We start from the raw sequence: 57,671 nt of genomic DNA on the forward strand, positions 1-57,671 counted from the left end.
GGGGGGGTTTCCCCCGCCCCCCGGGGGGGGGGGGGGGGGGGGGGGGGGCCGGGGGCCCCCCCCCCCACTTCCGGGCGCCGACCTGGGTCCCGGTGCTCGGCATCGTCACTTGCGCCTACCTGGTCACCCCGCTGTCCGGCCGGGCCACGGCCGACTACTGGCTGGCGTTGATCCTGCTCGGCGTCGGGGTGGTGCTGTGGGCGGTGAACCGGATGGTCGTGGGCAAGGTCCGGTTCGACGCGGGCAAGCTGGACGAGTGAGCGGACACGACTGACCGCGTCACCCGGGGCCGCTCACATGGAGGCGGCGATGCCCCGGGACCGGGTGTCCTCCTCGCCCGGGGCGACCCGAGCTCGAGCCAACCGGTCCCGGGTGCGCGTCCCCGACCTCGAGATCAATGTCATGGTCACGGATGTCGGCACCGGCCCGGACAGGTTCCGGGACCGGGTCGATGCGGCCTACCGAGCGAAGGACCACCGGTACGGGCGCTCCGCGGACGCGATGACCCGCGACGGGACGGCCGCATCCACGCTGCGGCTGACATCGGGACCGGCGGCCGAGCGGCCCGGGGACTAGGCGACCGTGAGGACCCGCGGGCCGGCGTCGGTCACCGCGACGGTGTGCTCGACGTGGCAGGCCATCGACCCGTCGGCGGTGGCCACGCCCCAGCCGTCGGGCAGGTGGCGGTAGTCGTCCTTGCCGCCCAGGTGCAGCATGGGCTCCAGGGCGAGCACCAGGCCGCTGCGCAGCTCGAGGCCCCGGTGCCGGCGCCCCTCGTTGGCCACGTGCGGGGCCGCGTGCATCTCCCGGCCGATGCCGTGCCCGCCGTGCCCCTTGAGCAGGCCGTACCCGCCGGCCCGGGCCACCTGGCCGATGGCTGCGGAGACGTCGCCGAGCTGGTTGCCGCGGCGCATGGCGTCGATGCCGGCGTCCAGCGCCCGGGAGGCGGTGTCGATCATGGCCAGCAGCCGCGGGTCCGGGTCGGCGCCGAGCACGAAGGAGATGGCCGCGTCCGCCGCCCACCCGTCGACCGTGACCGCGATGTCCACCGAGACCAGATCGCCCGGCTCCAGCCGGCGGCCGTCCGGGATGGCGTGCACCACCACGTCGTTGACGCTGATGCAGGTGACCGCCGGGTACGGCGACGGCGCCCAGCCCGGGTGGTAGCCGATGTAGCAGGACTCGGCGCCGCGGTCGGCGATGACCTGCGCCGCCGCGGCGTCCAGCGCGAGCGCGGTGACGCCGGCGTCCAGCGAGGTCTCGGCCGTCTCGCGGCACGCCTGCAGGCAGGCGGCCACCACCGATCCGGCCGCGGCCATCGCGTCGATCTCGCCGGGCGTGCGCAGTTCCACCAGTTCGGGCATCGCGGATCCTCGTCAGTGCTGGTCGGTCGTGAGGTCAGTCGTCGTCGACGGCGGCCAGGTCACGCAGCTCCGTCCGGGCGATCTTCCCGTCGAGATCGTCGGCCAGCTGGTCCTGACCGGCCAGGTGCCGCAGGAAGAAGGCGGTCGCCAGCATCCGCACGACCGACTGGGTCTTGCCCTCGTGTCCGCTGCCGGACACCGTGGACGTCCAGTGCGGGCCTTCGGCCAGCCCGAACAGACTGGCGCGCTTGACCACTCGCAGCTGCGAGGGGCCGGTCCAGGACCGGGCGATCTGGGAGCCGGCCGACTCGACCATGTCGCCGCCGTCGGTCCCGATCAGGTGCAGTCCGGGCACCTCGACCAGGCCGGCGGCCTGGATCGCGGACGGCGAGGTCTCCACCGCGGTCACGGTGACGACCGCGTCGATCGAGTCGTCCTGGGACGCGGCCAGCACCGCGGAGCCGGCGCCGGTGGTGTGGCCCATGACGCCCATCCGGGACGGGTCGGCGCGCACCCGCCCGCCGCCCAGCCGGGCGTGCGCGGCGACCCGCAACGCCTTCGACAGGTCGACGGCCAGCCCGCTGTGCGAGGCCAGCGGACCGCGTTCCGTGCTCGGCGCGACGGCGATGATCCCCCAGCTGGCCAGGTACCGCAGGGTGTCCAGGTACCGGGACACCGGCTGCAACCAGCCGTGCGCGAAGGCGACGACCGGCAGGTCGCGCCCCGACTGCGGGGTGAAGACGACACCCGGCAGGCCGGCGATGTCGAGATCCCCGGTGGCCACCCGGTGCGGTCCGCGGTGGGCCAGGTAGTCCAGGGTGGGATGCTCGATCCGGGGAGCCCCGCGCCGTGTCATCCGACCTCCTGCTCGCCCGTGAATCGCGCACTGCTGGTTCCGTACAGTAGTGCCGCCCGGGCCGGCCGCGGCGCAGGGCCGTCGGGGTGGAGCCCCGGCCGCCGTGCCGGTGCAGTCGCCACGGGAGCCGCGATGGCAGAGGTGTGGGGGACCTGATGAGCGCACCCGACCGTCCGTCCGTGACCCACGCCCCGGCCGGCGGGCTGCCACCGGCCGAGCCGCTGGACGCCTTCGCCGCCGAACTGCGCCGGTTGGTCCGGGCCCGCTTCCCGCTGCTGGCCGTGCAGACCGCGGAGGAGTCGCGGGTGCTGGCCGAGATCGCCCGCGTGCTGGGCGACCGGACGCTGGTCTTCCCGCCGCGCCAGGTGCACACCTGGTCGACCTCCCAGGGGTTCGCGGCGCTGGGCAGGCCCGGGCATCCGGACACCCGGCCGCCGCACGCCGCGCTGGCCGCGGCCGGCACGCTCTCGGCGCCCAGTGCGGTGGTCATGCTCGACCTGCACCCATGGCTGGGGTCGCCGAACACCCCGCCGGACACCCAGCTGGTGCGGCTGCTCAAGGACACGGTGCGGACCTATCGGGAGGGCTCCGTGCCCCGCACGCTGATCCTGGTCTCGCCGGTCGGGTACCTGCCGCCGGAACTGGAGTCGCTGGTCACCACGGTCGAGTTCCCGCTGCCGACCGCCTCGCAGATCCGCGGGCTGCTGGACCGGATGATCGAGCACAACGTCGGCACCGGTGCGCTCACCGTCGATCTCGGCCCGCAGGGGGCCGAGCGGCTGGCCGAGGCGGCCCGCGGGCTGACCGCGGCGGAGGCCGAGAACGCCTTCGCCCGGGCCATGGTCGACGACGGACGGCTCACCGACGACGACGTCGGCCAGGTGTGGCAGGAGAAGCGCCAGATCGTGGCCAGGTCGGGGGTGCTGGACGTCGTCCGGTCCACCGTCAGGCTGTCCGACGTGGGTGGACTGGGCACCCTCAAGACCTGGCTGACCAAGCGCAACGGGGCCTGGCTGGACGACGCCCGGGCGTACGGGCTGCCGGCTCCCAAGGGCGTGCTGGTCACCGGGGTGCCGGGGTGCGGGAAGTCGCTGACCGCCAAGGCCATGGCGTCGGCCTGGTCGCTCCCGCTGCTGCGGCTGGACATCGGCCGGGTGTTCGGCGGGCTGGTCGGCGCCAGCGAGGCCAACATGCGCACCGCGCTGCGCACCGCCGAGGCGGTGGCGCCGTGCGTGCTGTGGATCGACGAGATCGAGAAGGGCTTCGCTGCGGGCGCGTCCGGCAGCGGCGACTCCGGCACCTCGGCCCGGGTGTTCGGCACCTTCCTGACCTGGATGCAGGAGAAGACGGCGCCGGTGTTCGTGATGGCCACCGCGAACCAGATCGGGCTGCTACCGCCGGAGATGCTGCGCAAGGGCCGGTTCGACGAGATCTTCTTCATCGACCTGCCCACCGACGCGGAGCGCACCGTCATCTTCCGGCTGCACCTGACCGCCCGACTGGCCGCCGGTCCGGCGCTCGGGGCGCTGACCGTCACCGACGACCTGCTGGCCCGGCTGGTGGCCGCCACCGAGGGATTCTCCGGCGCCGAGATCGAGCAGGTCGTCATCGCCGCGTGTTTCGACGCGTTCGCCGGGCGGCGGGAACTGACCGAGGTCGACCTGCTCACCGAGATCGAGCGGACCGTGCCGCTGTCGGTGACCCAGGCCGAGCAGATCGCCGCACTGCGGGCCTGGGCCGATGTGCGGGCCGTGGCCGCCACCGCCGCCGAGGACCGGGCCGGTTACGTCACCGGGGAGCCGGGCGGCGCCCCGCAGGCCGACCTGGTGCAGGCGCGGGGTGGGCGGGCGATGCCGGGCTGAGGCGCCCGGCTCACCCCTGCCGGGCTCGCCGCGGGCGGAGCAGCGCCAGCACGGCCACCCCGGCCAGCAGACCCCAGAACGCGGAGCCGATGCCGACGAACGCGGTCCCGGCCGCGGTCACCACGAACGTCACCGCGGCCGACTCCAGCCGGCCCTCGGTCCGCGGGGCCGGGGCACCGGCCGCCGCCGGCGCCGGCGGGCCGAACGCGGCCATCAGGGCGGAGGCCAGGGCGCCGAGCAGGGCCAGGCCGGCCACCGCCTCGATGAGCACCGGCGGGGCGACCGCCAGCAACGCCCCGGCCAGTCCGGCGAGCAGACCGAGCAGCCCGAGCCCGACACCGGCGGTGACCGATGCGATCCACCGTCGGCCGCGGTCGGGGCCTGCGTCGGGCCCGGCGGCCAGCGCGGCACTGATCGCGGCCAGGTTGACCGCGTGCCCGCCGAACGGGGCGCCGGCGACGGTGGCCACGCCGGTGGCGAGCAGGATCGGCCGCAGCGCCGGGCGGTAGCCGTACTGGGCCAGCACGGCCATGCCCGGGACGTTCTGCGACGCCATGGTGACCACGAACAGCGGTAGCGCGATCCCGACGACAGCGCCGACCGTGAACTCCGGGGTGACCCAGGTCAGGGTGGGCAGCAGCGGGACCCCGACGAGTTCGGGCCCGCTGATCAGGATGCCGGCGACGGCCACGACCAGCGCGGCGGGCACCGCCCAGGGCCGGGCGAACCGGGTCAGCAGCAACCAGGTCACGATGACCGGCGCGGCCAGGGCGGGCACCTCGCCGAGCGCGCGCACCGGAGCCAGGCAGAGTTGCAGCAGCACCCCGGCGAGCATCGCGCTGGCCAGGTGGGCGGGGATGGCGGCGATGAGCCGGCCCAGCGGTGCCAGTGTCCCGGCCAGCACGATGAGCACGCCGCAGATCAGGAAGGCGCCCACCGCGGCGGGGAACCCGCCCTCCGGGGTGCCGGTCGAGATGAGGAGTGCCGCACCGGGGGTCGACCACGCGATGCTGATCGGAAGCTTCGTGCGGAGCCCGAGCAGCACCGCCACCACCGCGCACGCCACGCTCACCGCCAGCAGCCCGGACGCGGCCTGGGCGTCGTCCGCGCCGGCCGCCCGCAACCCGGTCAGCACCACCGTGAAGGAACTGGCGAACCCGACGAGGGCGGTGACCACGCCGGCCAGCAGGGGTTGCGCGCGGCCGGCGGCTCGGGGCATGCGGTCTCCAGTCGGGCTCCTCGACGGGCCGGGACGCCCGTGCGGCGGCACACCGTACCCCCGCGTTCCCGTGCCGCCCGGGCATTGATGGTCCGGGCTCCGCGTCGAACGGTGCATCCCGAGCTCCGGATGGGCTCACCTCCAGGAAGGACGCGGCGTTCGTCGGGGCTCGTCCGTCGGACCCCTGGGTCCCGGGGGAGACCGACCGACGGAGGACCTGTGCCAGCGACGTTCAACCACACCATCATCGCCACCGGCGACCGCGAGGCCTCGGCGGTGTCCTACCGCTCCATCCTGGAGGCGGCCGACGCGCAGAGCTGGGGCATCTTCACCAACGTGCAGCTCGACGGGGGGGTGTTCCTGCAGTTCGCCGACCTGCCGGTGGAGGTGTTCCCGGAGATCCAGATCCAGCACTCCGCGTTCCTGGTCGACGACGCGTTCCTGGTCGACGACGCCTGTTCGACCGCGCCCTGCACCGGCTGCGCTCCGGCGGCATCGAGCACTGGACCGACCCGGCGGCAGCGACCGGGGGAGATCAACCACGAGCACGGCGGCCGCGGCGTCTCCCTCGACCCGGCCGGGCACGGTCTGGGGATCTCGACCCGGCCGTACTGCTGGGCGAGGGAGTCGGGCGGTCCGGGAGACGGTCGGGTGCGAAGTGGGTCGGACGGTGTGCGGATGGCGGCAGGATGTGCGAGTCCGGCCGTACGGTGGTGCAACCCAGCGACCGGGCAAGACACGCGCTCTTCGGAACGAAGCAATTACGCACCGTGCAGGCCCACCCGGGTCACCATCACCCACTGTGGCGCATCCGACCGTCGACACCGCGAATCGGACGGGCCGCCGGGCTACCCTCTCGACCATGTGCGGCATCATCGGCTACATCGGTCCCCGGCAGGCGTTGCCACTCGTCCTGGAGGGGCTGGGCCGGATGGAGTACCGCGGGTACGACTCCGCGGGCGTGGCCATCCTGGACGAGACCGGGGAGCTGCACACCGCCAAGAAGGCGGGCGCGCTGGTCAACCTGGAGCGGCTCATCGACTCCGGTGAGGTGGCACTGGCCGGCTCCGTCGGCATCGGGCACACCCGGTGGGCGACGCACGGCGGCCCGACCGACCGGAACGCCCACCCGCACACCGACCGGCCGGGACGGGTCGCCGTCATCCACAACGGGATCATCGAGAACTTCCCGGTGCTGCGTCGTGAGCTCGAGGCGGCCGGCGTGGAGATGACCAGCGACACCGACACCGAGGTGGTCGCGCATCTGCTCGGCGAGGCGTTCGACCGCGGCCCCACCGCGGGCGACCTGCCGGCCAGCATGGCCGCGGTCTGCCGGCGGCTCGAGGGTGCGTTCACGCTGGTCGCCACGCACGCCGACGTCCCCGACCTGCTGGTCGCCGCCCGACGCAACTCGCCGCTGGTCATCGGGCAGGGCGACGGCGAGATGTTCGTGGCCAGCGACGTCGCCGCGTTCATCTCACACACCGATCAGGCCGTCGAGCTGGGCCAGGACCAGCTGGTCGTCATCACCCCGGACGGGTACGAGGTCACCTCGTTCACCGGGGGCGACCCGGACTTCCGCCCGTTCACGGTGGACTGGGACCTGGCCGCCGCCGAGAAGGGCGGCTTCCCGACCTTCATGGACAAGGAGATCGCCGAGCAGCCGGCCGCCCTGGCCGACACCCTGCGTGGTCACTTCGACGGCACCCACATCGTGCTCGACGAGCAGCGCCTGGGTGAGGACGAGCTGCGCACCGTCGACAAGGTGTTCGTCGTCGCCTGCGGCAGCGCCTACCACTCCGGGCTGGTGGCCAAGTACGCCATCGAGCACTGGACCCGGCTCCCCGTGGAGGTCGAGCTGGCCAGCGAGTTCCGGTACCGGGACCCGGTGCTGGACCGGGACACCTTGGTGGTGGCCGTCTCCCAGTCCGGCGAGACGGCCGACACCCTGGAGGCCGTCCGGCACGCCCGCCGGCAGCGGGCCCGGGTGCTGGCCGTCTGCAACACCAACGGCTCGCAGATCCCGCGGGAGTCGGACGCTGTCCTCTACACGCACGCAGGTCCGGAGATCGGGGTCGCCTCGACCAAGGCGTTCCTGGCCCAGGTCGCCGCGAACTACCTGGTCGGTCTGGCCCTGGCCCAGGCCCGCGGCACCAAGTACCCCGACGAGGTCGGTCGCGAGTTCGCCGCCCTGTCCGAGATGCCCGACGCGGTGGCGCAGACGCTGACCCTGCTGGACCCGGTCCGGCAGTGGGCCCGCGAACTGGCCGGCTCGCGCGCCGTGCTGTTCCTGGGCCGGCACGTCGGCTATCCGGTGGCCCTGGAGGGCGCGCTCAAGCTGAAGGAGCTGGCGTACATGCACGCCGAGGGCTTCGCGGCGGGCGAGCTCAAGCACGGCCCCATCGCGCTGATCGAGGAGGGCCTCCCGGTGGTGGTGGTCACCCCGTCGCCCAAGGCGCAGCCGATGTTGCACAGCAAGATCCTTTCCAACATCCGTGAGGTGCAGGCCCGTGGCGCCCGCACCCTGGTCATCGCCGAGGAGGGTGACGACACCGTCGCCCCGTTCGCCGACATGCTCGTCGAGCTGCCCCGGGTGCCGTCGCTGCTGCAGCCCCTGGTCGCCACGCTGCCGCTGCAGGTGCTGGCCGCCGAGATCGCCCGCAGCCGCGGCTACGACATCGACAAGCCGCGCAACCTGGCCAAGTCGGTCACCGTCGAGTAGCGGTGCGGTTCCCCCGTCGCTCGACGCCGGCCGGCCGGCCGGGATCGTCCGGCCGTCCCGGTCTGGCCGTCATCGGCGTCGGCATCGACGTCGTCGCCGTGGACCGGTTCGCCGCGTCGCTGGCCCGCACCCCGAGCCTGGTCGACCGACTGTTCGCCTCCGACGAGCGGGTGACCCGCAGCGGGCACCCGCGGTCGGCGACCTCACTGGCCGCGCGGTTCGCGGCCAAGGAGGCGGTGGCCAAGGCGCTCGGGGTCCCGGCCGGGATGCAGTGGCACCACTGCCGGGTGGTCAGCGCCGACAGCGGACGGCCTTCGCTGGTGATGACCGGCACCGTGCTCGCGGCGGCCGACGCCCAGGGCATCCAGGACTGGCAACTGTCGCTCTCCCACGACGCCGGCATCGCCGCGGCCATGGTCGTCGCGCTGGGCTGACGGCCGGTCCGGCGGCCACGGGTCGTGCAGGGGTCGCGCGGGGCCGGTTCAGCGGAACGCGATCGGGAACTGCACGGTCGGCTCCACCACCACCTCGGCGTTCAGCGTGTTGGCGATGAAGCACTCGTCGTGCCCCTGGTGCACCATCGCCACCACCCGCTCGGTGTCGGTGCCCTCGGCCACCTCGATGTGCGGGCGCAGCACGATCCGGGTGATGCGCATGGCCTCCCGGGTCACCGGCATCTCGGCCTCCGCCTCGTCCGAGTAGGACAGCACGTCCACGCCGGCGACCGCCGCCAGGGCCAGGAACGACAGCAGCTGGCAGGACGCGGCCGCCGCCAGCAGCAGCTGCTCCGGATTGGGCAGGGCCGCGTCCCCGCGGAACGCGGCGTCGGCGGTGACGGTCAGGCGCGTGTCGGTCGGCGGCAGCGTGACGTGGTGCGCCCGCGAGTAGTCGCGGTAGCCGCCGGCGGTGCTCCCGGACCACCTCAGCGCGGACGTGAACCGGTGCACCCTCGGGGCGCGGGCCGGCCGGACATCGGGCTCATCGGTGGTCATCTCGGGTCCTCCCCGTCCAGACGGTCGTTGCCGGGCGGATCAGCCCCGCAGGAACTCCCACAGCGCGTGGGCGCCGGCCCGGCCGGCCCGCTCGGCGCGCTCCCCGGCCCGGCCGTGCAGGTGCGCCCCGAGCGCGGCGGCGCGGTCGGCGGGCAGCCCGCTGGCCAGCAGCGACCCGATCACCCCGCTCAGCACGTCACCCGATCCGGCGCTGGCCAGCCACGGCGTCCCGGTCAGATTGACCCAGGTGGTGCCGTCCGGCGCGGCGACCAGGGTGCGGTGCCCCTTGAGCAGCACCACCGCGCCGCTCGTCGCGGCCGCCCGACGGACCGCGTCCAGCCGGTCGGTGAGGTCGAGATCGCCGAACACCCGGGTGAACTCGCGGTCGTGCGGGGTCAGGACGGTGACCTGTCCGGCCGCCCGGCGGCGGTCCAGCCAGTCCCGGTGCCCGGCCAGCAGGGTGAGCCCGTCCGCGTCCACCAGCACGGGCACGTCCTGCTCCAGCACGGTCCGCAGCGTGGCCGCGGCCGTCTCGTCGGTGCCCATACCGGGCCCGACCACCCAGGCCTGCACCCGCCCGGCCCGCTCGACCGACTCCGCCGCCACCACCTCCGGCCAGCGGGCGACCACGGCCTTCGCCTGCGCGCCGGCGTACCGGACCATGCCCGGCCGCAGGCAGACCGCGCCGCCCACACTCAGCACCGGGGCGCCCGGGTAGTCGGTCGAGCCGGCGGCCACGCCGACCAGGCCGCCGGTGTACTTGTCGTCCGCGCGGCCCGGGTCGGGCAGCAGCGCGGCCGCGGCCCCGTCGGTGAGGGCGAGCAGGTCCGCACGCACGGACGTCCCCGGGGCTGTGCCCACTCCCATGCCCAGGTCGTCGCTCACCACCGTGCCGCACCACTCGTCGGCCAGCAGCAGCCCGGGCTTGAGCGCCCCGAACGTCACGGTCACGTCCGCGCGGAACACCGGGCCGGACACCACGCCGGTGTCCGGGTGCAGCCCGCTGGGCAGGTCGACCGCCACGGTCAGGGCGGGGGAGTCGACCGCGAGCCGGACCAGCGACGCGGCCGGTTCGCGCAGCGGCGGCCGGGCGGCCAGACCGACCAGCCCGTCGATCACCACGTCGGCACCGGCCAGCAGGCCCGCGACCCGCGGGTCGTCGGCGGTGACCACCCGGCCCCAGGCCCGCCGCAGCCGGGCCAGGCCGTCGGCGTGCGCGCGAGCGGGATCGGTGAGCACGGCGGTCACGGCCAGGCCGCGGCCCCGCAGCAGGGCCCCGGCGATGAGCGCATCGCCGCCGTTGTCGCCGGTGCCGACCAGCAGCACCACCGACCGACCCGGCAACCTGGATCCGGGCCGCGACCCGAGCCGCGCAGTCAGCCGTGCCACGACCACCTGGGCCAGGGCGGTCGCCGCCCGTCGCATCAGCACGCCGTCCCCGGTCCGGGCCTGGGCCGCAGCCTCGGCCTGCCGGATCCGCTCCACCGAGTACGCCTGGATCAGCACCCGTCCACCATGCCGCACGGGATGGGACCGGTGGAGCCCGGTCCTCCGCTCGTTCCTCGCTCGGCCGACTCCGCCGGGATGGACTGGCGGAGCCCGGTCCCTCCGCTCGTTCCTCGCTCGGCCGACTCCGCCGTGCTTCCATCGGCAGGTGACCACCGACCACCACGTCCGGCCCACCGGCCCGTCCGGGGCCCCCGCGGCCGCCGCCGACCTGCGCGGCGAGGCGGTGGTGGACACCGGCGCGATCACCGGCAACGTCCGCCGGCTGCTGGCCCACGCCCGCACGGTCAACCCGGCGGGTGAGCTGATGGCCGTGGTCAAGGCGAACGGCTACGGCCACGGTGACGTCCCCGCCGCCCGCGCCGCGCTGGCCGGTGGGGCCGGGATGCTCGGCGTGGCCACCCCGGCCGAGGCCGTGCGGCTCCGGGTCGCGGGCGTCACCGAGGTGCCGCTGCTGGCCTGGCTGTGGCTGCCGGGCACCGACCTGGCGCCCGCGCTGGACGCCGGAGTCACCCTGGCGGTCAGCCATCCCGACCACCTGGCCGCGGTGCTGGCCGCGGTGGACGGTGGCGCCGGTCGCGGTGGACCGGTGGACGTGCACGTCAAGGTGGACACCGGGCTCGGCCGCAACGGCGTGCCCGCGCTCGCCCCCGGCGGTCCGGTCCGGGAGCCGGGCCCGGTGGGCACGCTGCTGGCCGGGCTGGCCGCGGCCGAGCGGTCCGGGCGGGTCCGGCTCACCGGGGTGATGAGTCACCTGGCCAGTGCGGACGTGCCCGGCGATCCGTCGGTCGGCGAGCAGACGGCGCTGTTCACCCAGGTGCTCGCCGCGGTCGACGCGGCCGGGCTGCGGCCGCGGTGGCGCCACCTGGCCAACACGGCGGCCACGCTGGACCACCCGGGCACCGTGTTCGACCTGGTCCGCTGCGGCATCGGCGTCTACGGCCTGGACCCCACCGCGACCGACCCGACCGGACCCGGGACCGCCGTGGGCCGGTCGTTGCGGCCGGCCATGACGCTGCGCGCTGCCGTCGCCCTGACCAAGCGGGTGCCGGCCGGGGCCGGGGTGTCGTACGGGCTGACCTACCGGACTCCCCGGGAGTCCACCCTGGCCCTGGTCCCGCTCGGCTACGCCGACGGCATCCCCCGCGCGGCCAGCTCGGTGGCCGAGGTGTCGCTGGGCGGGCGCCGGCGCCGGGTCGCCGGTCGGGTGGCCATGGACCAGTTCGTCCTCGACGTCGGGGACGAGCCGGTGCGCATCGGTGACGAGGTACTGCTGTTCGGACCGGGCGACGCCGGGGAACCGACCGCCACCGAGTGGGCCGACCGCACCGGCACCATCGACTACGAGATCGTCACCCGGATCGGAGCCCGGGTGCCGCGCCGATGGATCGGACCGGGCACCGACGGTGGCCCGGCCGAGCGGGACACTGGACTCCGGCAGCGCGGACAGGGACAGGGACAGGAGTGAGCGTGGCGGCACGACCGAGCACCGTCGGCCGGCTGGTCGGTGCGGCGGGCATCGTCACCGGGGTCGTCGGTGCGGCCGCGCTGGGTGGCATGACCGCGCAGCGCCGCGCCGTCCGGCACTACCGCGATGTGACCGCGCAGGCCGTCGGCGAGCTCGCCGGCGTGCCCGACGACGTGGCGTACGACTCCCTGGTTCCCGACCGGAGCTACTCGGTGGTCAGCGACGACGGGGTGGTGCTCGCCGTGGAGGAGGTCGGGCCGGCTGACGCCCCGCTCACCGTCGTCTTCGCCCACGGCTGGACGCTGCGCGCCGGCGCGTGGCACTACCAGCGGTTGGCCCTGTCCGGCGGCTGGCCGCGCCCGGACGGGGCCGGCGGCGCGCAGGAGCGGACCGCGCCGCCGGACGACGCGGGCATGCCCGTGATGCGGCTGGTGTTCTACGACCAGCGTTCGCACGGCCGGTCGTCGAGGGCGCCGCTCGGGTCGAGCACGATGGCGCACCTGGCCGACGACCTGGCCGCGGTGGTGGCCACCGCCGCACCGACCGGTCCGCTGGTCGTGGTGGGCCACAGCATGGGTGCGATGGCGCTGCTCACCCTGGCCGGCCGGGACGAACGCTTCGTGCAGCGGCTCGTCGGCGTGGGTCTGATCTCCACCACCGCCACCGCGCTGCGCCAGCCCGAACTCACCCGGATGCTGGTCAGCGGCAGCAACCCGCTGCTGAAGGTGCTGACCGCCACGGCCGCCCGGTACCCGGCGCTGTTCGAACGGGGCCGCCGGTCCAGCCGCGACGCGGTCTGGCTGCTCACCCGGACCCTCGGGTTCGCCCGGCGTGACGTGCCCGGAGCGATGGTCGACTACCTCGACGAGATGATCTCCTCCACCCCGGCCGATGTGATCGCCGACTTCCTGCCGGTGCTGCTGAGCATGGACCAGCGGCCGGCCCTGGCCCGGCTGACCGGTCGGCCGACGCTCATCCTGTGTGGCGACGCGGACCGGATGACGCCGATCAGCCGGTCCCGGGCCATGGCCGCGGCGCTGCCCGGGGCTGAGATGGTCACCGTGGCCGGGGCCGGGCACATGGCCATCCTGGAGGCGCCGGCCGAGGTCAACCAGGCCGTGCGGCGCCTGCTCGTCCGGGCCGCCGACCGCGCCGGGCTGCTGGCTGACGGGCAGGCGTCCCGGCTGCTGGCCGCGCTCCAGGACGCCCCGGCCCCGGCCGCGCCGGCCGACGGGGAGCCGGCCGCCGGCCGGGACGGAGCCGCGGAGACCGGACGGGCGGTCTCGCGATGAGCGCGCACGACGGGGCCGGTGCGGCGGTGACCACCACGATCGAGCTGCCCACCGCGGCGGACACCGACGCCTTCGGCCGTGCACTCGGCGCGGTGCTGCGGGCCGGTGACCTGGTGCTGCTGGCCGGTGGGCTCGGCGCCGGCAAGACGACGCTGACCAAGGGCGTCGCCGTCGGCATGGGCATCGACGCCACCGTCACCTCGCCCACGTTCGTGCTGGCCCGGATGTACCGGCCGGCGACCGGCGGTCCCCGGCTGGTCCACGTGGACGCCTACCGGCTCGGCGGCCGCCTGGAGCTCGACGACCTGGACCTGGACACCGACCTGACCACCGCTGCGGTGGTGGTCGAGTGGGGCGAGGGCGTGGCCGACCAGCTCGCCGAGGACCACCTGTTGGTGCGGCTGGACCGGCATCCGGACGACACCCGGACGGCCGAGCTGGTGGCCGTCGGTGGCGACTGGCCCCGGCGGGTCGCCCGGGCCGCGACGGCGGTCCGCGCGTCCAGCGCCTGACGGCATCCGCCCCCGGGCGCCGATCCACGTCACACCCCCGGTTCCGATCCGGTCTCGATCAGCGTCGCCCGGGCCGATCCGTCCCGCGCGGTCCTTCGTGTCACGCATCATCGATGGTCGTCGCACCGGTGTGGCGCGGCCGTTCGGCCGCGATCCGGTGCACGTCGGCCGGGGGACGCGGAACGGAGCTGGTGGGTGCAGGCAGGAACACGACGCACGTCCCCGGATGCGGCGGTCGCGGCCCGCGGTCCGTCCGCGGCGTTCCGGCCGGAGATCGAGGGACTGCGCGCGCTGGCCTGCGTCCTGGTGGTCGGCTACCACGTGTGGGGCGACCGGGTCTCCGGCGGCGTCGACGTCTTCTTCGTGCTCACCGGGTTCCTGCTCACCGGGCAGTTGCTCCGCGGCGTCGCTCGCGGCGGGTTCGGCCCGGTCGAGGTGGCCCGGCGCTGGTCGCGGACGGTGCAGCGGCTGGTACCCGCCACCGGCGTGGTGCTGCTGGTCACCGCGGCCGGCGCACTGCTGGTGCTGCCGAGCTCACGGTGGGGGCAGACCAGCCGGGAACTCGTCTCGTCGGTGCTGTTCGTGCAGAACTGGCAGCTGGCGTCCGACGCGGTCGACTACGCCGCCCAGCACCGCTCGGCCAGCCCGATGCAGCACCTGTGGTCGCTGTCCGTCCAGTTGCAGGTGGTGCTCGTCGCCCCGGTCCTGGTGCTGGCCGCCGTCCGTTGGGCCCGGTGGCGCGGCGTCGACCCGGTCCGCTCGATGGCCGGCCTGCTGACGGTGGCGTTCGCGGGCTCACTCGCCTGCTCGATCGTGCTCACTGCGGTCGACCAGCCGCTGGCCTACTTCCACACCGCGACCCGGGTCTGGGAGTTCGCCCTGGGCGGCCTGCTCGCCCTCGTCGTGGACCACCTGCGGCTGCCCGGCCGGGTGCGGCTCGCCGCCGGCTGGGTCGGGGTCGGCGGCCTGATCGCCTGTGGCGCCGTGCTCTCCGGTGACCGGCTGTTCCCCGGGGTCGCCGCGCTGTGGCCGACCGGCTGTGCCGTGCTGGTGGTGCTGGCCGGGCGGACCGGTGACCGCTGGTCGGCCGACCGCTGGCTGACCACCGGGCCCGCGCAGCGGCTCGGCGGGTGGTCGTTCGGCTGGTACCTCTGGCACTGGCCGTTGTTGATCATGACGCTGGCCGCGACCGGCGCGGACCGGCTGGGCCTGATCGACGGACTGGTCGTGGTGCTGGCCGCTCTCGGGCTGGCCGTGCTCACCGACCAGGGGCTGGACCGGGCGCTCACCCGGCGGCTGCGGCGCCCGCGCGGCGGCCTGCGGCCGGCTGGGCTGGTCGCGCTCGCCGCGATCTCGGCGGTGACCGTGGTGTCGCTGGTCTGGCAGGCGGCCATCCGCCCGCCGGCGCTGGCGATCGACGACCCCCGCTACCCGGGTGCGGCCGTGCTGGCCGGCGCGGAGGCCGACCCGCTGCCCGCGATCCCGACCGCGGTCACCGCCACGGACGACTGGGTGCCGACCGAGCAGTGGGACTGCACGCCGCTGACCCGGTACCCCGACCAGCTGGTCTGCGTGCAGCCGGTGGTCGAGCAGCCGACCCGTCGGGTCGCGGTGGTCGGGGACTCGCACGCGCAGCAGATCTCCGGGTCGTTGCTCACCGTGGGACAGCAGCTGGGGTGGCAGTTCATCGCCCTGATCCGCGGCGGATGCCCGTTCTCGACCGCGGCCGAGAGCAACCCGGGCGACCAGACGTGTGTCGACTCCAACGCGGCGGTCCTCGACGAGATGGCCGACCTGCAGCCGGACCTGGTCGTCACGATGGCCACCCGCAACGCCCGGCCCGGCCTCACCGAGCAGACCCCGACCGGGTTCGTCGACAAGTGGCGGGCGCTGGACGAACTCGGCATCCCGGTGCTGGCGTTCCGCGACAATCCCCGCTTCGAGGAGTCCCAGCTGGAGTGCTGGGAGCAGGCCGGCCGGCCGGTCGGCGCGCCCGACACGGCCATCGGCCGGGACGTGGGCTGCGGTGGTCTCCGATCGGACATCTACGCGACCGATCCGCCGTGGCTGGCCGTCCCGGACCTACCGGGCAACGTGACCTTCGTCGACATCGCCGACGCGGTGTGCGACGCCGAGTACTGCCCGGTGGCGGTGGGCAACGTCCTCGTCTACATGGACGACAACCACCTGACCGCCACCTACAGCGCGTCGATGGCCCCGCTGGTGGCCCCGACGGCCGTGCAGCTGCTCGGCGACTTCTGATCCGGCGCCGGGGGACCGCCCGTCCGGGCCGCCCGGCGGGGTCGGCGCCGCGCCTAGACTCGGATCTCGTGCTCGTCCTGGCCATCGACACCTCGACGCCCGTGGTCACCGCGGGCGTGGCCCGCGTGCTGCGCGCCCACGAACTCATCGCCCTCGCCGGCGGCGGCGGTCTGACGGGGCCGTCCTCGATGCCGACCACGGTGCTGGCCGAGCGGTCGGTCACCGACGCCTTCGCCCACGCCGAGCGGCTGATGCCGCTGGCCACCGAGGCCCTGGCCGAGACCGGGCACCGGGTGGCCGACCTCGAGGCCGTGGTCGTCGGGCTGGGACCCGGTCCGTTCACCGGGCTGCGGGTCGGCATCGCCACCGCCGCCGCGCTGGGGGACGCGCTGGACGTGCCGGTGCACGGGGTGCCCTCGCACGACGGGGTCGCGGGGTCCGTCGTGCGTGCGGTCGCCGGTGCCGTCGGGAGCACCGACGGACCACTGCTGGTGGCCACCGACGCCCGACGCCGCGAGGTGTACGTCTCCGCCTACGCCGCGGACGGGCGGCGGCTGGCCGGGCCGGCGGTGCTGGCGCCCGCCGCGGTCCCGGCCTGGCTGGACGAGCACGACGTGCGACCCGCGGCCCTCGCCGGGGCGGGCGCCGACCTGGTCGCCGGGGTGCTGCCGCTGCCGGTGACCGCCCCGACCCGGCCGCTCACCGCCGGCCTGGTGACCCGGGCCGAGCGCGCGCTGGTCACCGACGCCGTGCCCGGCCCGCTCACCCCGCTGTACCTGCGCCGCCCGGACGCCACCGAGCCGTCGGCGACCAAGTCGGTGCTGGGCCGGTGAGCACCCTGACCGAGCCCCGCGTGCTGGAGCCGCTGCGCTGGTGGGACATCCCGGCGCTGGTCCAGCTCGAGGCCCGGCTGTTCCCGGAGGACTCGCCCTGGACGCCGGCCATGTTCTGGTCCGAGCTGGCCGCCGGGCACCACTACCTCATCCACCGCGGGGCGCACGGGCAGGTCGACGGCTACGCCGGGCTGGCCCGCCAGTTCGACGAGGCCGAGGTGCAGACCATCGGCGTCGATCCGGCCGCCCAGGGCACCGGGCTGGGCCGGGCACTGCTGCACGACCTGCTCGGCGCCGCCGTCGCCGGCGGGGCCGCCCGGGTCTTCCTGGACGTCCGGACGGACAACGTGCCGGCCCGGACCCTGTACGAGACGGAGGGTTTCACCGTGATGGGCGTGCGGCGGCGGTACTACGAACCCAGTGGGGCGGACGCCTACGGCATGGTGCTGGAGCTGGCCGACTGGACGCCGCAGGTCCACCGGCAGCAAGGGCACCGGCAGCAAGGGCACCGGCAGCAGGAAGACCGGCGACCGGAGCAGGCGCGATGAGCCCGCTGCCGCCCGGTTCGATCGTGCTGGGCATCGAGTCCTCCTGCGACGAGACCGGCGCCGGGCTGGTCCGGGTGCCCGAGCCCGGTGGTGCGCCGCAGCTGCTCGGCCACGAACTGGCCTCCAGCTCCGATCAGCACGCCCGGTTCGGTGGCGTGGTGCCGGAGATCGCCTCCCGGGCTCACCTGGAGTCGATGACGCACACGGTGCGCTCGGCCTTCGCCAAGGCCGGGGTGCAGCGCTCCGACGTCAGCGCCGTCGCGGTGACCTGCGGACCCGGCCTGGCCGGCGCCCTGCTGGTCGGGGTGGCCGCGGCCAAGGCCTACGCGGCCGCCTGGGACGTGCCGCTGTACGGGGTCAACCACCTGGCCGGGCACGTCGCCGCGGACACCCTGGAACACGGGCCACTGCCGACCCCGTCCCTGGCCCTGCTGGTCTCCGGAGGGCACACCCAGCTGTTGCGCATCGGCGACCTGGCCGGCGACATCACCGAGATCGGCACCACCATCGACGACGCGGCGGGGGAGGCCTACGACAAGGTCGCCCGCATCCTCGGACTGGGGTACCCGGGCGGCCCGGTCATCGACCGGCTGGCCGGGCAGGGCGACCCGACCGCCATCGCGTTCCCGCGCGGGTTGACCGGTCCCCGCGACGCCCGGTACGACTTCTCCTTCTCCGGGCTGAAGACGGCCGTGGCGCGGTGGGTCGAGGCCCGGCAGCGGGCGGGCGAGCCGGTCCCGGTCGAGGACGTGTGCGCCTCGTTCCAGGAGGCGGTCGTCGACGTGCTCACCGCCAAGACGGTGCGGGCGGCCACGGATCTGGGCATCGGCACCGTGCTCGTCGCGGGCGGCGTGGCCGCCAACGGCCGGCTGCGCGCGCTGGCCCAGCAGCGGTGTGACGCGGCCGGGCTGCTGCTGCGGGTGCCGCGGCCCGGGCTGTGCACCGACAACGGCGCCATGATCGCGGCGGTCGGCGCCCTGGTCGCGGCGTCCGGCGCGGCGCCGTCCTCGCCGCTGCTGTCCGGGGATCCGGGGCTGCCGGTCTCCGTGGTGCACGCACCCTGAACGACCGTGGACACTGCCGCGCCGTCCGCCACCCCCGAGGTTGAGTGCTGGCACTCACCTGGCTAGAGTGCCAGTCGTACGGAGCGAGGCGGCCCGATCCCCGCGACGGCGGGACGCAGCGACCTCCGGACGTCGATATGCGTGCACATGTCCATCAGCAGTTCTGCTGTCGAACCCCAGAAGGGGGAGGTTCCACGTGGCGAGCGTGAACATCCAGCCGCTCGAGGACAAGATCCTCGTCCAGGCCAACGAGGCCGAGACGACGACCGCGTCGGGCATCGTCATCCCCGACACCGCCAAGGAGAAGCCGCAGGAGGGCACTGTCCTCGCGGTCGGCCCCGGCCGCATCGACGACAACGGCAAGCGGGTCCCGCTGGACGTCGCCGAGGGTGACGTCGTCATCTACTCGAAGTACGGCGGCACCGAGGTCAAGTACGCCGGCCAGGAGTACCTCCTGCTGTCGGCGCGCGACGTGCTGGCCAAGGTCACCAAGTGACCGGCGGCGGGTGACGCAGCGCGCCGCCCGCCATCTCCAGGACCGACTCGCGCCCCGGCGGCCACCTCGTGGTCACCGGGGCGCAGCGGTGTCCGCCGGGTCACCCGGCCTCCCTGCACTGGTCAACTCTGCTCTGACGGGAAGAAGAAGACATGGCGAAGCAGATCAGCTTCGACACCGAGGCGCGGGCTGCGCTGCAGCGCGGCGTCGACAAGCTGGCCGACGCGGTCAAGGTCACCCTGGGCCCGCGCGGTCGGTACGTGGTGCTGGACAAGAAGTTCGGCGGCCCGACCGTGACCAACGACGGTGTCACCATCGCTCGCGAGATCGAGCTCGAGGACTCGGGCGAGAACCTCGGCGCGCAGCTGGCCAAGACCGCGGCCACCAAGACCAACGACGTGGCCGGTGACGGCACCACCACGGCGACCGTGCTGGCTCAGGCGCTGGTCACTGAGGGCCTGCGCAACGTCACCGCCGGCGCGAACCCGATGGCGCTGCGCACCGGGATCATGAAGGCGGCCGACGCGGTCGCCACCGCGCTCGACGCCCGCGCGACCCCGGTGGCGGGCAACAAGGACGCCATCGCCCAGGTCGGCACCATCGCCTCCCGGGACGAGACGATCGGCGCCCTGCTCGGCGATGCCATCGACAAGGTCGGCGCCGACGGCGTCGTCACCGTCGAGGAGCACTCCGCGCTCACCACCGAGCTCGAGTACACCGACGGTGTGCAGTTCGACAAGGGCTACATCTCGCCGTACTTCGCCACCGATCCGGAGGCCGGCGAGGCCGTGTACGAGAACGCCCTGGTGCTGCTCGTCCGCGAGAAGATCTCCGCGCTGGCCGATCTGCTGCCGCTGCTGGAGAAGGTGCTCGAGACCGGCAAGCCGCTGTTCATCGTGGCCGAGGACATCGACGGCGAGGCGCTGTCCACCCTGGTGGTCAACTCCATCCGCAAGACCGTCAAGGTCGTCGCGGTGAAGAGTCCCTTCTTCGGGGATCGCCGTCGGGCCTTCATGCAGGATCTGGCCATCGTCACCGGCGCCGAGGTGGTCTCCACCGAGGTCGGGCTGAAGCTGGCCGAGGTCGGGCTGGACGTGCTGGGCTCCGTTCGCCGGGTCACCGTCACCAAGGACGCCACCACGCTGGTCGACGGCGGCGGGTCCGCCGAGGCCGTGGCCGAGCGGGCCGCGCACCTGCGGACCGAGATCGAGTCGACCGACTCGGACTGGGACCGCGAGAAGCTGCAGGAGCGGCTGGCCAAGCTGGCCGGCGGCGTGGCCGTCATCAAGGTGGGTGCGGCGACCGAGACCGAGGTCAAGGAGCGCAAGCACCGCATCGAGGACGCCGTGGCCGCGACCAAGGCCGCGGTCGAGGAGGGCATCATCGCCGGCGGTGGGTCCGCCCTGGTGCACGCGGCCGCCGAGCTGGACGCGCTGGAGGCGGAGCTCACCGGTGACGAGGCGGTCGGAGTCGGCATCGTGCGCCGGGCGCTCACCGCGCCGGCCTACTGGATCGCCGCGAACGGGGGCCAGGAGGGCGCGGTCGTCGTGTCCAAGGTGGCCGAGCTGCCGGTCGGCCAGGGGTACAACGCCGCCACCGGCGAGTACGGCGACCTGGTCGCCCAGGGCGTCATCGACCCGGTCAAGGTGACCAAGGCCGCGGTGGCCAACGCCGCCTCGATCGCCGGCATGGTGCTGACCACCGCGACCACGGTGGCGGACGTACCGGAGCCGGAGCCGGCCGCCGCCGGTGGCGGCCACGGGCACGCCCACTGATCGCGAGCCGCTGATCGCACACCCCGCTGGGGTGACCGACGGCCCCATCCCCTCCCCGGGGGTGGGGCCGTTGTGCTCCTTCCGGGTGCGGCGCACCCCGACCGACGCAACGAACCGTCGGTCCGACTGTGTATGGTCACCCCATGGGAGGAGTGGGCTTCGCCCGTTCTGGCGCGCACGTCTCGCGCCGCCACGGCCGGGTGAGCCGATCGGGCGGTCCGGAGGCCGGAGCGAGCGGTTCAGCCCGCCTTGCTGGAGCCCAACGGAGTGCCCACCGTCGGGGACTGGGCGGCCATGAGGATCTGGTTGCGTTCTCCCTCGGAGAGCCCGCCCCAGATGCCGTACGGCTCGTGCACGCGCAGCGCGTGCTCCCGGCACTGCAGGATGGCCGGGCACTGGCCGCACACCGCCTTGGCCCGCGCCTCGCGCCGGGCCCGGGCCGGGCCGCGCTCGCCCTCGGGGTGGAAGAAGTAGGAACTGGCCATGCCGCGGCAGGCGGCGTCCAATTGCCAGTCCCAGAGGTCGGCGTTCGGTCCCGGAAGTCTTCTGGTGTCGGCCATCTCGATCTCCTCCTGGGGCACCCGGAACAGGGTGGTGCCGGCGCAGGGGGCGCGGCGGGCGGAAGCCGGTCGGAGACACGGCAGGACGGGTGCCCGGGCGGGAGCGCCGCGGTCGACGCGTCCGGACCCATCGTGCTGTCGTCACCTCGCGGGGCCCGGATCCACGCTGATCCTGGCTGCCGTGATCGTCCGACCCTAGAACCGATCGCACCGGCGGGACAAGGGGTCTGCTCGATCTTGCGGCGGCGTTCCGGAGGCCGGATCCGGCCGTGTCGGACGGCACGTCACGAGTCGGTACCGACCACCGTCGGGTTCGTGTCGTTCGCCCGGTTCCGGGGTACTCCGACGCCCCACCGCCGGGCGACGCGCGCCCGAGCGGGTGATGGCGCGATCCATCCGGCCGGTGGCGCTCCGGTCGCCCTGTGGACACGGGACCGACCGGGATTGATCTTCCGGGGGACGGCGCGCCGACGAGTCGGTGAGATCCGCGAAAGCTGGGGGTTTCGGAGAGCAACCGATCGGCTACACTCCGTGAGTAGTCGGGGGCGATGCCTGACCGACCTGACCAAGGCGGTCGAGACAACACGGGTCGGATGGCCGGATCGGGGCCGAGGGATCTCGGCGCCGTCGGCAATGGTCGAGCGCAGCCCGGTCAGGGCTCGCGAGGGAGTGGGTTGACGTGACCACAGTGCTCATCTGCGACGAGCGCCGCAGCGCCCGGGACGGTCTGACCCGGGTCATGACGGCGGTGCCGTCCGTGGACTCGATCGACTGCGTCGGCAGCGGGGACGAACTGCTCGCGCGGTACGGCCGCCAGGCCACCGACGTCGTGCTGATCGGCACCCAGCGCGCGTTGACCAGTGGCATCGAGGCGACCCGACGGTTGCTGGCCATCCATCCGTCGGCCGTCGTCATCGTGTTCGGGTCACCGGACGACACCGCGTCCATCGCCGCGGCCATCGCCTGCGGGGCGCGCGGGTTCCTGCGCTGGGACGCCACCCAGCCGGAGATCGTGGCCGCCCTGGCCGACACCCTCACCATCCCGCGGCTGCCGGCTGTGCGGGACGCGGTGGACGGGGAGGCGCCGCTGACCGAGCGCGAGCTGCAGGTGCTGCGCGGGATGAGTCAGGGGCAGAGCAACGGTGAGATCGGCAAGGAGCTGTTCCTGTCCGAGGACACCGTCAAGACGCACGCACGGCGGCTGTTCCGCAAGCTCGGGGCGCGGGACCGGGCCCAGGCGGTGGCGCTGGGTTTCCGGCGCGGGCTGGTGGCCTGACCGCCGGTCCCGGTCGCCGATCTGACGGATGACCGGACGACCGACCCGACCACGGCGTGCGGTCATGCGGTGCTGGGGCACGGTTCCGTCGGTCGGCCCAACGAGTTCCGGCATCCGTTTCCGTCGACGTTGCACGCAGTGTGACGAAATGTGTGGATCGTCACGTTCTGTCGCATTGGGTCGTCGCAGCGAAGACGGCGATGTGCCGAAGGGGCGGTGTCCACTCCACTGACGTGCCGCTCCCTGCCCACTTCCATGTTCGGACCGTTAGCATCACTCGCCGAACACGGGGTTGGACCGGGTGAACGCTGGGGGAAGGTGGTCACGATGACCTCCGCCGGCGTGCCCAGGCGTGTAATGCGCGGGCTGTCCGCTGCGATGAAGCAGACGGACCCCGAGGCGGAGCACCTCGAGGCCGCAGCGTCCGACCCCACGGGAGCCGACGACCGGTCCGGGAACACCCTGGACCTCGACGCCGATCTGGCCGTCACCGGTGACCGGGCCGCGCTGGAGCGTGTGCTCGCCCAGATCCATCCCGTCATCGTCCGATACTGCCGGACCCGCCTGTCCGACGGCCACCGCTCACTGGTGACCCCGGACGACATCGCCCAGGAGGTGTGCATGGCCGTCATCTCGGCGCTGCCCACCTACCGGCGCGAAGGGCGGCCCTTCCTGGCCTTCGTCTACGGCATCTGCCACCACAAGGTGGCCGATGCCCATCGCGCCGGCGGCCGCTCGCGGTCCCAGCCGTTCGCCGAGGTCCCGGACTCCGTGGCCACCGATCGCACGCCCGAACAGGTCGCCGTGCAGGGCTCGGTCACCGCGTCGATGAACGAACTGCTGACCGTGCTGCCCGAGCAGCAGCGGGAGATCCTGCGACTGCGGATCGGGGTGGGCCTGTCGGCCGACCAGACCGCGCAGGCGCTGGGCATGTCGGCCGGGGCGGTGCGGGTCGCGCAGCACCGCGCGCTGGCCAAGCTGCGCACCGTCCTGGCCAACGACGACGCCTGGCCGGAGCAACTGCTGTGAGCCGACGCCGCCGGGACACCCCCACCCCGGGGTCCGGAACGCCCGCCGCCGACTCCCTGGCTCCCATCGACCTGGACGCGGTGCTGACCGACGACCGCCTGCTGGACGACCTGCAGCAGCGTCGCTCCGGACTGCGGTTGGTCGACGCGCAGCAGGACCCGATCCCGGATCTGTTCGCCGCCTGGCGGCAGGACGTCGAGGCCGTCCCGGTCCCGCCACCCCCGCCGCTGCGGGTGGCCGCTGCCGCGCTGGAGGCGGGTCGCCCTCAGCCGCGCCGCGGCGTGCGGCCCATGCTCGCCGTCGCGGCCGCCATCGCCACCCTGCTGCTCGGCATCGGGGTGGGCGTGACCCGGTCGGCCACCGAGGAATCGCCGCTGTGGCCGATCGCCCAGCGGCTGTGGGCCGATCGGGCCGAGTCGGTGGCCAGCAAGCGGGCGGTCGAGGACGCTCTCGGCGACGCCGAGATCGCCCTGCAGGCCGGCCAGCCGGACGCGGCCCGCCGTGCGCTGCAGGTGGCCGAGGCCGCGGTCGACAACGTGCAGGACCTGGACGGCCGGGACACCCTGGCCACCCGGCTGCAGGACCTGCAGACCAAGGGTGGGGTCACCCCGGCGCCGCGCGCCTCGAGTGGTCCGAACTTCGCCGCGCCGCCGTCACTGTTCGTGCCGCCCACGGCGAGCAGTCAGACGACCGGCACCCCGACCCCGCAGTCCGGGACCAGCACCTCACCGAGCCCGTCGCCGTCCGGCGCGCCGCCCGCGACGGGATCCAGCGCGGCGGTGACCGACGTCGGCACCCAGGGCCCTGGCACGTCCATCGAGACCCGGCCGACCCGCTCCGTGGTGCCGGCCCGCCCGGTGCCGCCGGTCGACGGCAGCGAGCCCTCGACGTCGTCGTCATCCGCATCGGTGCCGTCGACGCCGGCCACACCCTCGACGCCGGCCACACCCGTCGCCCCGCCGCCGGCGTCCACCTCCGAGGAGCTGCCACCGGTGGTGGTGATCCCGCCGGCCGAGACGCCGAGTTCGCCGGTGGAGACCCCGACCACCCGCCCGGCCGAGTCCTCGACGACCCCGGCCACCCAAACCACGCCGACCAGCCCGGTCAGTACCCCGTCGAGCACCGCGACCGATCCGGCGACGTCCGAGCCGGACGGGACGCCGACCACGCCCGGCACCGGCACGACCGTCGCGACCACCGGCTCGACGGGGCCGGAGCCGACCGGGGACCCGGCCGCACCGACGCCCGGCACGGACGCCCTGTCCCGCCCGGGTCAGCTCGAGATCCGCTGATCACCGGCCGATCACCGGCTGATCAGCGGCCGGATCAGCGGCTGATCGTGGGAGTGCCCGGCCGCTCCCGCGGGGCGCTGTTCACCGTCGGCTGACCGCGACGGGCGGCCGGGAGCCCTCGCCTACGATGGTTCTACGCCCCTCGTCCGGCTCCGCCGCCGGCGCCGGTGGCGCCGCCTGAGTCGGTGCGCGTGGGACGTCGATCAGGGCCGGGTCCGGATGCGGACGTCCAGGCTCCAGGCAGGAAGGGTGTCGATGTCCGTCTCCGTGTCCCAGCCGGTGACCGTTCCCCAGGTGTCCGGATCCGGGTCGTCCCCCGACGGACCGCCCCCGGCCCCGCCCGCAGCGGCCACGACCGCTCCGCGCGAGATCGCCGAGAACGACAAGTTCGTCACGGTCGGGCTCACCTACGACGACGTGTTGCTGCTGCCCGACGCCTCCGACGTCATCCCGAGCGAGGTCGACACCAGCACCCGGCTGACCCGTAACATCCGCATCCGGGTGCCGCTGCTGTCCAGTGCGATGGACACCGTCACCGAGGCCCGGATGGCGATCGCCATGGCCCGCCAGGGCGGGCTGGGCGTGCTGCACCGCAACCTGTCCGTGGACGACCAGGCCTCGCAGGTGGAGATCGTCAAGCGCTCCGAGGCCGGCATGGTCACCGACCCGGTCACCTGCTCGCCGGAGACCACGCTGGCCGAGGCGGACGCGCTGTGCGCCAAGTTCCGCATCTCCGGCGTCCCGGTCACCGATGCGTCCGGGCACCTGCTGGGCATCATCACCAACCGCGACCTGCGCTTCGAGGTGGACCTGAGCCGCCCGGTGCGCGAGGTGATGACGAAGATGCCGCTGGTCACCGCGCCCGTCGGGGTGAGCGCTGACGCGGCCCTGGGCCTGCTGCGCAAGCACAAGATCGAGAAGCTGCCGCTGGTCGACGCGGACGGCCGGCTGCGCGGCCTCATCACGGTCAAGGACTTCGTCAAGACCGAGCAGTACCCGAACGCGACCAAGGACCACGACGGCCGGCTGCTGTGCGGTGCTGCCGTCGGAGTCGGGGACGAGTCGTACGCCCGGGCCATGGCGCTGGCCGACGCCGGGGTGGACGTGATCATGGTCGACACCGCGCACGGCCACTCCACCCGCGTGCTGGAGATGGTGTCCCGGCTGAAGCGGGACCTGGCCGGCCGGGTCGACATCGTCGGCGGCAACGTGGCCACCCGGGCCGGGGCCCAGGCCCTGGTCGACGCGGGAGCCGACGGGGTCAAGGTCGGCGTGGGTCCCGGTTCCATCTGCACCACCCGGGTGGTCACCGGCATCGGCGTCCCGCAGGTCACCGCGATCTGGGAGGCGGCCAAGGCGTGCCGTCCGGCCGGTGTGCCGGTCATCGGCGACGGCGGTCTGCAGCAGTCCGGCGACATCGCCAAGGCCATCGCGGTCGGCGCGGACAGCGTCATGCTCGGATCGCTGCTGGCCGGGGTGGCCGAGTCACCCGGCGAGCTGATCTTCGTGGCCGGCAAGCAGTACAAGGCGTACCGCGGCATGGGATCCCTGGGTGCGATGCAGTCGCGCGGCGAGGCGAAGTCCTACTCCAAGGACCGCTACTCGCAGGACGACGTGCTGTCCGACGACAAGCTGGTGCCCGAGGGCATCGAGGGCCGGGTGCCGTTCCGGGGCAGCCTGGCTGCGGTCAGCCACCAGCTGATCGGCGGGCTGCGCGCGGCGATGGGCTACACCGGGTCCGGCACCGTGGCCGAGCTGCAGCAGGCCAAGCTGGTCCGGATCACGGCGGCCGGCCTGCGCGAGTCGCACCCGCACGACGTGACCATCACCTCCGAGGCACCCAACTACATCGACCGCTGATCCCGTCCCACCTCGCACCGGGACCGGGGATGCGCACCGGCGGCTAGCATGCTTCCGGCGCGGTCCGGCTGCGCCCGGGACCGCCCGTCGGCGGATCCGAGAGCTGTGCCGCCGGCGGGAGCCGGGGGCCGACCGCGAGGAGTCCCTCAGTGCCCGACACCGTGGAGATCGGCATCGGGCGGGACGCCCGCCGGGTCTACGGCCTGGACCAGGTCGCGATCGTCCCGTCCCGGCGCACCCGGTCGTCGGCCGACGTGTCCACGGCGTGGCAGATCGACGCCTACCGGTTCGACATCCCGCTGCTCACCCGACCCAGCGACGCCGTGGTGTCCCCGCAGGTCGCGGTGGCCGTCGGCCGGCTCGGCGGGCTCGGCGTGCTGGACGGCGAGGGCCTGTGGACGCGGCACGAGCAACCGCAGTCGGTGATCGACGAGCTGGTGCGCACCGCAGAGCAGGCCGCAGACCCGGCCGAGGTCACCGCCGCCCTGCAGCGGGCGTACTCATCGCCGGTGCGGGACGACCTGGTCCAGCAGGCGGTGGCCGAGTTGCGGGCCGACGGCGGCACGGTCGCCGTCCGGGTGTCCCCGCAGAACGCGGCCGCCCTGGCCCCCAGCCTGGTCGCCGCGGGCGTCGAGCTGCTGGTCATCCAGGGCACCATCGTCTCGGCCGAGCACGTGCGGGTCGGCCGGGGCGGCGAGGAACAGCCGCTCAACCTGAAGTCGTTCATCTCCGACCTGGAGATCCCGGTGGTGGTCGGCGGGTGCACCAACTACCAGACCGCCACCCACCTGATGCGCACCGGCGCCGCCGGGGTCATCGTCGGCACCGGCGCCGGCCCCACCTCGACGACCGACGAGGTGCTGGGCATGGCGGTGCCGATGGCCACCGCCATCGCCGACGCGGCCGCGGCCCGCCGCTCATACCTGGACGAGACCGGCGGCCGGTACGTGCATGTCATCGCCTCCGGCCCGATCGAGACCAGTGGCGACATCGCCAAGGCCATCGCCTGTGGCGCCGACGCGGTGATGCTGGGCGAGCCGCTCACCGCCGCGGCCGAGGCCCCGGCCGACGGCTGGTTCTGGCCGTCCACGGCCGCGCACCCGGTGCTGCCGCGGGGGTACGCGGCGCCGTGCGGTCCCGCCGACGTCCCGCTGGAGCAACTGCTGCTCGGCCCGGCGGCCGGCGCCGACGGCCGCACCAACCTCTTCGGAGGGCTGCGCCGCGCCATGGCCAAGGCCGGGTACTCCACGCTCAAGGACTTCCAGCGGGTGGGACTCACCGTGTCGATCTGATCGGCCCGGATCTGATCGTGCCGGCCCCGATCGGGGCTGCACCCGAGGCGCCGGACGTGGCGGGCAGACTGGCCGGATGCAGACCTTCCTGCCGTACCGAGACTTCCGGGCCAGCGCCGAGGTGCTCGACTCGCCGCGGCTGGGCAAGCAGCGGGTGGAGACCCTGCAGGTGCTGCGGGCGCTGGAGCTGCCGGAGTACGGCTGGCGCAACCACCCGGCCGTCATCATGTGGCGCGGCCGGCTGCCCGCGCTGGTCAGCTACGGGCTGACCATGGCCCAGGTCTGGACCGAGCGCGGGTTCGGTGACACCACCGCGGCCCAGATGATCGAGTTCGCGCCCGAGGTCGCCGATCTCACGCAGGAAGAGCTGACCGCGGACGGGCTGGTGCCGAGCTGGCTGGGCCGGGAGGACTTCCACGTCTCGCACCGCAGCCGGCTCATCACCAAGGACCCGGACACCTACCGGCCCCGGTTCCCGGGCACCCCTGAGGGGCTGGAGTACGTGTGGCCCGGCGCCGACCCGACAGCCCCGGCGGCGTCACCGGCGCTCGGCCGCCCGCTCTGGGTGGTGCGGCCCGAGACCGAGGCCGAGCTCGAGGTGTTCACCACTGAGTCGGTGATCGGGTTGGGGGAGAGCACCGGACTGCCCGTCGATGCCGTCGGGCTGGACGAGGCCGCGCTGCGGAACGCCGCCGGCATCACCGGGCGGAAGCGCCCCGGGCGCGGCCTGGTCGCCCTGCGTCTGCTGCTGGACCGGTTGCGCCCGGACGACGAGGTCGCGGTCCTGATCGACGAGGGTCGCAGCCTGCTGGTCGGCGTCGTCCTGGACTCCTACCGGCACGACCGCCGCTCGGCGGTCCCGCACCGGTGGCCGGTGCGGTGGGACCGGACCGTGCCGCGGGCGGCCGTGGTCCGGCCGGCCCGCCTGCAGGACCCGCGACCGGCGTTCACCGTCGACCTGGCCGCCGAGCCGGTCGCCCCGGCCGGTCGGACGACGACGGACGAGCCGGTCCGGGCCACCGACCGACCGTCCAGCCGCTGACCCGTCCTGCCACGGATTCGTCCTGCCACTGGCCCGGGCTGCCCCTGGCCCGTCCCGCCGACGGGACCCGGCGGGACGGGTGGGGGAACGGCCGGGGCGGTGTGACGCCCGGGACGCGGGTCAGTGGTCGGGCCGCACGAGGGTCTGGCTCAGGCGTTGGTCCCGACGGCCACCCGGCGCATGTCGAACATGTACTCCGGCTCGTAGCCCTCGGGGAACACCACGTTGGTCGTCCACACGGTCGGCGGGGTGTGGTGGTGGATCGGGATGGACTTGCGGATCTGCTTCTCCGCCTGGACCATGTCGGCGATCGCCGGCAGTCGCTCCTGCTGCGTCGTCCCGACGAGCGCGTCCTTCCAAGCGGTCTCGAACTCCGGCGTGGTCAGGTTCCACGGGTTGGCGTACTGACCGGGCAGGTTGCCCTGGTAGACCGTGGTCGGGTCGGCCCACGGTGAGCCCATGCCGATGAAGGCGTTGCCCTCCTGCCGGCTGAAGAACGTGACACCCGTGGTGGCCGAGTCGATCACGCGGGTGTTCACGGTGAACCCGGCCTCGGCGAACATCGGCACCAGCGCCTCGGCGGCACCGCGGTGACTGTCGGTGCCCGGCACCAGCATCTCGAACTCGACGCCGTCCGGGTAGCCGGCCTCGGCCAGCAGCTCGCGCGACTTGGCCGGATCCAGGTTGTACTCCGGCATGTCGGGCTCGACCGCCGGATCGTGGGCCCAGTGGGTCGGCGGGATGAACTGCGCCACCGGGGTGCCGAAGCCGAAGAACACACCGTCCACGATGCCCTCCCGGTCGATCGCGTGCTCCACGGCCTCCCGGACCCGGAAGTCGTCGAACGGCGGCTTGCTCGGGTTCATCGTCATGCCCAGCACGGTGAGGCTCTTGGACGGCACCGCGTTGAGCCCGGCGCCGCGGGCCTGGTCGGCCTGCGACGGCTCCAGGTAGGCCGCATCGGCCTGGCCGCCGAGCAGCATGTTCATCCGGGTGGCTGCGGTGGGCTGGCCGTACAGCTCGTACTTGGCCGCCTTGGCCGCCTCCGGATCCCAGTAGTCCGGGTTGCGCTCGAACTTGACCACCTGGTTGGGGATGTACTCGGTCATCCTGGCCATGCCGGACCCGACGGGATTCTGGTCGAGGTCGGGGTTGTCGAACGCGGCCGGGCTGACCAGGGCGCCGGCAGTGGAGGCGAACAGCCCCGGCAGGTCGCCGCCCGGGCCGGCCAGGTTGATGCGGATCTCGGTGGGGGAGATGACGTCCACCGAGGCGATCCGGGACATCGTGCCCTTGAGCGTGCCGTTCTCGAGGGTGCGGGCGCGATCGAGATTGGCCTTGACCGCCTCCGCGTCGAGCGTCGTGCCGTCGATGAAGGTGACGTCGTCGCGCAGCTGCATGACCAGCGCAGTGCCGTCGTCCACGAACTCCCAGGACGTGGCGACCTGCGGTTGCAGCTCACCGTTCTGGTCCTCGTAGATGAGGTGGTCGTAGACCAGCTCGTAGGCGATGTTGTCCCACTGGTTGGCGGACCGGTGCGGATCGAAGCTGGACGGTGTCTGCACGAACACGTAGCGGAACGTCCCGTTCGGATCGATCTCGGTCGCCTGCCCGGGCAGCGGTCCGGACGCCGACCCGTCGGTCGGTCCGCTGCCGGCGTCGCTGCTGCCGCCGCACGAGGCCAGCAGCACGGAGGCGGCGCCCAAGGCGGCCAACCACCTGCTCCGGGGGCGGATCCGGGTACGCGCCATTGCGTTCTCCTCGTCATCACAGTCCTGGCACACAGCTGCGCGCGACCGTCGCGGACCGTCCTGCGGGTCGGGAACCCGGGCGGACGACCGGTGCGGTCGGCACGGCTTGGGATCCGGCGACGGGATGGGGCCCGGTCGCCGGACGGGGGGACAGCCGGTGCTGGACGGGGGTTGATTTGTGACGGACTCCGTCAGTAGAGTGCCACACGCGAGGTGATCCCGCTCACTCGGGCCGCCCGACACTCCGGGGATCCCGGAACGGAACCGGCACTGCGCTCTCGGCGACGAGGCCGAGACACCCCCCAGCGCAGTCGATCCCGGTCATGCAGTGATGTCGTGCCGTGCTGTCCGCCGCTGTCTCCGGCGCGCCCGGCACCCCCATGTCAACGAAGGAGTTGGTCTGGAATGAGGAGTACCCGCCGCGCATCCCGCGCCTTGTCCCTGACGGCCGCGGCGATCGGAGCGGCGCTGGTGCTGTCCTCCTGCGCCTCGAACGATCCGCCGCCGCCGCTGCAGGAGGAGTCGGTCGCCTCCCTCGAGCGCAACCCGTTCGGCAGCGACCTGGCCACCGACGGCACGCCCGAGCCGGGCGGCACGCTGATCATGGCCGGCCAGGGCGTGAGCGGTTTCGACCCGGTGAAGACCAGCGGCGGCCTGGGCATCTACGACCAGCTGCTGAAGGTCGAGCCGGACGGCACGATCTCGCCGTACATGGCCGAGTCGATGACCAGCCCCGACGGCGGCACCACCTGGGTGCTCAAGCTCCGCGACGGCGTCAACTTCAGCGACGGCACCCCGTTGGACGCCGAGGCGGTGGTGTTCAACGTGCGTCGCCACATGGACAACCCGACCGCCGCCGGCCACGCCGCCTCGCTGCCGATCGTCGACCTGGTCGCCACCGACCCGCTCACCGTGACCTTCACCCTCAGCAGCCCGATCGGCGAGTTCCCCGCCCGCTTCGCGGACCCCTTCGTGGCCGGGTCGTTCGTCGGCGCACTGGGTGTCATCGGCTCGCCGACCGCGATCCAGCAGTACGGCGACGACTACAACCGCAACCCGGTCGGCGCCGGCCCGTTCAAGCTGGTGTCCTGGACGCCCGGCAGCCAGGTCGTCCTGACCAAGAACGAGGACTACTGGCAGAAGGACAAGGGCCTGCCGTACCTGGACGGCTTCGAGTACCGCCAGATCCCCGACACCGAGACCCGTTTCGCCTCGCTGCAGAACGGCGACGTCGACATGATCGGGTCGCTGTTCCACTCCGAGCTCATCGGCGGCATCGACAACCCGGACCTCAACGTCTACTACCGGTCCGGTAACGGCGCCGAGTGGCTGTACTTCAACCAGACCGAGCCGCCGTTCGACGACCGCCGCATGCGGGAGGCCGTCGCGGTGGGCCTGAACCTGGATGCGTTGAGCGCCACCCAGTTCCGCGGCCGCATGGAGCGGGCGGACAGCTACTTCGGTGAGGACAGCCCGTACTACAACGCGGAGGCCGGCGCCTCCTGGCCGCAGTACGACCTGGCCAAGGCCAAGGCCCTGGTCGACGAGTACGTCGCCGACGGCGGCTCCCGGGCCGTGCGCATCTCCAACACCACCGCGCCGAACCGGGTCAAGTTCGCCGAGTTCCTGCAGGCCCAGCTGACCGAGATCGGGATGGAGCCGACCGTCGAGTTCTTCGACCCGACCGAGTTCGTCGACCGGGTCCAGAAGCAGAACTTCCAGATCGTGCCGTACGCCCCCGGTCAGTGGCTGAACCCGTACCCGGTGGTCTACGACATGTTCCACACCGACGGACAGGCCAACCGCGGCAAGTACAGCAACCCGGAGATGGACGCCCTGCTCGAGCGGGCGATCAGTACCACCGACGACGCCGAGCGCGCGGACCTCTACCGGCAGGTGCAGCAGCTGGCCACCGACGACCTGGCCGTCGTCTGGTACAGCCGCGGCTACCACTCGGTGCTCACCGACAAGGACGTCAAGGGCGTGGTCCGCAACTCCGGTGGCGCCACCTACCCCGAGTACCTGTGGCTGGACCGATGACGGTCACCCAGCCCGGACGGACGCCCGGATCGGCCGCGGCGGAGCGCCGGCCGCTGCGCCTGGACGACGAGGGCGTTCCGGGTGTCAGCCGGTCGGCCACCCCGGGGGCGCTGGAGGGCGTCCGGGTGCTGGACCTGTCCAAGTTCTGGGCCGGCCCGGCGCTGACCGAGGTGCTCGGCAACATGGGCGCCGAGGTCATCAAGGTGGAGGCGGTGCAGTCGCCCGACCCGTGGCGGGCGGGCGGTGCCCGCTCCGGCCCCACCTCGCTGGGCGACGCGCCACCGGCCGAGCTGTCGGCCATCTTCAACGCGGTCAACCGCAACAAGCTGGGGATCACCCTGGACCTGAGCCGCGAGGAGGGTCGGGACCTGTTCCGCCGCCTGGTGCCCCAGGTCGACGTGGTGGTGGAGAACTACACCCCGCGGGTGATGGCCAAGTTCGGGTTCCAGTGGCCCGCGCTGCGGGAGCTGAACCCGGAGCTGGTGTACATCTCGCTGCCCGGGTTCGGCAGCACCGGCCCCTGGAAGGACCACGTCGGCTACGCCTGGCCGACCGAGGAGACCAGTGGGTTCCCGCATCTCACCGGGTACGAGGGTGGCCGGCCGATGCTCTGGGGCAGTGCCGCCGCCGACGCGATCGCCGGGGTCACCGGGGCCGTCGGCGTCCTGGCCGCACTGTTGCACCGCCGGCGCACCGGCGTCGGCCAGTGGATCGACCTGTCGCAGGTCGAGGCGCTGACCAGCTTCCTGGGCGGATCGGTGGTGGACGCCGCCCTGAACGGGACCGAGCGGCCGCGGCGCGGCAACACGGATCTGCGGTTCGAGCCGCAGGGCGTGCACCCGGCGGCCGGGGACGACCGCTGGGTGGTCGTCGCGGTGCAGGACGACACCCAGTGGGCGGCGCTGTGCGGGGTGATCGGCCGGGCCGACCTGGCCGAGCGCACCGACCTGGCCGACCGGGCCGGCCGGGCCGCGGCGCGGGAGGAGATCGCCACGGCCATCTCCGACTGGACCCGGGACCGTCCGGGACGCGAGGCCGCCACCCGGTTGCAGGAGGCCGGCGTGGCCGCTGCCCCGGTCACCCCGGGGCACGAGCTGATCGAGGACCCGCAGCTGCAGGCCCGCGACTTCTTCGAGTTCGTCGACCGGCGGTGGATCGGACCGCAACCGCACCACGGCATGTGGGCCAAGTTCTCCCGGACCCCGGGCACGATCCGGCGCCCGGCGCCCACGCTCGGCGAGCACAACGAGGCCGTGCTCGGCGGGCTGCTCGACCTGACCGCCGCGGAACTCGCCGAGCTCACGGACACCCAGATCATCGGCACCGACGCGGCCACCCTCGGGAAGTGGTGACGGACATGGCGACGACGACCTCCGACCCGGCTGGCGGCTCCGCCCTGGACGGTCTGGTGGTGCTCGACCTGACCACCGGCGTCGACGGGCCGGCCTGCACCAAGTACCTGGTCGACCTGGGTGCGCGGGTCATCAAGATCGAGCCGCCGGGCGGTGATCCGACCCGGACCGCCGAGCCCTTGGTCAGCAACGGGTCCGGTTCCGGCACCGACCGCTGGAGCACCACCTTCCTCTACCTCAACGGCGGCAAGGAGAGCGTGGTCCTGGACCTGCACTCCGAGCTGGACCGGGTGCGGTTGCAGCGGCTGGTCCGCGGCGCGGACCTGCTGGTCGAGAACGGCCGCCCGGGCGAGCTGGACGCGCTCGGACTCGGCTACGACTCGCTGGCCCGGCTGAACCCGGCGCTGGTGCACCTGTCGATCAGCCCGTTCGGAGCGACCGGTCCGTACGCCGGCTGGCAGGGCCCCGACATCGTGCTGCAGGCACTGTCCGGATGGATGGCCCAGGGCGGGTCGCCGGACCGCGAGCCACTGCGTTCGGGCGGCGACATCTCGCTGCACATCACCGCGGTCTACGCCGCGACCGCCGCACTGGTCGGGATCCTCTCGGCGCAGCAGACGGGGCAGGGCCAGCACATCGACGTCTCCGGTCTGGAGGCGATGGTGACCACGGCCGGGCAGGAGACCTACCGGGCCAGCGTGCACGGCGCCGACGCGGCGTGGCGCCGGATCGGCCACGCCACCCTGCCGACCATGCTGGCGCCGTGCGCGGACGGCTGGGTCGGCATCAACCTGCTGTACGGCGCGCACTACCTGACGCTGCTCGAACTGGCCGGGATGCAGGACGTCGCCGAGGATCCCGACTTCGCCTCGCTGGCCGCGCTGCGCGCGTCCGGCCGGGCCGCCGAGCTCAACGAGCGGCTGACCGCCTGGACCCGTCAGTTCGGCAAGTACGAGCTGGTGGAACGGGCCCAGGCGCTGAAGATGTCGATCACCGCGGTGCCGACCATGGACGAGATCCCGACCGTGCCGCAGCACGTGGCGCGCGGGTACATCGTCGAGGTCGACCATCCCGAGCTGGGCCGGTACCGGCAGCCGGGTGCACCGTACGCGCTGAGCGAGTCGCCCTGCGTCCCACCGCGGCCCGCCCCCCGGCTCGGTGAACACGCGGCGCTGCACCTCGACGCGCACGGGGAGACCGCCGTCGAGGCAGGCACCGCCGACGGTGGCCCGGCTGCCGCACCGCTGCGGGCCGGAGCGGCCCGGTGAGCGCCGGCCTGGCCGCGAGCCCGGCCGCGGACCCGACGGCCGGCGCCACGGTGGCGGCCGGGGCACCGGCGCGGGCCCCGCGCGGCCGCCGGCAGCGCCGGTTCGCCGCGGTGGTGGGCAAGCGGCTGCTGCACCTGCTCATCGTGCTGCTGCTGGTCACGTTCGCCTCGTTCGCCATCACCGACCTGCTGCCCGGTGACGCGGCCGCCACCGTGGCCGGGGAGAACGCCACCCCGGAGCAGATCGCGGCGGTGCGCACCGAACTCGGTCTGGACCGGCCGATGATCGTGCGGTACTTCGACTGGCTCGGCGGTGTGCTCACCGGCGATCTGGGCAACTCGTTCCGGACCGGGCAGCCGGTGACCGAGGCGCTGGCCCAGCGCATCCCGGTGTCGTTCGAGATCGCCGTGGTGGCACAGATCCTCGCGCTGCTGGTGGCCATCCCGCTGGCCGTCTACTCCGCCTACCGGCCCGGCAAGCTCATCGACCGCAGCTCGATGGCCATCGGCTTCGGGGCCGCGGCCATGCCGCACTTCATCCTCGGCATGGTGCTGATCCTGCTGTTCGCGGGTGGCCTGTCCAGCATCCTGCCGGCCACCGGTTTCGTCGGGTTCTTCGACGACCCGCTGGGCAACCTCAAGAGCATCATCCTGCCGTGCCTGACCCTGATGCTGGGCGAGGCGGCGGTGTACCGACAACTGCTGCGGTCGGACATGATCTCGACGCTGCAGGAGGACTTCATCCTGATGGCGCGGTCCAAGGGCCTGTCGCCGCGGCGGATCCTGTTCCGGCACGCGCTGCGGCCGTCGTCGTTCTCGCTCATCACCCTGGCCGGGGTGAACATGGGCCGGCTGCTCGGCGGCGCCATCGTCGTCGAGGTCATGTTCGCCATCCCGGGTCTCGGCCAGATGGTCGCCCAGGCGGTCTACGACCGTGACTACCTGATGCTCCAGGGAGGGATCCTGGTGATCGCCGTGAGCTACGTCGTGATCAACGCGTTGATCGACCTGCTGTACGCGGCGCTGGACCCGAGGGTGCGTCGCCGTGGCTGAGGCACGGGAGACCCTGGAGGAGCCCATCCTCACCGGGAACGGTGGACCCACCGACCTGGCCGCGATGGAGCCGGACCTGCTCGACGTCGAGCCGGACCAGACGGTCGCGTCGGGCCGCCGCCGGCGGTCCTTCCAGTTCGGCTGGTGGCTGGCCTGCGGCTGGCTGATCCTGGTGGTCGGCGCGGCCCTGCTGGCGCCGATCCTGCCGCTCTGGGAGCCGGGCACGCCCGACTACACCAACGTGGCCGGCGGGCTGTCCGCCTCGCACCCGCTGGGCGGCGACGCGATCGGCCGGGACAACCTGTCGCGCCTCATCTACGGTGCCCGGGCGTCCCTGCTGGTGGGCCTGTCGGCCGTGGTGCTCGGCGCGGTGATCGGTGGCCTGCTCGGCATCATCGCCGGCTACGTCGGCGGCAAGGTCGAACGGGTGCTGCTGACCCTGACCGATGCCACGCTGGCCTTCCCCGGCCTGGTGCTGCTCATCGCCGCGGTGGCCGTGTTCGGGGCGAGCATGACGGTGATCATCGTCGGCCTGGCCGTGCTGTCCATCCCGACGTTCATTCGGCTGGCCCGGGCCACGACGTTGGTCATCGTGCAGCGGGAGTTCGTCACCGCGGCCCGGGCGTACGGCGCCAGACCGATGCGGGTGATGCTGCGGGAGGTCGTGCCCAACGTGGTGCTGCCGGTCGCGGCCTACGGCTTCATCATGGTCGGCGTCTTCATCGTGGCCGAGGGCTCGCTGAGCTTCCTCGGCCTCGGCATCCCGCCGCCCACGCCCAGCTGGGGCAGCATGATCGCCGCCGGCCGGACGGAACTCCTGACCCACCCGCAGATCTCGCTGATCCCGGCCGCGGTCATGTTCGTGACGGTGCTGTCGATCAACTACGTCGGTGAGCGCACCCGCAAGCGCTTCGAGGTGAAGGACAGCAACCTGTGACCAGCATCGACGCCGGGCCGGCCGACCAGCGCCGCGACACCCGGCCGCCCGCGGCAGGCAGTGCGCAGACGACCGCCCCGGGCGCCACCGCCACCCGGCCGCTGCTGGAGGTGGACCAGCTGCGGGTGCACTTCGCCACGCCGGCCGGCCTGGTCCGCGCGGTGGACGGGGTGTCCCTGTCCGTGCGGGCCGGCGAGGTGCTCGGCGTGGTGGGGGAGAGTGGTTCCGGCAAGACGGTGATGTCCCGCCGGGCCATGGGTCTGGTCGGGCCGGGTACCACCACCCGGCTCTCCGGCACCGTCCGGTACGACGGCACCGAGATCAGTGCGCTGCCGCCGGCCGAGCTGTCCAAGCTGTGGGGCAGCGAGATGGCCATGATCCTGCAGGACCCGATGACGTCGCTGAACCCGGTGAAGCGGGTCGGTGAGCAGATCGGCGAGTCGCTGCGCCGGCACCTGGGTCTGGACCGCGCCGCGGCGCACCAGCGGGCGGTGCAACTGCTGCGTTCGGTCGGGCTGTCCGAACCCGAGCGGCGGGTGCGCCAGTACCCGCACGAACTGTCCGGCGGCATGCGGCAGCGGGTGACCATCGCGATCGCGCTGTCCTGCGACCCACGGCTGTTGTTCGCCGACGAGCCGACCACCGCGCTGGACGTCACGGTGCAGGCGCAGATCCTGGAACTGCTGGCCCGCCAGCAGGCCGAGCACCGGATGGCGATGATGATCGTCACCCACGACCTGCGGGTGGTGCGTGGCCACACCGACCGGGTGGTGGTCATGTACGCCGGCAAGGTGGTCGAGGCCGCGCCCACCCGCACCCTGTTCGCGGCACCCCGGATGCCGTACACCGAGGCGCTGATGAACGCGGTCCCGCCGCTGACCGGCTCCAACCACGCGGTGCTGCGGGTCATCCCGGGTCGGCCGCCGAACCTGCTGGCCCCGCCGCCCGGCTGTGCGTTCGCGCCGCGCTGCGCGTCCGCGCAGGAGCGCTGCCTGACCGAGATGCCGCCGTTGCGGTCCGCCGCGGACCTGGCCGGTGCCTCCCCCGGTGGGTCGGCCGCCGGTGCCCCGGCCGGTGGACCGGCCCCGGCGATCGCCGGGACACCCGACGACCACGTGTACCGCTGCTGGTACCCGGTCGGCACCGAGGCCGGCGACGAGGCCCGGCGCACCAACATCGAGCGCGGTCACACGGCCGCGGGAACCCCGATCCTGGCAGAGGCGGTGTGAGGCGATGACGGACCTGGTGAAGGACGAGCGTCAGAACAAGACCGGCGCCAGCAGCGGTCCCGGCGGCGACCCGGGCGCGAGCCGGCACGTCCAGCTGCGCGACGCCGACGACGTGGTGCTCTCCGTCGAGGACCTGGTCGTGGAGTTCGGAGTGGGTGGCGGTTCCACCGTGCACGCCGTCTCGGGTGTGTCCTTCGACGTGCGGCGCGGCGAGACCCTCGGCCTGGTCGGCGAATCCGGCTGCGGCAAGTCGACCACCGGCCGCTCCATCATGCAGCTGCCCAAGCCGACGTCGGGCAGTGTCCGGCTGCACGGTGACAACCTGGGTGGCATGCCGTCCGGGCAGATGCGCCGGGCCCGGCGCAAGCTGCAGATGATCTTCCAGGACCCGATCTCGTCGCTGAATCCGCGACGGCGCATCGCCGACATCATCGCCGAGCCGTTGCGGGTGTGGGGCAGCTCGCCCGACGCCCGCAAGGCCAAGGTGGCCGAGACGCTGGAGGCGGTGGGGCTCGATCCGCAGCTGGTCGCCGACCGCCGGCCGCACCAGTTCTCCGGCGGGCAGTGCCAGCGCATCTCGATCGCCCGAGCCCTGGTGCTGGAGCCCGAGGTGTTGATCTGCGACGAACCCGTGTCGGCGCTGGACGTCTCGGTGCAGGCGCAGATCCTCAACCTGCTGGAGGAGATGAAGGAGCGCTACCAGCTGACGATGATCTTCATCTCGCACGACCTGGCCGTGGTGCGCAACATCAGCGACCGGGTCGCGGTGATGTACCTCGGCAAGCTGTGCGAGATCGCCCCCGCGGTCGAGCTCTTCGACCGGCCGCGGCACCACTACTCGTCGCTGCTGCTGTCGTCGATCCCGTCGGCGGACCAGGACGCCACCACCTCGGCGGCCCGGCTGGACCGCTCCGGCGGTGAGATGCCGTCCCCGGTGTCGCCGCCCAGCGGCTGCCGGTTCCGGACCCGGTGCCCGGCCGCCACCGAGCGGTGCGCGGTCGAGGAGCCGCTGATGCGGCAGGTCGGCGACGGCCACTTCGTGGCCTGCCACCACCCACTGGAGGTCGCCGAGGTGGTCGCGTCCGGCGCCGAGGGGTCGGTCGAGCGGTCTGCCGACGGAACGCCCGACGGGGCACTGCGCCCGGTCGCGCTCGAGGGGGTCTGAGGTGTTCGAGTCCCTGCTGGTGGCCAACCGCGGCGAGATCGCGGTGCGGGTCATCCGAACCGCCCGACGGCTCGGCATCCGCACCATCGCGGTGCACAGCACGGCCGATGCGGACGCCCCCCACGTGGCGCTCGCCGACGAGGCGGTCGAACTCGGGCCGGAGCCGCCGGCCCAGTCGTACCTGGACGTCGACGCGGTGCTGGTCGCCGCCCGGCGCACCGGCGCGCAGGCCGTCCACCCGGGGTACGGCTTCCTGTCGGAGAATCCGGCGTTCGCCCGGCGGGTGGCCGCCGCCGGCCTGGTCTGGGTGGGCCCGGATCCGGAGAGCATGGAACGGGTCTCGGACAAGATCGACGCCCGGAACCTGATGGCGGCGGCCGGGGTGCCGGTGGCCGCCGGCACCGAGGAGCCGTGTGCGGACCTCGAGGAGGCGGTGCGCGCCGTCGCGGAGATCGGTTACCCGGTGATGGTGAAGCCGTCCGGTGGCGGTGGCGGGATCGGCATGGCCGTGGTCGAGGACGAGACCGCACTGCGGGCCGCGTTCGACACCGCGCGTACCCGGTCCAGCCGGTTCTTCGGCAGTGACCGGATCCTGCTGGAGCGGTACATCCCGCGAGCCCGGCACGTGGAGATCCAGGTGCTGGGACTGGCCGACGGACGAGTGGTGGCGCTCGGGGAGCGGGACTGCTCGGTGCAGCGCCGGCACCAGAAGGTGATCGAGGAGACCCCGTCGCCCGGGGTCGGTGACGAACTGCGGCGCCGCATGATCGACGGCGCGGTGCGCGCAGCGGCCGCGGTCGGGTACCGCAACGCCGGCACCGTGGAGTGCCTGGTCGACCCGGAGCGGCAGGAGTTCGTCTTCCTGGAGATGAACACCCGGCTGCAGGTCGAGCATCCGGTCACCGAGATGACCTTCGGTGTCGATCTGGTCGAGGCCCAGCTGCTCATCGCGGCGGGCAAACCGGTGCAGTTCGAGCCGGACGACCTGCGGCCCGACGGTCATGCCATCGAGTTCCGCGTCTACGCCGAGGATCCCGTCCGGTTCCTGCCGTCGCCGGGCACGCTCACCGAGTGGGTGGAGCCCACCGGGGAGGGCGTCCGGGTGGACGCGGGGTACCGCGCGGGCAACACGGTCTCGCGGTCCTACGACCCGCTGCTGGCCAAGCTCGTGGTGCACGGAGCCGACCGGGACGAGGCGCTGGCCCGGTCGCGCGCCGCGGTGGCCGCGTTCCGGATCAGCGGCGTCAGGACCAACCTGCCGTTCCTGGCCGAACTGCTCGACGCCCCGGAGTTCGTCAGCGGCCGGTACGACACCACCACCGTGCCGCGGCTGCGCGGCTGAGGAAGGAAGCGACCATGATGGAAGTGACCAGTGAGCTGGCGGCGACGGTGTGGAAGGTCGAGGTCGCCCCGGGCGCACCGGTGCAGGAGGAGGACACGCTGCTCGTCCTGGAGTCGATGAAGATGGAGATCCCGGTGCTGGCCGAGGGGGCCGGCGTGGTGCGGGAGATCCGGGTGCAGGAGGGCGACAGCGTCGAGGAGGGCGATGTCCTGCTCGTGCTCGAGTGAGCAGGAGTGCGTGCACGGCGGTGGCCGGCCGGTCGCCGGACCCGGACGACGGAGGGGACCGATGACCGAACAGCTGGCGGGGGAGCGGGCGCAGACGGCGCCGGGCGCCGGGGCCGCCGCCCGGCACGCGACCGTCGTGCAGGACCTGGCCGACGAGACGGCCGCGCTGCGGGCCGTGCTGGCCGATCTGCCGGACGCGGACTGGGAGCTGCCCACTCCGGCCCAGGACTGGGCGATCCGGGACCAGGTGTCACACCTGGCCTACTTCGACGGGGCCGCGGTCCGCTCGGTGCGTGACCCGGACGGCTTCGCCGCCGAGATCGCCGCCATGATGGCCGGCACGCCGTTGCCCGGACGCTCCGGGCGGGCCGAGGAGTTCCGCGACATGTCCGCCCCGGAGCTGCTGGCCTGGTCGGACACCGCCCGCGCGGAACTGCTCGAGTGCTTCGGCGGCCTGCATCCCCGGGACCGCGTCATCTGGTACGGGCCGTCGATGAGCGCCAAGTCGATGGTGACCGCCCGGCTGATGGAGACCTGGGCGCACGGGACCGACGTGCTCGACGCGGTCGGGGCGCCCAGCCGGCCATCCTCCCGGCTCCGGCACGTCGCCCACATCGGGATCGCGGCGCGCGGGTTCGCGTTCCGGACCAACGGCCAGCCGGTGCCGACCGAGCCGGTGCGGGTCGAGCTCGATCCCCAGGTGCCGGACGAGACCACCTGGGAGTGGGGCCCTGTCGACGCTGCCGACCGGGTCACCGGGACAGCGCTCGACTTCTGCCTGCTGGTCACCCAGCGGCGGCACCGGGCCGACACCGCGCTGGTCGCCCAGGGGCCGGTCGCCGACGCCTGGCTCGACCTGGCCCAGGCCTTCGCCGGCCCGCCCGGTGCCGGGCGGGCCCCCGACTTCGACCGCTGGTGGGGCGACGCCCGCGGCCGGTGAATCCGGTCCGCGCGCGTCGATCAGGTCGGCTGCTCGTGCAGCCGACCGGACCGCTGCGCCGCGAAGGTGGCGGTCCCGGCGTCCGGGCCGGTCCGGTCCGACGCGGGTCCGGGTGCTGCCGGCACGTCCGCGTGGCCGTGCCCAGGCCCCGCATCGGCTGCGGGCCTGGTCGTCTCGGCGTACATGGCGTGCACCCCGGCCAGCACGGTGTCCACCACCAGGGCCACGTACCGGTCGGGATCGAACCGGTCGCCGAGGACCTCGGCCGGGACGTACGCGGTGCTGGAGGCGTGGTTGGTGACCGCGCCGGCGACCAGGTCGGCGATGAGGGCGGTGGAGGTCGCGGGAGGGATCTCGCCGCGCTCGCGGCCCCGCCGCACGATGCTCCGGGTGGCCCGGATGAAGCTCGGGTACGAGTCCCGCTGCAGGGCGGCCCGCACCTCCGGGTGATAGCGGGCGTCGATGGCCAACCGGCGCATCAGCGACCAGTCGTCGCTGCGCACGAAGTCCAGGTACCGCCGCGCGAATTGGACGAGATCCTCACGCATCGAACCGGTGTCGATCGTGGTGATGAACGACGCGGTGTCCCGCACGGCGTCCACCAGCAGCGCGGCGCGGTCCGGCCAGCGCAGGTACAGGGACCCCTTGCCCAGCCCGGAACGGCGCGTCACCTGCTCCATGGCGAAGCCGCTCCAGCCGCGCTCCTGGTAGACCTCGCGGGCGGCCGCGAAGGCGCGGGCCTCGATGTCGGGATCGCGGGGCCGGCCCAGCCGGCGGCCGGACGTCTCGTCGGTCATCGGTCCATCGTTCCACATCACACCTTGTTCGCGACGGCACCCGTCAGTATCATCGGCGGGGTCGACGTCGACATCGGGCTCTGCCCGGGCCGTCGGTCGGCCCGGAGGTCCGGCAGTCCGTCCGGCCTCGGGATTCCCGCATCCACCGCAGGTGCCCCGCTCCCGTCGTACCGCGGCTCCGGCCGCGCCACGGCTGTCCTTCGGTCCGCCGCCACCGCGGCGCGACCGCCGAACGCGGCGCCTGGATCCCCCGGAGGTCCCTTGATGACCGGCAGCGCGATGACCGGCAGCGTCACCAGCACCGACGGGCTCGCCGTGGCAGCTCTGTCGCACGGGTCGTCCCCTGGTCCGGCGCTCGACCCGGACGGCACGGTCGACCCGGCCCGGCCGCTGGCCGAGACGCTGCGGCGGTGGTTCGACGGCGGCGCCCCGACCGTGGTCTACGGCGACCAGGCCGGCCCGGTCGGGCGCGGCGCCGAGGTCCCCGGGGACGGCGTGTCGGTGCTGGCCGGCCGGATCGACGGCGACGCGACCGTGGTGATCGGGTACGACCCGGGCGTGGGCGACACCGGGCACGGTCTGGTGAACCACGCCAAGGTCGCGCGCGGACTCGAGGTGGCCGGGGCGATGTCGGCCGCGGTGGTGCTGGTGGTCTCCGGCGGTCCGTACCGGGCCGGCGAGCTGGCGTACCACCAGGAGCGTCGCGACGTGGTGCACCAGCTGGTCGGGCTGTCCGGCCGGGTGCCGCTGGTGGGCGTGGCCGTCGGGGCGGTGACCGACGTCCGGTCGGTGATGCTGGGGGTGTGCGACGTGGTCGTCGCCACGCCGTCGGCCACGGTCACGCTGGACGAGATCGCCGGTCAGCAGGACGCTCCCGTGCTGGCTGCGGAGAAGGCCGGGGCGTTCGACCTGGTCGCCGAATCAGTGCCCGATGCCCTGCAGCTGGCCCGGCGATACCTGGACCTGGTCCGCCGGACCCGGGCCGCGTTCGATCCGGCCGATGACGTCCCCGTCCGCGAGGCGCTGCGAGCAGTGGTGCCGGAGAACCCGCGACGGGCCATCGACGCCCGCAAGCTCATCGAGTTGGTGGCGGACGCGGGATCGGTGCTGCCGCTGCGGGTGCGGTTCGGCGGGGCGATCCAGACCGCGCTGGCCCGCATCGGTGGACGCTCCGTCGGGCTGATGGCCAACCACTCGATGGTCGGCGCCGGTGCGATCGACAGCCCGGCGGCCGACAAGATGCACCGCTTCCAGACGCTCTGCGACGCCGCGGGCATCCCGATCGTCCAGTTGACCGACGTCCCCGGGCTGCTGGCCGGCCCGCAGGCGGAACAGGCGGCGCTGAACCGACACTCGACCCGGCCGTACTTCTCCCAGGTGCACGCCCGGGTGCCGTTCCTCTCGGTGATCCTCCGCCGGGCCTACGGCCAGGGCATGATCATCATGGGCATGGGCGGCCACATCGACCGCCGTCCGCTGCAGATGGTTTGGCCCACTGCCAACTTCGGCGGCATGGGCCTGGGCGGGGCCGCCGCGATCACCGCCAAGTCGTCGGCGACGGCCGACTCCCAGCGTTCCGAAGCCGAGATCCTGGCCGAGCTCACCGACGCCGGCAGCGCCCGCAGCCTGGCCGCCAACTTCCGCACCGACGAGCTGATCGACCCGGCCGACACGCGCGACCGACTGCTCGCCGCCGTGGGTCTGCTGCCCGACGCAGGCCCGCGCCCGGTCGTCCGTGCCATCGACCCCTGGTGAGCCGCAACGGTCCTCGTGCCGATCACCCCCGACACCCTCTCGACAGGAGTACGCGATGCCGCAGCACGACCTGCTGAGCCGCCTGCAGGACCTGCACGACGACGTGCTGGACCAGCGCCGCCCGGAGGCGGTGGCCAAACAACGCGGTCGCGGCCAGCTCACCGCCCGCGAGCGGATCACCCGGCTGCTCGACCCGGGTGAGTCGTTCTTCGAGTCCGGGGCGCTGGCCCAGCCGGCCGACCCGTCGTTGCGCGCGGCTGCGGACGCGGTGGTCATCGGCGTCGGCCGGGTGCACGGACGGCCTTCGGTCATCGTCTCCTACGACTACACCGTGCTCGGTGGATCGCAGGGGATCAACAACCACGCCAAGACCTCTCGCGCCATCCTGCTGGCCGAGCGCCACCAGGCGCCGGTCTACATGCTGGCCGAGGGCGGCGGGGCGCGGGCGCTGGAGCTCGGCGCCATGGGCGGTGCCCGGTCCTCCGGCGACTTCGAGTGGCTGGCCCGGCTGTCCGGCCGGGTGCCCATGGTCGGGGTGGCCATGGGGCGGGCCTTCGCCGGGCATGCCATCTTCGTCTCCGAGTGCGACGTGATCATCGCGACCCGGCGCTCGGCCATGGGGGTGGCCGGGCCGCCGCTGGTCAAGGCGTCCACCGGGCAGGACCTCACCCCGGAGCAGATCGGTGCCGCGTCCATCCACGAGGGCGCCGGCGGTGTCGAACGGATGGCCGAGGACGACGACGACGCGTTGGCTCAGGCGCGGCGGTACATGAGCTTCCCGGTGCTGCCGCGACTGCCGTTCGCCGACGCCCGGCCGGGGATGGCGGATGCGGTGCGCGGCTGGGCCTTCCGGGACGGGCCGCGGCCGGTGCGGGAGCTGGTCGATGCCCTGGTCGACGCCGACAGTGCGTTCGAACTGCGGCCGACGTGGCACCCGGAGGTCGTCACCGCGTTCGCCCGGCTCGAGGGCCGCGCGGTCGGGGTGGTGGCCACGGACGGCGCGGTCGACGACGGGCGGCTGACCGGACCGGGCTGCGACAAGATCGCTCGGTTCGTCCGGCTGTGCGACTCCTACGGCCTGCCGCTGGTGGTGCTGGTGGACTCGGCCGGTGCGGCCGACGACCGGGGCGCCGGTGACCTGGCCGCGTTCCGGCACGCCGCGCGGGTGCCGGTGGCGCTGGCCGAGGCCGACATCCCGGTCGTCACGGTCGTGGTGGGCCGGGTCGGCGGAGTGGCCCAGTCGCTGCTCGGCGGGTTCGGCCGCTTCCTGGAGGGGCCGCCGCACCTGATGTGGCCGACCGCCCGTATCGAGGGCCTGGGCGTGCCGGCCGGCAGCGACGCGGAGGACCCGCTGCGGGCCGCGGCGTCCTTCCTGACCGACGACGTCATCGACCCGGGCCGCACCCGGGAGGTGCTGGCCCAGCTGATGGACGCGGCCCCGCCCCGGGCGACGCGGGCGTTCCCCGCGCCGATCGATCCGTGGTGATGGGCTGATCGGGATCCGGGACGCCCGACCGGCTCAGAAGGTGTCGAAGCGGGGCGGCTTGCGCCGGCGCAGTCCGGAGGCCAGGAGCCGGGTGATCAGCTCGCGGCCGCTGACCGCCAGCGCGCCGCCCGCGACGAGCTCGTCGTACCGCTCCTGCGGCACGTCGTAGTGGTCCCGGTCGAAGCTCCGCTCCGGCAGTTCGTGCGTGCGGGCGAAGGCGTGCAGCTCGTCCAGCGAGGCGTCGCTGACCAGGTGGGACCACAGCCGGCCGTGTGCCGGCCACTGCGGGGGATCGATGAGCACAGCCACCCAGCCAGGGTAGGTGGGGTGTCCGGTTGGGCAGGGCCCGCGCAGGTTCGCCGACGCGGGCCGGACCGGAGGGTGTTCGGCTGGCTGGCGGGAGTGCGGCTGCCCGTCGCGGGCCGGATCGGCCGGGTCCTGCTCACCGATAGACTCCGCGGTCGTGCCTGGTGACGCCGTGAACCCCGAACTGCGCTCGAGCGAGCCGACCGGCCCCACCGGGCCGGGCACCGAGCCGCTGGCCCTGGAGGAGCACCCGGTCCTGGTCGTCGACTTCGGCGCCCAGTACGCGCAGCTCATCGCCCGCCGGGTGCGTGAGGCCAGCGTCTACTCCGAGGTGGTGCCGTCGACGCTGTCGGTGGCCGAGATGGTGGCCAAGAGCCCGGCCGCGATCATCCTGTCCGGTGGGCCGGCCAGCGTGTACGCGCAGGACGCGCCGCGCATCGACCCCGCCCTGTTCGAGGCGGGCGTGCCGGTGTTCGGCATCTGCTACGGCTTCCAGGCCATGGCCCAGGCCCTCGGTGGCGAGGTCGCGCAGACCGGGCGCCGCGAGTACGGCGCCACCGAGCTGGCCGTGACCGACCCGGAGGCCGCCCTGCTGCGCGACCTGCCGGAGCGGCTCGGGGTGTGGATGAGCCACGGCGACGCGGTCTCCGTCGCGCCGCCCGGGTTCCGGGTCACCGCGACCACCCCGGAGACGCCGATCGCGGCGTTCGAGGACCCGGAGCGCAAGCTGGCCGGCGTGCAGTACCACCCGGAGGTCGCGCACTCGGAGTTCGGCCAGGAGGTGCTGCGCCGGTTCCTGCACGACATCGCCGGCATCCCCGCCGACTGGACGCCGGCCGAGATCCTCACCGAGCAGGTCGCCGCCATCCGTGAGCGGATCGGGGACGCCAAGGTCATCTGCGGGCTGTCCGGCGGGGTCGACTCGGCCGTGGCCGCCGCGCTGGTGCACCGCGCGGTGGGGGACCAGCTCACCTGTGTCTTCGTCGACCACGGCCTGCTGCGGGCCGGCGAGCGCGAGCAGGTCGAGCGTGACTACGTGGCCGCCACCGGCATCCGACTGGTCACCGTGGACGCCTCGGAACGGTTCCTGTCCGCGCTGGCCGGGGTGAGCGACCCGGAGACCAAGCGCAAGACCATCGGCCGCGAGTTCATCCGCGTCTTCGAGCGGGCGGCGGCGGAGATCGCCGAGGCCGAGGGCGGAGTCAAGTACCTGGTGCAGGGCACGCTCTACCCGGACGTGGTCGAGTCCGGTGGCGGCACCGGCACCGCCACCATCAAGAGCCACCACAACGTGGGCGGCCTGCCCGAGGACATGACCTTCGAGCTGGTCGAGCCGCTGCGCCTGCTGTTCAAGGACGAGGTCCGGCTGCTGGGCGCCGAACTCGGTCTGCCGCCGGCGATGGTGGCCCGACACCCGTTCCCCGGACCGGGTCTCGGCATCCGCATCATCGGCGAGGTGACCCGCGACCGGCTCCAGATCCTGCGCGCCGCAGACGCCATCGTGCGCGCCGAGATGACCGCCGCCGGGGTCGACGCGCAGATCTGGCAGTGCCCGGTGGTTCTGCTGGCCGACGTCCGCTCGGTCGGCGTGCAGGGTGACGGGCGCACCTATGGCCACCCCGTCGTGCTGCGCCCGGTGTCCAGCGAGGACGCGATGACCGCGGACTGGTCGCGGCTGGAGTACGACCTGCTGGCCCGCATCTCCAGCCGGATCACCGGCGAGGTGACCGAGGTGAACCGGGTGGTGCTGGACATCACCAGCAAGCCGCCGGGCACCATCGAGTGGGAGTGATCGTCCGGGCCTGACGGCCCCGTGCCGGGCGCGGCGATGTGGCCGCTCCCGGAGGCGCTCCTGTGGACTGCGCCCGCCCGCGCCGTTCCTGCGACGGCGCCGACCCGATGCGACCGTGTCGTCCCGCCCGCCCGGCGGGTCCGTTCGCGACCCCGTGCCCGCTGTGCTGTCCCGAGGTGTTGACCCACCCGGTAGTCGGTGCTACGAAGTACCGGTACCTCGCGTCACGCAGTAGTGGCGCCGGGCCGAGGAGGGGACCCGTCCCGTGGACAACCTCACGGAGATGCTGAAGGGCGTGCTCGAGGGCTGCGTCCTGGAGATCATCGACCGCGGCGAGACCTACGGCTACGAGATCGCCTCCACGCTGCGAGCTCTCGGCTTCGCCGACGTCGTGGAGGGCACTGTCTACACCATCCTGGTGCGCCTCGAGCGCAACGCCCTGGTCGACACCGAGAAGCAGCCGTCCACCCAGGGCCCGCCCCGAAAGTTCTACTCACTGACGCCCGCGGGTCGCGCGGAGCTGGCCGTGTTCTGGGCCAAGTGGGACTTCGTCTCGACCAAGATCACCGAACTCAGAGGAGCGCACGGATGACCGACTTCCTGAAGAAGATCCTGGGTGACAAGAAGGAGTGGCGGCGCATGGAGGCGCGCGCCGCCGCGCTGCCCGGCGACTACCGCATCGTCCACTCCGAGATCAAGCAGTATCTGTGGCGGTTCACGGCCGGGGACGGCATGGACATCATCGCCATCCTGCGGGATCTGCTCGATCTGTTCGAGACCGGCGCCGCCGACGGCCGGCGCGCGCTGGAGGTCACCGGCGCGGACGTCGCCGCCTTCTGCGACGAACTGCTGCGCAACGCCAACACCTACACCGCCAAGTGGCGCGAGACGCTGAACCGCAACGTGGCGGACAAACTGCGCCAGGAGGGCACATCATGACTGCCTCCATGCCCACAGCTCCCGACATCGCCATCAGGGCAACCGGTCTGACCAAGTCGTTCAAGGATGCAGCGGTCCTGCGTGGAGTCGATCTCCAGGTCCGCCGGGGCGAGATCTTCGCCCTGCTCGGCTCCAACGGGGCCGGCAAGACGACCACGGTGAACATCCTGTCCACGCTGCTGGCGCCGGACGCCGGCGCGGCCGTGGTGGGCGGCTTCGACACCGCTCGCGAGCCGGAACGCGTGCGCGAGACCATCAGCCTCACCGGGCAGTTCGCCGCGGTCGACGTCATCCTCACCGGGCGGGAGAACCTGGTGCTGGTGGCCCGGCTCCGCGGGGTGCCGGATCCGGCCCGGGTCGCGGACGACCTGCTGCGCCGGTTCGGCCTGCACGAGGCGGGCGACCGGCGGGTGGGAACCTGGTCGGGCGGTATGACCCGCCGGCTCGACATCGCGATGAGCCTCGTCGGGTCGCCCGCGGTCATCTTCCTGGACGAGCCGACCACGGGACTCGATCCGGAGGGGCGACGCGAGGTGTGGCGCACCATCACCGAACTCGCCGGAGCCGGCACCACCATCCTGCTCACCACGCAGTACCTGGAGGAGGCCGAGCACCTCGCCGACCGGATCGCCGTCCTGCACCAGGGGACGATCCTCGCCGAGGGGACGTTGGCCGAGCTCAAGGCGCTGCTGCCGCCGGCCGAGATCGAGTACGTGGAACGACAGCCGACGCTCGAGCAGGTCTTCCTGGCCGTGATCGGCCGTCGCAGTCACACGCCGGGCCGCACCCCGGGCAGCAGCAGCAGCGGCGCCGACGAGGAGGTCAGGCCGTGAAGACGTTGCAGGACACCAGGTATCTGTTCGGCCGATCGATGCGCCACATCCAACGCAGCCCGGACACCATCATCACCGTCGCGATCGTGCCGATCGCCCTCATGCTGCTGTTCGTGTACGTGTTCGGCGGCGCCATCCAGGCCGGGACCGACGACTACGTCGACTACATGCTGCCGGGCATCCTGCTCATCGCGATCGCCAGCGGCATCTCCTACACGGCGGTGCGCATCTTCACCGACACGCAGGCGGGCATCATCGCCCGGCTGCACTCGATGCCGGTGTCGCGGTCTGCGGTGCTGTGGGCACACGTGCTGACATCACAGTTCTCGAACGCGATCTCGGTCGTGGTCATCGTCGGTGTGGCGCTGCTCATGGGATTCCGGTCCAGTGCCGACGTGCTCGCCTGGCTGGCGGTGGCCGGCCTCCTGATGCTGTTCACCCTGGTGCTGACCTGGCTGGCGGTCATCCGGGGTCTCACGGCCAGCACCATCGACGGCGCCTCCGCCTTCGCCTACCCGTTGATCTTCCTGCCGTTCATCAGCTCGGCGTTCGTCCCCACCGACACCATGCCGACGCCGGTGCGGGTGTTCGCCGAACACCAGCCCGTCACCGCCATCGTCGACTCGATCCGGGCCCTGCTCGACGGCCGTCCGGTGGGATCGGAGATCTGGGTGGCGCTGGCCTGGTGCGTCGGTGTCGGTCTGGTGGCCTACGCCTTCGCGATGCGGGCCTACCGGCGCACGCCCTGACCGATCAGGGAAGCGGACGAGCGCTGGAGCGCGGGCCGGTGCCCGCGCTCCAGCGCCGGCGTGCAGACCCGTTCGGCCCGGCGGGGACCACGAAGAGCGCCGCGCAGGCGGCGGCGACGACCGACACGGCGGCCGGCACCATCCGGCGGGCGGTCGTCCATCGGGTGCGTGACGGCCGCCACGACGACCGGGCGGCCGGCAGGGCGAGCACCAGGCCGAGCCCGCCAAGGCGTACGCCATCAGCAGGATCATCCCGCCGCCGATGGTGGGCGCGCCCCACACGAGCGGGTGCAGCCGCTGGAGCGCGCGGTCGATGCCGACCCACACCAGGCCCGCGGCCAGCAGCACGGTGCCGGTGATCCATCGCGTCACGGACGGTTCATGCCGGTCGGGTGATCGGTCCGGCATCGGCGAGGCCGCGCGACCCGGCGATGGCATCCGGTCGGGCGCGCGGCCGTTACGGTGGATGGGTCGCCCCGGGCGTCGAGGTGTCGACCGCGGTCCGCCGCCTCGGCCGCGGCCCGGGGAGCGACAGGACACCGCCGGCGCCGGTGGTGGAGTTGATCGAAGGGGTTCTCGAGGATGCACCGTCGCGCGCCCGTCCGGGACATCGACGAGGCGGACCTGACGGTCGGCCCACCGCAGGAGCACGCGGCCGGGATCAAGGCGGTCACCGTTGCGCTGCAGCGGGGCGTGTCCCAGGCGGGCGTGGCCCGGACGGCGCGCAGTCTGGCCCGGCTGAACCAAGCACACGGGTTCGACTGCCCCGGCTGTGCCTGGCCGGAGCCGCAGGGTCGGCGGCGGCCGGCGGAGTTCTGCGAGAACGGGGCCAAGGCGGTCGCCGAAGAGGCGACGCTGCGGACGGTGGGCCCGGAGTTCTTCGCCGCGCATCCGGTGTCGGAGCTGCTGATGCGGACCGAGCACTGGCTGGGCAGCCAGGGCCGGTTGACCGAGCCGATGATGCTCGAACCGGGCAGTGACCACTACCGGCCGATCAGCTGGGACGAGGCGTTCGGGCTGGTCGCCACGGCGCTGCGGGCGACCACGGCGGACCGGTCGGTGTTCTACACCTCCGGGCGGACCTCGAACGAGGCCGCGTTCCTGTACCAGCTGTTCGTCCGCTGTCTGGGCACCAACAACCTGCCGGACTGCTCCAACATGTGCCACGAGTCCTCCGGTTCGGCGTTGAGCCAGACCATCGGCATCGGCAAGGGCTCGGTGTCCCTGGAGGACATCCACGAGGCCGATCTGGTCCTGGTGATGGGGCAGAACCCGGGGACCAACCACCCGCGGATGCTCACCGCTCTGACCCACACCAAGCAGCGCGGCGGTCGGGTCGTGGCGGTCAATCCGTTGCCCGAGGCCGGTCTGCTCAACTTCCGGGACCCGCAGACCGTGTCGGGACTGCTGCGCGGCGGGACCGACCTGGCCGACGACTTCCTGCAGATCCGGCTGGGCGGTGACCTGGCGCTGCTGCAGGCCGTCGGGCATCTGCTGGTGACCCGGCACGCCGACACCCTGGACCGGGACTTCATCGCTGCGCACACCCGCGGCTTCGAGGCCTACGCGGCCGCCCGGGCCACCATCGACTGGGCCGAGATCGAGGCGGCCACCGGGCTGCCCCGGACCCGGATCGAGGCGCTGGCCGAGCAGATGGCCTCCTCGCAGCGCACCATCATCTGCTGGGCGATGGGTCTGACGCAGCACAAGCACTCGGTGCCGACGCTGCGGGAGCTGGTCGACGTGCTGCTGCTGCGCGGCATGATCGGCAAGCCGGGCGCGGGGGTGTGCCCGGTCCGGGGGCACTCGAACGTCCAGGGCGACCGGACGATGGGGATCTACGAGAAGCCACCGGCATCCTTCCTGGACGCTCTGGAGCGGGAGTTCGCGCTGCCCGAGGCCGGCGTGTCGTTGCCCCGCGAGCACGGGTACGACGTCGTGGAGGCGTTGCAGGCCATGGGCCGCGGCGAGGTCGACGTCTTCGTGGCCATGGGTGGGAACTTCATCGGTGCGACGCCGGACACCACGGCCACCGAGGCGGCGATGCGGTCGGTCGGATTGACCGTGCAGATCTCCACCAAGCTCAACCGATCCCACCTGGTGCACGGCACGGTCGGGCTGATCCTGCCCACGCTGGGCCGCTCCGACGCCGACACCGACCACCCGGGCGGCGCCCAGTTCGTCAGCGTCGAGGACTCCATGTCGGCCGTGCACGCCTCCCGCGGGCGGCTGACGCCGGTCTCGGAGCAGCTGCTGGCCGAGCCGGTCATCGTGGCCCGCCTGGCCCAGGCCGTCCTCGGGGACGACCATCCCGTCGACTGGGCCGAGATGGCCGCCGACTACGACGTCATCCGCGACCACATCGCCGGCGTGCTCCCGGATTTCGCCGACTACAACACTCGAGTGCGACACCGCGGTGGGTTCGTGCTGCCGCATCCGCCGCGGGACTCGCGCACCTTCAGCACGGCCAGCGGCCGGGCCGAGTTCACCGTCAACGAGCTGACCTGGTTGCGGGTGCCGCCGGGACGGCTGCTGCTGCAGACGCTGCGCTCCCACGACCAGTACAACACCACCATCTACGGCCTGGACGACCGCTACCGCGGCATCGCCAACGCCCGGCGGGTGGTGCTGGTCAACCCTGACGACCTGGCGGAACTCGGTCTGGCTGAGCGTGAGTCGGTCGACGTGGTCAGCGAGTGGACCGCCGCCGACGGGACGGTCACCGAGCGGCGCGGTGAGCAGTTCACCGTCGTCGGCTACCCGACGCCCCGCGGTTGTGCGGCGGCCTACTACCCGGAGGCCAACGTCCTGATCCCCACGGACTCCGTGGCCGACGAGTCGAACACGCCGACCTCGAAGTCCGTCGTCATCCGCCTCGAGTCGCGGTCGCCGCACCCGGCCAAGCTCTGACCGCAGACGCCGCGACCCTCCGCCGGCACCCGGATACGGGCGCCCCGGAGGGTCGCGGTGAGTGAGATTGCCGGTCCGGTCAGCGGTTCCGGCGGCCGCCGGCGGTGACCAGCAGCCCCAGCCCGACCAGGGCGACGGTGACCGCCACCATCCACTTGGTGGCCTCGTTGAACAGCCAGCCCGGGTCGCCGGAGAAGCCGACCGAGGCCACGGACAGCAGGACGAATCCGGCGAGCAGACCGAACCAGTTGATGCGGGGGCGAGCCGGGGTGCTCGCCCGAGGGGTCGGATCAGCCACGACGCACCTCCGCGTTCCCCGCGCCGACGGTGACGTTCAGTTCCAGGGTCCCGGCGTCGGGGTTCTGGGACCGGTTGTCCGCGAACGGGACCGTCTTGTCGAGTCCGTTCTGCTGGACCCCGAAACAGTCCACCTGACCGGCGTTCACGTGGCAGCTGCCGCTCACCGACAGCTCCTCGGGGACGATCACCTCTGCCTGCCCGGCCCGCACCGTGACGTCCACGCTGCGGTCGACGCCGTCCGGCAGGGTCAGGCCGCGCAGGTCGAGCACCCCGTTGCCGCCGTTGACCAGGTAGTCCGACTCCAGCTCGGCGACGGTGGTCGGCCGCCAGACGCTCTCACCGAACCCATCGGTGCCGGTGAGGCCGGTCATGGCCAGCCCGGCGGTCAGGATGCCCAGGAAGATCCCCGGCCCGACCAGTGGGCCGAGACGTCCGCGCCGCCAGACCAGCGAGCCGACGATCAGGCCGAGTGCCACCACGGTGAGCGGGATGGCCGCGACCGCGGCCCAGCTCAGCTGCCACCATCCGGCGAACACGCCGGTGGCAGCGAGTGCGCCGCTGAGCAGCGCGAGGCCCAGAGCGATGCGGGCCAGCACGGCCCGGTCCCGCCGCGGCGGTGCCGGGGTGGGCGCCGGGGCCGGGTCGGGCAGGTCCCAGGCGAACGGCGCCACACCCAGCGGATCCCAGGCCGGCGGCTGCTGGGGCTGGTCGACCGGATCGGGCGCCTCGCCGGCCGCAGGCTTGCGCAGTGACACCTTCGGCTCGCCGGTCGCCGGATCGGTCTCCGCCGGGCGGTCCCAGGAGGCCGGCCCGTCGAACGGCGACTCGGGCGAGCCCGGGACCGGACCGGTCGGCGCGGACGCTGAGTCGCTCCCACCCCAGCCGGAGCCAGGGCGGCGGCCGGACGGGCCCGACGACCCGGCCCACGGCTGCCGCTCGACCCAGTCCTGGGCCTGGCGACCCCACTGCTGGCTCTGCTCCTGCAGGGTGCGCACCCATTCCGGCGGCGGCCCACCCATCGCTCCGGGCCGGCCCCGCCGCTGGCCCCGGCCCTGGTGGCGGCCGCAGCCGCCGGCGTGGCGGAACGCGTGCTTGCGGGTCAGGACCACCGCCGTGACGATCGCGACCGGGATGAGCCAGAACGGCAGCCCCCAGGAGAACGCGCCGGCCGCGGCGATCGCGGCGATGACGGCGAGCCCGACCGTCACCACCGGAGGCACCGACGAACGGCCGCGGCCGAGCAGCGCCTCGGCCGCGGAGACCTCGTCACCGTCGGCGGGCAGCAACAGCCACCCCAACAGGTACAGCACCGCGCCGGCGCCACCGAACACGGTGAGCACCACGAACACGACCCGGATCAGCACCGGATCGATGCCCAGCGACCGGCCCAGCCCGCCGGCCACGCCGGCGACCTTGCGGTCGACGACAGACCGGCGCGGGCGCCGGGCCCACCAGCCGTCCCACTCCGATCCCGGGCCGCGGTCGGCCGCCGATCCCGGTTCGCCCGTCCCGAAGTCGGTCCGGGAGCCGGCCTGCTGCCGGTCGGTGCCCCAGTGCTCGCTCATGCCGTCCAGCCTGGACATCGACGATCGCCGGCACCATCGGGGACGCCCCTGAACCCGGGAACCAGGGTCGTCCCGCATACCGTCCGGGACGGCTCCGTGTGACCCTGGAGGGGTGAGTCGGACCAGGACCGTCGGCGGGACGCCGAGTGCCTCCCCGCCGCCTGCGCAGCCGCCCGCGCGCGACGGGGACGCGGGTGCGCCAGGGCAGGAACCCCCCGACCCGGCGCCCGGTTCCAGGGACGCGACGCCGGAACCGCCCGCGCCTCCGGTCCCGCCCGCGTCCCCGGTGCTTCCCCCACCTCCGGTCCCGCCGGCAGCGCCGACCGGTCAGGCTGCTCCGGAGACCGCGGAGGGCTCGGACGCCTCCGCGGCACCGGCCCGGCCCCGGCGGCCCGCCGCGGATCCCACCCGCACCGTCGAGGGGTTGCCCAGACTGCTCCGGCTGCGTCAGGGCATGGTCCTGGGCGGGGTCGCGGCCGGACTGGCCCGTCACCTGCGGGTGCCGGTCCTCTGGGTCCGGCTGACCTTCGCCATCACCGCGGTGTTCGGCGGCGCCGGTGTGCTGGCGTACGCCCTGCTGTGGATCTTCGTGCCGCCCGCGCCGGACAGCACCACCGATCCGGGCGAGCCGCGCACCGGCGGCCGGGAACGCCGGCAGGCGCTCGGCATCGCCGCCGTCGGGCTGGCCCTGCTCATCGCCGGGACGGCGCTGGGGCTCGGGTCGATCGTCGGGTGGATCCTCGGGCCGCTGGGCCTGGCCGCCGTCGGTGGCGCCTTCATCTGGCGGGAGGCCGACGACGCCCGGCGGGCCCGCTGGCGGCGCACCGCCGTCGGCATGATGGCCCCCAGCCGGGCGTCGATGTGGCGGCTGGTCGGCGGCTGTGCCCTGGTGGTCGGCGGGCTGTCGGTGTTCGCCATCGGCCAACTGGACTTCGGGGCCGTCCGCTCGGCGCTGGTCGCTGTGCTGCTCACCCTGGTCGGCGTCGCCATCATCACTGTGCCGTGGTGGCTGCGCCTGGTCCGCGACCTGGGCGACGAGCGCCGCGGGCGGGTGCGCGAGCGCGAGCGGGCCGAGATCGCCGCGCACCTGCACGACTCGGTGTTGCAGACGCTGGCGCTCATCCAGCGCCAGTCGGGCGACAGCCGGGAGGTGCTGCGACTGGCCCGCGGCCAGGAGCGGGAACTGCGCACCTGGCTGTACGGGCCGGCCGGGTACGCCTCTCCGGACGGTGTGGCGGGCGGACCCGGTGACGGCGCCGCGCGCAGCACGCTGGCCGCGGCACTGGCCCAAGCGGCTGGGGACGTCGAGGACACCTACGCCATCGCCGTCGCCCCGGTGGTGGTCGGCGACGCACCGATGGACCCGCAGCTGGCCGCCCTGGTCGCCGCCGCCCGCGAGGCCATGGTGAACGCGGCCAAGCACGCGGAGGTGGGCGAGGTCAGCGTCTACGCCGAGGTCGAGGAGGGCACCGCCAGCGTCTTCGTGCGGGACCGGGGGACCGGCTTCGAGCCGACCACGGTCGGCGCGGACCGGCGCGGGCTGGCCGAGTCGATCCGGGGCAGGATGGAACGACACGGCGGCACGGCGCTGATCCGGTCGGCGCCCGGCGCCGGCACCGAGGTCGAGCTGAGCATGCCGGTGGCCCGGGGCCGGAGCACCGAGTCCGGTGACGACTCGCACGAGCAGGACGGGCGGCGTGAGCCCGCGGAAGGACGGCGATGAGCAACCCCTTCGACCGGTCGTTGCGACTGGACCGCAGCCCCGCTGGGGTCGGGCAGACCCCGGCCCAGGCGTCTCGGGCGTCTCGGTCCGC

Annotated in this window: 51 protein-coding genes and 1 pseudogene (1 of these 52 running past the window's edge); 41 read left to right on the forward strand and 11 right to left on the reverse strand. The window is 73.5% G+C overall.

From position 1 onward, the window contains the following. Positions 1-92 precede the first annotated feature (92 nt). Together JL106_RS09765 and JL106_RS22505 are read left to right on the forward strand one after the other, a co-directional pair. Entirely contained in the window at positions 93-260 is a 168-nt protein-coding gene (locus JL106_RS09765) for a hypothetical protein (protein WP_205260526.1), read from the forward strand. Between the two features lie 49 nt (positions 261-309). Beyond that, on the forward strand, positions 310-576 hold the full coding sequence (locus JL106_RS22505; protein WP_205260527.1) for a DUF2255 family protein: 267 nt from the start codon (positions 310-312) through the stop codon (positions 574-576). Here the strand turns inward: JL106_RS22505 and map are convergent. Next, the gene (map, locus tag JL106_RS09775) at positions 573-1,355 is read right to left on the reverse strand and encodes a type I methionyl aminopeptidase (protein WP_407940139.1); all 783 of its coding nucleotides are present in this window, start codon (positions 1,353-1,355) and stop codon (positions 573-575) included. The two genes, JL106_RS22505 and map, sit on opposite strands and share 4 nt — an antisense overlap. Positions 1,356-1,398: 43 nt before the next feature. Continuing rightward, a complete protein-coding gene (locus tag JL106_RS09780; protein WP_205260529.1) occupies positions 1,399-2,220 on the reverse strand; it encodes a dienelactone hydrolase family protein in 822 nt (273 codons plus the stop codon). A 155-nt stretch (positions 2,221-2,375) separates the two neighbouring features. Here JL106_RS09780 and JL106_RS09785 point away from each other — a divergent pair, with 155 nt between their 5' ends. Further along, positions 2,376-4,082: an AAA family ATPase gene (locus JL106_RS09785; RefSeq protein WP_205260530.1), complete on the forward strand. Its 1,707-nt coding sequence runs from the start codon at positions 2,376-2,378 to the stop codon at positions 4,080-4,082. Positions 4,083-4,092: 10 nt separating this feature from the next. Here the strand turns inward: JL106_RS09785 and JL106_RS09790 are convergent, their stop codons facing one another. After that, positions 4,093-5,301 carry a benzoate/H(+) symporter BenE family transporter gene (locus JL106_RS09790; RefSeq protein WP_205260531.1) on the reverse strand — a complete coding sequence of 403 codons (1,209 nt, stop codon included), beginning with the start codon at positions 5,299-5,301 and terminating at the stop codon, positions 4,093-4,095. Between the two features lie 219 nt (positions 5,302-5,520). On the opposite strand from JL106_RS09790, the pseudogene JL106_RS22510 reads away from it, so the two are divergent. From JL106_RS22510 to JL106_RS09800, 3 genes and pseudogenes are all read left to right on the forward strand, one after another. Further along, positions 5,521-5,913 (forward strand): annotated as a pseudogene (locus tag JL106_RS22510) (VOC family protein); the annotation flags it as partial. Positions 5,914-6,163: 250 nt separating this feature from the next. Then, complete coding sequence (glmS, locus tag JL106_RS09795) at positions 6,164-8,023, forward strand: glutamine--fructose-6-phosphate transaminase (isomerizing) (protein WP_205260532.1); 1,860 nt, start codon at positions 6,164-6,166, stop codon at positions 8,021-8,023. Between the two features lie 62 nt (positions 8,024-8,085). Next, positions 8,086-8,457 (forward strand): holo-ACP synthase, encoded by a 372-nt coding sequence (locus JL106_RS09800; protein WP_205260719.1) that lies wholly within the window; start codon positions 8,086-8,088, stop codon positions 8,455-8,457. A 48-nt stretch (positions 8,458-8,505) separates the two neighbouring features. On the opposite strand, the gene JL106_RS09805 is transcribed toward JL106_RS09800, so the two are convergent. Continuing rightward, the gene (locus JL106_RS09805) at positions 8,506-9,015 is read right to left on the reverse strand and encodes an OsmC family protein (protein WP_205260533.1); all 510 of its coding nucleotides are present in this window, start codon (positions 9,013-9,015) and stop codon (positions 8,506-8,508) included. A 39-nt stretch (positions 9,016-9,054) separates the two neighbouring features. After that, positions 9,055-10,521 (reverse strand): NAD(P)H-hydrate dehydratase, encoded by a 1,467-nt coding sequence (locus JL106_RS09810; protein ID WP_205260534.1) that lies wholly within the window; start codon positions 10,519-10,521, stop codon positions 9,055-9,057. Between the two features lie 148 nt (positions 10,522-10,669). Here JL106_RS09810 and alr point away from each other — a divergent pair, with 148 nt between their 5' ends. The 9 genes from alr (at position 10,670) to groL (ending at position 20,771) form a co-directional block, all read left to right on the forward strand. Continuing rightward, a complete protein-coding gene (gene alr / locus JL106_RS09815; protein ID WP_205260535.1) occupies positions 10,670-11,989 on the forward strand; it encodes an alanine racemase in 1,320 nt (439 codons plus the stop codon). Positions 11,990-11,991: 2 nt separating this feature from the next. Continuing rightward, positions 11,992-13,281: an alpha/beta fold hydrolase gene (locus tag JL106_RS09820; RefSeq protein ID WP_205260536.1), complete on the forward strand. Its 1,290-nt coding sequence runs from the start codon at positions 11,992-11,994 to the stop codon at positions 13,279-13,281. Continuing rightward, entirely contained in the window at positions 13,278-13,793 is a 516-nt protein-coding gene (tsaE, locus tag JL106_RS09825) for a tRNA (adenosine(37)-N6)-threonylcarbamoyltransferase complex ATPase subunit type 1 TsaE (RefSeq protein ID WP_205260537.1), read from the forward strand. Before JL106_RS09820 ends, tsaE begins: the two co-directional genes overlap by 4 nt. A 195-nt stretch (positions 13,794-13,988) precedes the next feature. Then, the gene (locus tag JL106_RS22005; RefSeq protein WP_205260538.1) at positions 13,989-16,055 is read left to right on the forward strand and encodes an acyltransferase family protein; all 2,067 of its coding nucleotides are present in this window, start codon (positions 13,989-13,991) and stop codon (positions 16,053-16,055) included. 68 nt (positions 16,056-16,123) lie between these two features. Continuing rightward, positions 16,124-16,888 (forward strand): tRNA (adenosine(37)-N6)-threonylcarbamoyltransferase complex dimerization subunit type 1 TsaB, encoded by a 765-nt coding sequence (gene tsaB / locus JL106_RS09835; protein ID WP_205260539.1) that lies wholly within the window; start codon positions 16,124-16,126, stop codon positions 16,886-16,888. Then, positions 16,885-17,436 carry a ribosomal protein S18-alanine N-acetyltransferase gene (gene rimI, locus JL106_RS09840; RefSeq protein WP_328841943.1) on the forward strand — a complete coding sequence of 184 codons (552 nt, stop codon included), beginning with the start codon at positions 16,885-16,887 and terminating at the stop codon, positions 17,434-17,436. The genes tsaB and rimI overlap by 4 nt, the downstream gene beginning before the upstream one ends. Beyond that, positions 17,433-18,500, forward strand: coding sequence for a tRNA (adenosine(37)-N6)-threonylcarbamoyltransferase complex transferase subunit TsaD (gene tsaD, locus JL106_RS09845; protein ID WP_205260540.1), 1,068 nt, complete (start codon positions 17,433-17,435; stop codon positions 18,498-18,500). Before rimI ends, tsaD begins: the two co-directional genes overlap by 4 nt. 196 nt (positions 18,501-18,696) lie before the next feature. Next, a complete protein-coding gene (gene groES / locus JL106_RS09850; protein ID WP_205260541.1) occupies positions 18,697-18,996 on the forward strand; it encodes a co-chaperone GroES in 300 nt (99 codons plus the stop codon). A 152-nt stretch (positions 18,997-19,148) separates the two neighbouring features. Further along, entirely contained in the window at positions 19,149-20,771 is a 1,623-nt protein-coding gene (gene groL, locus JL106_RS09855; RefSeq protein ID WP_205260542.1) for a chaperonin GroEL, read from the forward strand. Between the two features lie 239 nt (positions 20,772-21,010). Here groL and JL106_RS09860 read toward each other — a convergent pair whose 3' ends face one another. Next, entirely contained in the window at positions 21,011-21,331 is a 321-nt protein-coding gene (locus JL106_RS09860; RefSeq protein WP_205260721.1) for a WhiB family transcriptional regulator, read from the reverse strand. 679 nt (positions 21,332-22,010) lie between these two features. Here JL106_RS09860 and JL106_RS22010 point away from each other — a divergent pair. The 6 genes from JL106_RS22010 (at position 22,011) to JL106_RS09890 (ending at position 29,122) form a co-directional block, all read left to right on the forward strand. Further along, the gene (locus JL106_RS22010) at positions 22,011-22,607 is read left to right on the forward strand and encodes a LuxR C-terminal-related transcriptional regulator (protein ID WP_205260543.1); all 597 of its coding nucleotides are present in this window, start codon (positions 22,011-22,013) and stop codon (positions 22,605-22,607) included. 327 nt (positions 22,608-22,934) lie between these two features. Next, positions 22,935-23,636: an RNA polymerase sigma factor ShbA gene (gene shbA / locus JL106_RS09870; RefSeq protein ID WP_236007358.1), complete on the forward strand. Its 702-nt coding sequence runs from the start codon at positions 22,935-22,937 to the stop codon at positions 23,634-23,636. Continuing rightward, a complete protein-coding gene (locus JL106_RS09875; RefSeq protein WP_205260544.1) occupies positions 23,633-24,928 on the forward strand; it encodes a hypothetical protein in 1,296 nt (431 codons plus the stop codon). Before shbA ends, JL106_RS09875 begins: the two co-directional genes overlap by 4 nt. A gap of 255 nt (positions 24,929-25,183) precedes the next feature. Continuing rightward, positions 25,184-26,788, forward strand: coding sequence for an IMP dehydrogenase (gene guaB, locus JL106_RS09880; RefSeq protein WP_205260545.1), 1,605 nt, complete (start codon positions 25,184-25,186; stop codon positions 26,786-26,788). A 149-nt stretch (positions 26,789-26,937) separates the two neighbouring features. Then, positions 26,938-28,080, forward strand: coding sequence for a GuaB3 family IMP dehydrogenase-related protein (locus JL106_RS09885; protein ID WP_205260546.1), 1,143 nt, complete (start codon positions 26,938-26,940; stop codon positions 28,078-28,080). A gap of 76 nt (positions 28,081-28,156) precedes the next feature. Continuing rightward, complete coding sequence (locus JL106_RS09890; protein ID WP_205260547.1) at positions 28,157-29,122, forward strand: MSMEG_6728 family protein; 966 nt, start codon at positions 28,157-28,159, stop codon at positions 29,120-29,122. A gap of 149 nt (positions 29,123-29,271) precedes the next feature. On the opposite strand, the gene JL106_RS09895 is transcribed toward JL106_RS09890, so the two are convergent. Then, positions 29,272-30,873, reverse strand: a complete 1,602-nt coding sequence (locus JL106_RS09895; protein ID WP_205260548.1) for an ABC transporter substrate-binding protein — start codon at positions 30,871-30,873, stop codon at positions 29,272-29,274. Positions 30,874-31,278: 405 nt separating this feature from the next. On the opposite strand from JL106_RS09895, the gene JL106_RS09900 reads away from it, so the two are divergent. The 10 genes from JL106_RS09900 (at position 31,279) to JL106_RS09945 (ending at position 42,425) form a co-directional block, all read left to right on the forward strand. Then, complete coding sequence (locus tag JL106_RS09900; RefSeq protein ID WP_205260549.1) at positions 31,279-32,913, forward strand: ABC transporter substrate-binding protein; 1,635 nt, start codon at positions 31,279-31,281, stop codon at positions 32,911-32,913. Continuing rightward, entirely contained in the window at positions 32,910-34,265 is a 1,356-nt protein-coding gene (locus JL106_RS09905) for a CaiB/BaiF CoA transferase family protein (RefSeq protein ID WP_205260550.1), read from the forward strand. Before JL106_RS09900 ends, JL106_RS09905 begins: the two co-directional genes overlap by 4 nt. Positions 34,266-34,270: 5 nt before the next feature. Beyond that, positions 34,271-35,533 (forward strand): CaiB/BaiF CoA transferase family protein, encoded by a 1,263-nt coding sequence (locus JL106_RS09910; protein ID WP_205260551.1) that lies wholly within the window; start codon positions 34,271-34,273, stop codon positions 35,531-35,533. Then, positions 35,530-36,585, forward strand: coding sequence for an ABC transporter permease (locus tag JL106_RS09915; RefSeq protein WP_205260552.1), 1,056 nt, complete (start codon positions 35,530-35,532; stop codon positions 36,583-36,585). Before JL106_RS09910 ends, JL106_RS09915 begins: the two co-directional genes overlap by 4 nt. Next, entirely contained in the window at positions 36,578-37,522 is a 945-nt protein-coding gene (locus JL106_RS09920; RefSeq protein WP_205260553.1) for an ABC transporter permease, read from the forward strand. The genes JL106_RS09915 and JL106_RS09920 overlap by 8 nt, the downstream gene beginning before the upstream one ends. Before the next feature lie 5 nt (positions 37,523-37,527). Further along, positions 37,528-38,751: an ABC transporter ATP-binding protein gene (locus JL106_RS09925; RefSeq protein ID WP_407940140.1), complete on the forward strand. Its 1,224-nt coding sequence runs from the start codon at positions 37,528-37,530 to the stop codon at positions 38,749-38,751. A 4-nt stretch (positions 38,752-38,755) separates the two neighbouring features. Further along, positions 38,756-39,916, forward strand: coding sequence for an ABC transporter ATP-binding protein (locus tag JL106_RS09930; protein WP_205260554.1), 1,161 nt, complete (start codon positions 38,756-38,758; stop codon positions 39,914-39,916). Position 39,917: 1 nt separating this feature from the next. Next, positions 39,918-41,258 carry an acetyl-CoA carboxylase biotin carboxylase subunit gene (locus JL106_RS09935; protein WP_205260555.1) on the forward strand — a complete coding sequence of 447 codons (1,341 nt, stop codon included), beginning with the start codon at positions 39,918-39,920 and terminating at the stop codon, positions 41,256-41,258. 14 nt (positions 41,259-41,272) lie between these two features. Further along, entirely contained in the window at positions 41,273-41,485 is a 213-nt protein-coding gene (locus JL106_RS09940) for a biotin/lipoyl-binding carrier protein (RefSeq protein ID WP_205260556.1), read from the forward strand. Between the two features lie 61 nt (positions 41,486-41,546). Next, positions 41,547-42,425, forward strand: a complete 879-nt coding sequence (locus tag JL106_RS09945; RefSeq protein WP_205260557.1) for a TIGR03084 family metal-binding protein — start codon at positions 41,547-41,549, stop codon at positions 42,423-42,425. Between the two features lie 20 nt (positions 42,426-42,445). Here JL106_RS09945 and JL106_RS09950 read toward each other — a convergent pair whose 3' ends face one another. Continuing rightward, the gene (locus JL106_RS09950) at positions 42,446-43,222 is read right to left on the reverse strand and encodes a TetR/AcrR family transcriptional regulator (protein ID WP_205260558.1); all 777 of its coding nucleotides are present in this window, start codon (positions 43,220-43,222) and stop codon (positions 42,446-42,448) included. Positions 43,223-43,486: 264 nt separating this feature from the next. Between JL106_RS09950 and JL106_RS09955 the strand changes: the two genes are divergently transcribed. Beyond that, positions 43,487-44,977 (forward strand): carboxyl transferase domain-containing protein, encoded by a 1,491-nt coding sequence (locus JL106_RS09955; protein ID WP_205260559.1) that lies wholly within the window; start codon positions 43,487-43,489, stop codon positions 44,975-44,977. A 55-nt stretch (positions 44,978-45,032) separates the two neighbouring features. Then, on the forward strand, positions 45,033-46,463 hold the full coding sequence (locus JL106_RS09960; protein WP_205260560.1) for a carboxyl transferase domain-containing protein: 1,431 nt from the start codon (positions 45,033-45,035) through the stop codon (positions 46,461-46,463). 33 nt (positions 46,464-46,496) lie between these two features. Here the strand turns inward: JL106_RS09960 and JL106_RS22015 are convergent, their stop codons facing one another. Then, positions 46,497-46,772, reverse strand: a complete 276-nt coding sequence (locus JL106_RS22015) for a DUF4031 domain-containing protein (RefSeq protein ID WP_205260561.1) — start codon at positions 46,770-46,772, stop codon at positions 46,497-46,499. Between the two features lie 235 nt (positions 46,773-47,007). Between JL106_RS22015 and guaA the strand changes: the two genes are divergently transcribed. The 6 genes from guaA to JL106_RS09995 all read left to right on the forward strand — a co-directional run bounded on the left by guaA (position 47,008) and on the right by JL106_RS09995 (position 53,992). Then, the gene (gene guaA, locus JL106_RS09970; RefSeq protein ID WP_407940141.1) at positions 47,008-48,561 is read left to right on the forward strand and encodes a glutamine-hydrolyzing GMP synthase; all 1,554 of its coding nucleotides are present in this window, start codon (positions 47,008-47,010) and stop codon (positions 48,559-48,561) included. Positions 48,562-48,826: 265 nt separating this feature from the next. Then, a complete protein-coding gene (locus JL106_RS09975) occupies positions 48,827-49,153 on the forward strand; it encodes a PadR family transcriptional regulator (RefSeq protein WP_205260562.1) in 327 nt (108 codons plus the stop codon). Next, complete coding sequence (locus JL106_RS09980) at positions 49,150-49,500, forward strand: DUF1048 domain-containing protein (protein ID WP_205260563.1); 351 nt, start codon at positions 49,150-49,152, stop codon at positions 49,498-49,500. The genes JL106_RS09975 and JL106_RS09980 overlap by 4 nt, the downstream gene beginning before the upstream one ends. Before the next feature lie 8 nt (positions 49,501-49,508). Next, positions 49,509-50,333 carry an ABC transporter ATP-binding protein gene (locus JL106_RS09985; protein WP_205260564.1) on the forward strand — a complete coding sequence of 275 codons (825 nt, stop codon included), beginning with the start codon at positions 49,509-49,511 and terminating at the stop codon, positions 50,331-50,333. Further along, complete coding sequence (locus tag JL106_RS09990; protein ID WP_205260565.1) at positions 50,330-51,082, forward strand: ABC transporter permease; 753 nt, start codon at positions 50,330-50,332, stop codon at positions 51,080-51,082. The genes JL106_RS09985 and JL106_RS09990 overlap by 4 nt, the downstream gene beginning before the upstream one ends. Before the next feature lie 582 nt (positions 51,083-51,664). After that, positions 51,665-53,992, forward strand: coding sequence for an FdhF/YdeP family oxidoreductase (locus JL106_RS09995; protein ID WP_205260566.1), 2,328 nt, complete (start codon positions 51,665-51,667; stop codon positions 53,990-53,992). A 79-nt stretch (positions 53,993-54,071) separates the two neighbouring features. On the opposite strand, the gene JL106_RS10000 is transcribed toward JL106_RS09995, so the two are convergent. Next, complete coding sequence (locus tag JL106_RS10000; RefSeq protein WP_205260567.1) at positions 54,072-54,290, reverse strand: hypothetical protein; 219 nt, start codon at positions 54,288-54,290, stop codon at positions 54,072-54,074. Beyond that, positions 54,283-55,857, reverse strand: coding sequence for a PspC domain-containing protein (locus tag JL106_RS10005; protein WP_205260568.1), 1,575 nt, complete (start codon positions 55,855-55,857; stop codon positions 54,283-54,285). Before JL106_RS10005 ends, JL106_RS10000 begins: the two co-directional genes overlap by 8 nt. A 454-nt stretch (positions 55,858-56,311) precedes the next feature. Between JL106_RS10005 and JL106_RS10010 the strand changes: the two genes are divergently transcribed. Both JL106_RS10010 and JL106_RS10015 read left to right on the forward strand, forming a co-directional pair. Then, positions 56,312-57,580 (forward strand): ATP-binding protein, encoded by a 1,269-nt coding sequence (locus JL106_RS10010; RefSeq protein ID WP_205260725.1) that lies wholly within the window; start codon positions 56,312-56,314, stop codon positions 57,578-57,580. Next, positions 57,577-57,671, forward strand: the beginning of a protein-coding gene (locus tag JL106_RS10015) for a response regulator (protein ID WP_205260569.1). 724 nt of this gene lie beyond the right edge of the window; 95 of the gene's 819 nt are visible here — the first part of the coding sequence; the start codon lies at positions 57,577-57,579; its stop codon lies beyond the right edge, outside the window. The genes JL106_RS10010 and JL106_RS10015 overlap by 4 nt, the downstream gene beginning before the upstream one ends.

Origin of the sequence: Nakamurella leprariae (assembly GCF_016918035.1) — a bacterium.
Classification (GTDB): Bacteria; Actinomycetota; Actinomycetes; order Mycobacteriales; family Nakamurellaceae; genus Nakamurella; species Nakamurella leprariae.

Coding starts and splice junctions, on each gene's coding strand:
- JL106_RS09995 (WP_205260566.1), top strand. CDS start 51,665: ATGCACCGTCGCGCGCCCGTCCGGGACATCGACGAGGCGGACCTGACG.
- JL106_RS09805 (WP_205260533.1), bottom strand. CDS start 9,015: ATGACCACCGATGAGCCCGATGTCCGGCCGGCCCGCGCCCCGAGGGTG.
- JL106_RS09930 (WP_205260554.1), top strand. CDS start 38,756: ATGACGGACCTGGTGAAGGACGAGCGTCAGAACAAGACCGGCGCCAGC.
- JL106_RS09985 (WP_205260564.1), top strand. CDS start 49,509: ATGCCCACAGCTCCCGACATCGCCATCAGGGCAACCGGTCTGACCAAG.
- JL106_RS10010 (WP_205260725.1), top strand. CDS start 56,312: ATGGTCCTGGGCGGGGTCGCGGCCGGACTGGCCCGTCACCTGCGGGTG.
- guaB (WP_205260545.1), top strand. CDS start 25,184: ATGTCCGTCTCCGTGTCCCAGCCGGTGACCGTTCCCCAGGTGTCCGGA.
- JL106_RS09890 (WP_205260547.1), top strand. CDS start 28,157: ATGCAGACCTTCCTGCCGTACCGAGACTTCCGGGCCAGCGCCGAGGTG.
- JL106_RS09900 (WP_205260549.1), top strand. CDS start 31,279: ATGAGGAGTACCCGCCGCGCATCCCGCGCCTTGTCCCTGACGGCCGCG.
- JL106_RS09910 (WP_205260551.1), top strand. CDS start 34,271: ATGGCGACGACGACCTCCGACCCGGCTGGCGGCTCCGCCCTGGACGGT.
- JL106_RS09785 (WP_205260530.1), top strand. CDS start 2,376: ATGAGCGCACCCGACCGTCCGTCCGTGACCCACGCCCCGGCCGGCGGG.
- JL106_RS09905 (WP_205260550.1), top strand. CDS start 32,910: ATGACGGTCACCCAGCCCGGACGGACGCCCGGATCGGCCGCGGCGGAG.
- JL106_RS09950 (WP_205260558.1), bottom strand. CDS start 43,222: ATGACCGACGAGACGTCCGGCCGCCGGCTGGGCCGGCCCCGCGATCCC.
- JL106_RS09895 (WP_205260548.1), bottom strand. CDS start 30,873: ATGGCGCGTACCCGGATCCGCCCCCGGAGCAGGTGGTTGGCCGCCTTG.
- tsaD (WP_205260540.1), top strand. CDS start 17,433: ATGAGCCCGCTGCCGCCCGGTTCGATCGTGCTGGGCATCGAGTCCTCC.
- JL106_RS09860 (WP_205260721.1), bottom strand. CDS start 21,331: ATGGCCGACACCAGAAGACTTCCGGGACCGAACGCCGACCTCTGGGAC.
- JL106_RS09790 (WP_205260531.1), bottom strand. CDS start 5,301: ATGCCCCGAGCCGCCGGCCGCGCGCAACCCCTGCTGGCCGGCGTGGTC.
- shbA (WP_236007358.1), top strand. CDS start 22,935: ATGACCTCCGCCGGCGTGCCCAGGCGTGTAATGCGCGGGCTGTCCGCT.
- groL (WP_205260542.1), top strand. CDS start 19,149: ATGGCGAAGCAGATCAGCTTCGACACCGAGGCGCGGGCTGCGCTGCAG.
- glmS (WP_205260532.1), top strand. CDS start 6,164: ATGTGCGGCATCATCGGCTACATCGGTCCCCGGCAGGCGTTGCCACTC.
- JL106_RS09980 (WP_205260563.1), top strand. CDS start 49,150: ATGACCGACTTCCTGAAGAAGATCCTGGGTGACAAGAAGGAGTGGCGG.
- tsaE (WP_205260537.1), top strand. CDS start 13,278: ATGAGCGCGCACGACGGGGCCGGTGCGGCGGTGACCACCACGATCGAG.
- JL106_RS09960 (WP_205260560.1), top strand. CDS start 45,033: ATGCCGCAGCACGACCTGCTGAGCCGCCTGCAGGACCTGCACGACGAC.
- JL106_RS10005 (WP_205260568.1), bottom strand. CDS start 55,857: ATGAGCGAGCACTGGGGCACCGACCGGCAGCAGGCCGGCTCCCGGACC.
- JL106_RS22505 (WP_205260527.1), top strand. CDS start 310: ATGCCCCGGGACCGGGTGTCCTCCTCGCCCGGGGCGACCCGAGCTCGA.
- JL106_RS09940 (WP_205260556.1), top strand. CDS start 41,273: ATGATGGAAGTGACCAGTGAGCTGGCGGCGACGGTGTGGAAGGTCGAG.
- JL106_RS09955 (WP_205260559.1), top strand. CDS start 43,487: ATGACCGGCAGCGCGATGACCGGCAGCGTCACCAGCACCGACGGGCTC.
- JL106_RS09780 (WP_205260529.1), bottom strand. CDS start 2,220: ATGACACGGCGCGGGGCTCCCCGGATCGAGCATCCCACCCTGGACTAC.
- JL106_RS09945 (WP_205260557.1), top strand. CDS start 41,547: ATGACCGAACAGCTGGCGGGGGAGCGGGCGCAGACGGCGCCGGGCGCC.